We start from the raw sequence: 49,143 nt of genomic DNA, 5'->3' as shown, positions 1-49,143 counted from the left end.
CGGCTAGGGCGGGTCGGCCGGAGGGCTACCGCCACCGCGTGCTGCTGGGATTCCCAAGATTGCCCACCTGTACGGCGTCGGGTCCCACCCCCGCCCCGCGCCTGGACCGCGCGTTGCAGAAGGTCGCCCGAAAGGGCGGCGGGGTGGTCCTGCCGGTGTTCGTGCTGAGGTGACGGGGAGCCCGCTTCGTGCTGGTCAAAGTGCTGAGCTGGGCTTGCGTCGGTCGGCTGTGGTCAGGTCTCCGGACTGCTTGCCGCCGGCTGGTCGCTGTTGGCCTGTGCCAGTGACGCGAGAATCTCCTTGCGGCAGACATCGAGGATCTCGTCCGCCAGCGGAGAGCCGTCCGGGCATGCCCGCGACAACATGATCGCGCCGACCGAATGGGCGAGCATGTCGATCACCGTCATGCGGGCCGCGCGCTGGTCCGCATCTCCCGGCGTAGCGCCTTGGGACTGAAGGGCCGTCAGCAGGTTCTCGATCCCGGCCGCGAACTCTGTTCTGATGTCCGCCGGCTGACGTGCGGCGTCGCCGCCGAGGGCCGCGATGGTGCAGCCGTCGCTGCGCCCGTCGCGATGCTCCCGCGAGACGTAGCGCTGGACGAACTCGGCGGGGTCCAGACCTTGTGCCCGTGCCACGGTCTGCGAGAGCCCGCTCGCGGACGCTTCGGCCATCAGGTCGGCCTTGGAGCGGAAGTGCTTGTAGAACCCGCCGTGGGTGAACCCGGCGGCTGCCATCAGTTCTGCCACGCCGACACCGTCATAGCCGCGCTCACGGAACAGCCTGGAGGCTGTCGCGACGATGTGGGCACGGTTCTGCTCTGCCTGTGCCTTGGTGACCCGCATGTCCAGCCGTCCCTTCGTCGGTCGACGCTCGACGGTCCAGCATACATAGATGTCGATCGACATCAAAGAGCTTGACTTTTTAGATGACGATCGTCATCGTATTGCTCACCCCCTCCCGAAAGGCTCAGGCCATGAGTGACACGCATGTGACCGCACCGACTCAGTACATCGAGGTTGACGGCGACCGGTTCGCCTACCGGCGCTGGGGCAAGCCCTCGGGCGTCCCGATCTTCCTGGTCCAGCACTTCCGCGGAGGGATGGACAACTGGGACCCGCTGCTCACCGACGGCCTGGCCGAAGGCCGGGAGGTCATCCTGTTCAACGGCCGCGGCGTCGCCTCGTCATCGGGCACGCCCCGTAACCGGATCGAGGACATGGCCGACGACATCGCCGCGGTCATCCGGGCAATGGGGCTGGAGCAGGTCGACCTGCTCGGCTTCTCGCTCGGCGGTTTCCAGGCGCAGGAGGTCACGCTGCGCCACCCCCAACTGGTGCGCAAGCTCATCCTGCTCGGCACCGGCCTCCGAGGCGGGGACCCGACAAGTGACCCCCAGGTGCCTCAGTACGCCCTGAACCCAGTCCCCACCCTGGAGGACTTCCTCTTCCTGTTCTTCGGCCGCTCGGAAGCCGCGAAGCAAGCGGGCAAAGCCTTCTGGGAGCGCCGCCACCAGCGGACCGACCAGGACCCGCCGAGCTCGCCCGCGGTCGCACAGGCGCAGTTCGAAGCGACTATGGCCTACGCGGAACCGCTGCCGGGCGAGAACCCCTACGCCCACCTGAACGCGATCACCCAGCCGACGCTGGTCCTCAACGGCGAGAACGACGTGATGATCGCCTCGATCAACTCGTGGCACCTCGCCCAGAACATCCCCAACGCTCAGCTGCTGATCTACCCCGATGCCGGGCATGGAGCGCAGTTCCAGTATCCCGAGCGGTTTCTGAAGCACGCCATTCAGTTCCTCGACGAGTAACGCCTGCAGGGCTTCGGTGCAGTCGCTGACGCCTGGTCCGTGCGCGAGAATCCGGCAGGCCGGACCCCGGCCGCCGGAGCGGCTGGCCGAGGTAGGCGCATCCTGCGTGAGCGAGGCGGGGTGCGCCGTCGCCCGGCTGCCCTGCCCGCTCCCGCGGTGTCCACCGCCGCGACCCTCCGGCCGGGACGGCTGATACGTGCCGCACGGGCGTCGAAGACGTGGGCGCCGGCCGCGCCGTCGGTGACCACGACGAGGAGCGCCTGAGTTCCAGCCACTGGGCGGCGATCCGCTCGATCGTGGTATCCGGGCAGAGTCACTCGACGCCCTCGCTGCTGGCCTTGACGACGTGGGCGACGCCGCTCCTTCCAGCGTGCCCCGGGCCGGTCCGCTGGGCGAGTCGGCCCGGGGGCGGCAGGGAGAGCCGCCGGACCAGTCCCTGAGGCTCCGCTCGCCGAGACGAGGGCCGTACAGGGCCCGACCGCCGCCGCCGAGCTGCCCGAGCTCGGTCATCAGCGCAACGCCGGTCTGGATCTCGTCCGCTGTCCAGCAGGTGAATCCTTGATCATCGGTGGTCGGCTGCGCGCTACGCCCGACGTCCTTTCGCACGCCAGGCGCCTGGGGGGTGTCGGATTCAGGAGGGTCCGGGCGGCGCGGGCCTGCTGCGGTTGGCAGTGGAAGAACGGTGCCGCCGCTGTGCAGTGCGCCGATGTCGAGAGCCGGCCGGCGGATGGCCTCCTCGTACAGAGCGAGAGTGCGGCGCAGGTCGGTGTTCTCCTTCCGTAGCCGGCTCAGGTTGGCTTCCGTACGTACGTCGGATCCGGAGGGTTCCGTCGGCGTCGCAGGCCGGGCCGGCGCCGGGATGCGGGGCCGGAAGCGCACGTCGACCAGGGCGGCGTAGTGCCGCGGCTGGCACTTGCCGCACCATCGTGCCGCCAGCCCCGTCCCGCCACGGCGACCACACCGAAGCCCGCGCGCTGACGGATGGGATCGGCCCTGACGACGTCCTGCCCACAGGTAGAAGTCGTTGACCGTGGACACCTCCCGGTCCCAACTCGCCTCTTCCGAACGAGGGCCACGCTCATCACGACGCCGCCGCCACTCGAACGCCGCTCGGTGGTCCATGGACGCATCACGCCGGTCCCGCCTGCGTCGCGTGAACCACAGGAAGGCCACGTATGTGCGCAGGTCCCGGGCATGAGCGTGTCGGCGAACGTTCAGACCGTCGCGCGCAGCGGATCGGGACTCGGCGCGGCGAGGTTGTCCTCGGCGAGGGCGTGCGGGGGCACTGGCAGGTGCGGTCATCGTGCTGACGTCCTTCGGGCTTCGAAACCTCGAAGATCAGCCGATGGCCGTTCATCTATGCGGGCACCGACCCGATGCCGGAGCAAACCCGGATCAGGTCGAACCCGTACACCACTTCCCTGGATGCAATCCAAGGCACGCGGGGCACGGGGCTCCGCAGACTGTTGCGGCCGCCGGCAGCCCTTGGATTCGGGGCCGGGGCAGAGGACGCCGTTGGACAACTCCCCTGTCCGTCATGAGCGTCGGGGCACGCGAGCCGTCGATGGTGTTCCGCACGACGCGGCGAGCGTCTCTCGCCCCTGCCGTCGCGTCGTCGTGCCCCGCGTGATCATGCCAGGAGGATGCCGTGTGACCGGCCTGATCTCAGTTGCTGTCGGGCGTCATCGAGACCACGACCTTGCCGGCCTTGGCGCGACCTTGCTCGACGTACGCCATCGCCTCGAGCGTCTGATCGAACGGGAAGGTGCGGTCGATGACCGGGCGGAGCTTCCCGCTGTCGTAGAGGGCGCCGAGCTCGCGCAACTGAGAGCCATTGGCCTGCATGAAGAAGAACTGGTAGCGAACGCCCAGGGCCTTCGCCTGCTTGCGGATCTTGCGACTGAGCACGTTCATGACCAGCCCCAGGAAGGAGGGAGCGCCGAGCTGCCTGGCGAACCCGGCGTCCGGCGGGCCCACGACGCTGACGGCCAGGCCGCCGGGCTTCAGCACGGTCAGCGACTTCTCCAGGTTCGCCCCGCCCACGGCGTCCAGCACCAGGTCGAAGCCGGACAGCACCTTGGAGAAGTCCTCCGTCTTGTAGTCGACGACGACGTCGGCACCGAGGCTTTTGACCAGCTTCTCGGAATGAGCGCTCGCGGTCGTCGCCACGGTGGCACCGAGGTGTTTGGCGAGCTGGATGACCGTCGATCCGAGTCCGCCGGCACCGGCGTGGACGAGCACCTTCTGACCCGGCTTCACATGGGCCTGGTCCACGAGGACCTGCCAGGCGGCCAGGGCCACCAGCGGCACCGCGGCCGCCTCCTGCGGGGTGAGCGAGACCGGCTTGGGCGCGACGTCGTCCATGTCGATCGCGATGTACTCCGCGAAGCCTCCGATCCGCAGGTCGCGCGGACGGGCGTAGACCTCGTCGCCGACTTCGAAGCCGCGCACGGCGGAACCGACCCGCGTCACGACGCCGGCCACGTCATGACCGAGCACGAACGGAGGCTTGTACTTCAACAGCTGTTTGAACTCCCCGTTGCGGACCATCTTGTCCAGCGGGTTGATGCTCGCGGCGCTCACCCTGACCAGAACATCGCGGTCACCGACGCTGGGCTCGGGTACCTCGGCGGCGCGCACGCCGTCCTTGCCGTACTTCTCGACGACGAATGCCTTCATGCCGGCCGCCTTTCCATGTGATCTTCTCGGTCGTCTGCGTGTGGTCATGACGCTACTTGTTGAGTATGGAAAAGTAAACTCAGGTCGGGTTAGAATCACCCCCATGGATGCGAGGACGGAAGCTCTTCAGGACGCCGGCATGGACACCCGACTCGACCGGGACATGTCGAACTGCTCGATCGCCCGGACCCTTGAGGTCGTGGGTGAGAAGTGGACGATCCTGATCCTGCGCGAGGTCTGGTACGGCTCGTCCCGCTTCAGTGACTTCGAACGTGTCCTCGGCTGTCCCCGGAACCTTCTCGCGGCACGGCTTCGGATGCTTGTCGAGGAAGGGATCCTGGCCACCGAGACCTATAAGGAGCCGGGTTCGCGGAGCCGGCCGAAGTACGTGATCACACCGAAGGGCGTGGATCTGGTCCCGGCCGTGATGGGGCTCCTGCAGTGGGGCGACCGCTACCGCGCCGACCCGGAGGGCCCGGCCGTACTGACGCGACACCGAGGATGCGGTGCGCACGTCGATGCCCAGATCCGCTGCGAACGCGGCCACGCCGTGCAGGCGGAGGACATCGAGAGTGTCCCCGGCCCCGCATTTCGTCTGAGGCCCGCGGAGTGAGCTGAGCGCGGTGGCGGCAGGAGTCCGGGTGGGCTCAGCCCGCCGGGGTGCGCTCACTCCGTCTGGCTCGGGCCTGGTGGAGGCGGACTTTGGTGCGGTTGCCGCAGCGGGACATCGAGCACCAGCGGCGGTTGTGGGCGGGGGAGCGGTCCAGGAAGCGCAGGGCGCACGTGTCCGCGCCGCACACGCGTACGCGCCGGATCTCGGTCGACAGGAGCAGGTCTACGGCGTCCTGCGCGATCAGTGCCAGCGCGGTCGCGGGATCAGGTGCCATGGTCGTGGTGCCGGCGGGCTCCAAGTGGCCGCCTTTGATGGCGATTTGCGGCGCCGGCCGGGGCGCCTGTGCTGCCGATCCGTTGAGCAGCACGACGTCGCTGGAGGAGGGCAGTCGGCCGTCGGAGACCGCGAGTACGGCCCGGTCGACCGCCTCGCGCAGCCGTCGGCCCGATGCCAGGACGGCGGCATCCACGGGATCCGGGATGCCCGGTGCGAGCAGTCCGGCCCGCTGAAGCCAGAGGGTGAGATCGCCCGGGTTCCGGAGCGTCTCCCCCGGCGTGGGTCGCCACCGGTGGCGGAGGGTGTTGGTGAAGTCCAGACAGACCCGCCCGCCGTCCCAGATCCACGTGTCGTCCGTTGCCACGCCTTCATTCTGCACGTTAGGTTTAACCCCCTAAGAGGGTTAGTTCGTGCCGGGGAGGCGCAGCCATGGGACAGCCCACCGTGACCACGGGCGTGACGCAGGTGGACGGGGTTCGCCTGCACTACCTCCGAGCGGGATCCGGTCCTCTGCTCGTCCTGCTCCACGGCTGGCCGCAGACCTCCGACTGCTGGCAGCCGGTGCTGGCGGATCTTGCCGCCGACCACACCGTTGTGGCACCCGACCTGCGTGGCTACGGCCTGAGCGACAAGCCCTCGACCGGATACGACAAGCGGCGGATGGCCGCCGACATGGCGGGCCTCGTCGAAGCACTCGGCTTCGAGACGACCGCCGTCGTGGGTCACGACCGGGGCGCCCGCGTGGGGCACCGCTGGGCGTTGGACCGCCCCGATCAGGTGGAACGGCTGGCTGTGCTCGACATCGTGCCGACCCGGGAGATGTTCCGCCGACTGGACGCCTCGCTCGCCTCCGGGTACTGGCACTGGCTGTTCCAGATGCAGCCCGACCTTCCCGAGCGGCTCGTGGGGCACGACATACGCGGGTATCTCGAGTACTTCTTCGAGCGGTGGACCTATAACCGCCACGGGCTGACACCCGAAGCGGTCGACGGATATGTCCGAGCCTTCTCCCGCCCGGGTGCCATGCGCGCGAGTTTCGACGACTACCGCGCCATGGAGCAGGACGTCGCCCTCGACGACATCGACGCCGCCGAGGACCGCCGCCTCACCATGCCGGTACTGGCGCTCTGGGGTTCCGCAGGGCTGCCCTCCCGCCTGCCGACGCTGGAGATCTGGCGCGCCTACGCGGACGACGTCACCGGAGCAGAAATCCCGGAGTGCGGCCACTTCATACCGGAAGAGCAACCGGAGGCGCTGCTGGGCCATTTGCGGTCGTTCCTGGCCGTCGAGGCGAGTCGGTGACTCTGCCACCGTGACGAGAGCGGCGCCCCTGCGGGTGCGCAGTCTCACTGGCCGGCCGGGGCAAGTCGTCCGAGCAGCCTCCCGAACCGAGGGGAGGCCCAGCCGCTTCCGGTTGGGCCGCCCCTCAGTCAGATCCTGGCCGAGACCCGGTCACCCGCCGAAGCGTCTCCCGCGGCCGCGCTGTCGGATATGCGCTGCCTGGGCATCCAGGCTCGGCGCGCGGTGAATCTCACGAAGCCGCGACGTGGGCAGCGCGCAAGGAGGCTTTGTCGATCTTCCCGACCGCGTTCTTCGCTATGGCCTCCACCACGAAGAAGTCGGTCGGACGCTTGAAGCCGGTGAGGCTGCGCGCACAGAGCTCCCGCAGCGCCGTCAGATCGACGGTCACGCCTGGTCGCGGCTGTATGTAGGCCACGACCACCTCTCCCCACTTCTCGTCGGGTACGCCGATCACGGCGGCTTCGAGCACCGACGGGTCGCCTGTGAGGACGTCCTCGATCTCCTTGGGGTAGATGTTCTCCCCACCGCGGATGATCATGTCCTTCGAGCGCCCGACCAGGGTCAGATAGCCCTCGGCGTCGAGGTGACCCACATCGCCCGTGTGCAACCAGCCGTCGACGATGACCCTGGCCGTTTCCTCCGGGCGGCCGAGATAGCCACGCATGAGGTTGGGGCCCTTCACGAGGACCTCACCGTCCGTGCCCGGCCCCACCTCGGTACCTTCGGCGTCGACGATCCGAATCTCCTGGCCGGGGAAGGGGAGTCCCACGGTGCCGGCACGTCGCGGGCCCGCGACGGGGTTGACGGTGGACCCGCAGGTTCCTTCGGACAGGCCGTACCCCTCGACAAGAGGGAACCCGTACCGGGCTTCGAACCGGTTCAGCAGCTCGGCGGAGGCGGGTGCGGCGCCACAGACTCCGAACCTCAGCGACGATGTGTCGGGCCGCACGTCGTCCGGGAGGGAGGCGAGCATGCCGTAGATCGTCGGCACGGCGCTGAAGAAGGTGGGGCGCTCCTGCTCGACGAGGTCGAAGAAGCTGTGTGGGTCGAACCGGCGGCCCGCGATGACGACGCTCGCCCCCGCGAGAAGAGGCGTGAGAATGCTGACCACGATGCCGTTGACGTGGAAGAGCGGCAGGATCAGCAGGCACCGGTCGGCGGGCCCGATGTCCAGGGACAGGCGGCCCATCTCCGTCATGGCGTCGATGTTGGCGTGGTCCAGCATCACGCCCTTGGGCGTCCCGGTGGTGCCGCTGGTGTATATGAGAAGAGCCAGCGCGGACGAGTCCACATGCGGCGCGTGATCCGAACTCGCCCCTTCCTTGTGCAGTGCGCCGACGGCGAGTACGGCAGTACCGTCCGTGACGGGCGCCTCGCGGTCTTCGACCACCAGCAGACGCGCATCGGAGTCCTTGACCTGCCGGCCCACCTCGACGTCGGTCATGCTCGGGTTGACCGGCGTGATGGTGGCGCCGATCCGCCAAGCGGCGAACAACAGCAGCACGAACTCGATGCGGTTCGTCAGCTTGAGGGCCACCACATCGCCGGGACCGATGCCGAGGTCCTGGAGCTGACGCGCTGCCGCACGGACGCGGTCCAGCAACTGAGTGTTGGTGAGTGACTGGCGCCCGTCCGAGACCGCTGCCCCATCGGGGTCGAGAGCGGCGCGGCGGTCGGGCAGTGAAGCGAAGTTCATGGCGGGCGTACCTGTCTCGGTGTTGTGCGGTCCGGTCAAGGAGTCGATACCGGCGCGGGGTGCAGCTGCCGGGTGAGGAACTCGACCTGGTCGCGGACCAGGGCCTCGAAGGTCTCGCCGGTGTAGAAGTCGAAGTGGCCGGCGTCGTACCTCTTGATCTCTCCCCGGGGTGCGGTGCGCGCGTACCGGAGGGTCTGGGCGGGAGGCGTGACGGAGTCGGTGTTGCTGACGCAGAAGAGGATCGGCATGGCGACCTTCTTCGCGGCACGCCCGGGCCGGTAGGCGGCGATGGTCGGAATGACCCGTGCCGCCACCTCGTTGCGGAATGTCGTGCCGGGCGGCTGGAGCGCCTGGTAGCCGGGCAGGGCGTCCGGAGCGTTCATGAGGGCCGGCGAACCGGGGGCGGAGGCGATGGGAACCATCGCGGGTGCCTTGCCGCGCACTCTGGCCGCCATGTCCCGAGCGACCACGGGGGTCATCCTGAGCGAGGCGACCGGGCCGAGCGCGAGCGCGGAGGCGAGACCATCGGTGAACGGGCACTGGGACACGGCCGCGCGCAGTTCGGGATGCCGAGAGGCGACGGTGATGGCGTGGCCTCCGCCGAAGGAGCTGCCCCACACCGCGACGCGGGAGCGGTCGACGTCAGGGCGGGCCTTGACATAGGCGATGGCGGCGTCCCAGTCGGCGAGCTGACGCTTGATCGACAGGAGCTGGCGCGGGTGCCCGCCGCTGTCGCCGAAGTGCCGGTAGGTGAAGGCCACGGCGGCGATGCCGGCCTGCGCGAAACGCTCGGCGAAGGCGTCCAGGCGCATCTCGCGGGTGGCGCCGAGGCCGTGCCCGAGGATGACGACGGGCGGGGAGGTGACGCCGGTCGGGAGGTAGAGCCATCCGGCACAGGTGCTGTCGCCGGAGGGGAAGGTGATGTCGTGGCGGGTGAAGGAGTGCGCAGTGGTCATCGTCTGCTCACCGCCGCGTCGTCTTCGTCGAGCGGTGCCCGGGCACGCTGCCCGAGGCGAGCGCCTGGACGTAGGTGTCCGGGTTGTAGAGCGGGAGCTCGCCGGTGGCGTCCGTCGTCTTCATGTAGTCGAGCATCAGTTCCTGGCCGTCCTTCGACATGACTCGGGTGAAGAACTCGGCGCGTTCGACGTGGAGTCCGTCCTCCAGGGGCATCGAGCCGCCGAGGTACACCGACCTCTTGGCGGCCGCGACCGACCCCTTCGACCGCCGGCCGAAGTGCTCTGCGAGTTCGACCGCCTGCGCGACGACCTTGTCCTGGGGTACGACCTTGTCGACCGCCCCGTTGGCGAGCGCTTCCGCGGGCGTGAACGGCTTGCCTTCGAGGATCGCGGCCAGGGACCGGTGGGTGCCGATCAGGCGGGTCAGCCGCTGGGTGCCGCCTCCGCCCGGGATGATGCCGAGGAGGATTTCGGGCTGGCCGATGAAGAAGTCCCCGTCGGCCATGACCCGCAGATCGCAGGCCCAGGCGAACTCGGCGCCGAGGCCGAGAGCCGAACCGTTGAGCGCGGCGACGAAGAGGACACCGCTGGCGTTCATCCGGAGGAAGGTCGTGTGCAGACGCTCCAGCTGGAGGGCACCCCGCATCGGGGTCCTGCGCATCAGTGCCCCGAGGACCCGGGACCGGTCCACGTGCTTCGCCATGCGTACGACGGCGGCGGCACCGCGTCGGCCGACCGTCGGGCTCGCGGCGCCCTCTTCCTGCAGCCACCGGACCGCGGCATGGCTGACGAACCGCTCGGGATGTGCCCCGGTGAAGACGACGGCACGGATGCTCGGATCGCGGTCGACCCGGGTCACCAGCTTGTCCAGCTGATGGGCGATGTCGAGGCCGAACAACTGGTGCGGGCCGCCGTCGACCCGGACGACAAGGACGGCTCCGCGGTCCTCGATCTCCAGATGACCCTTGTCTTTGTATGGCATGGATTCTGCTCCCGTGCTGGGTTCATGGGGGAGTGCAAAGCGAGTGAGGGAGGGGCTGCCGGCGCCAGGAATCTGGGACAGTGCGTGAAAGCCCGTCCGGGGAGGCGCGCCCGTGTCCGAAACGGCACGTCGCTCGAGATGTGTACTATTGCCGTGACGAGTTACATAACCAAGTTATTTCAAGAGTGTCAATGGTGGAGGCGCGAGAGGCATGGCAGGGCGGCCGAAGCTCGATGACGCACCGGAGCGGCTTGTGCGAGCCGCTGTCGGTCTGCTGGCCGAACAGGGGCCGTCGGCCATCAAGGCGCGTACGGTGGCGTCCGCGAGCGGGCTGTCGACGATGGCCGTCTACGGCCACTTCGGTGGGATCCCCGAACTGATGCGCGCCGTCGCCGACCACGGCTTCAGGGAGCTCGGCGCGGCGTTCGCCCAGGTGCCGGTGACGGACGATCCGACCGCGGATCTCTTCGCCATGGCTTTGACCTGCCGCCGAGTGGCCCACGGGAACCCTCACCTGTACGACCTGATGTTCGGCCTGTCCACTCGTGCGACGTACCGGCCGCTGTCGGACGCGGACCTTCGCTTGAGCGGACATTCGCCGGCCTTCCAGGATGCCCACGTCCATATCACCGCGGCATGTCGACGGCTCGTGGACTCGGGCAGGGCCGAGCGGCAGGAACCTGAAGTCATAGCCGCCCAGTTGTGGAGTCTGGTCCACGGGTACGTCACCCTTGAGCTGGCCGAGCACTTCGGCGAGTTCGAGGATCCCGTGGTGCAGGTGATGCGGCCGATGGGCGTGAACTTCTCTGTCGGTCTGGGCGACGAGCGGGAACGGGCCGAAGCCTCGCACGAGGCGGGCGCGCGCCTTTACGACTCGATCGTTCAAGGTCGGTGAAAGTCGGTAGGGCAGGACGCTGTCCCGCGCGGGACCACCCATATGCGGCTAGGGCGACTTGGTCTCCGCGGCAGAGGCACCGGTGCCCGGCGTGAGCTGGTCATGCCTCCCCAGCGCCGCGACCTCCCGTTCGAGGGACGGAACGGCACGGGCCGCGAAGCGCCTCGCCCATGGCCAGGCCAGTGGCGAATTCAGCGCTGCCTTGGCCCAGTTGGCCACGACGACCGCGCGCGGGACGTACACGCGGCTGCGGCGGCGCACGAGCCCGTCGACGATCGCGGCAGCCGCCCGATCGGCACTCGTGGTGACATTGCCCGGGTAGGGGAGCCGGTTGCGCAGGCCCTGGAACGAGGGGAGGTCCGCCTCGGCGCCCCGGACGAGATCCGTGTCGATCCAGGAGGGGTGCACCAGGCCGACCGTGACGCCGAGGTGCGCCACCTCCTGGCGATAGGTCAGGGCGAGCAGCTCGGCCGCGGCCTTGCTGGCGCCGTAGGAGGCCATCGCCGCCAGCGGCATGAAGGACAGCGCGGACGCCACGACCAGCACGTGTCCCCGGCTGCGTTCCAGATGGGGCGTTACGTACTTGAGGGTCCGGAAGACACCGTTCAGATTGATGTCCAGGACCCGCTCGAACGACGCCTCGTCCGTCTGTCGCACGGTCCCGTACGCCACGACGCCGGCATTGGCGACGACGAGATCGATGCCGCCCATGACCCCCGCAGCCTCGTCGATCGCTGACCGCAGGACGGTTCCGTCGCGCACATCGGCCTCACGCCAGGAAGCGGCGGGGCCCAGCTCGCGGGCGAGGTCACGGAGCCGATCGGGCTCCAGTCCGATCAAGGTCACCTGAGCGCCTCGGGCGATGGCCAGGCGGGCCACCTTCTCGCCGATGCCGCGCGCCGCTCCGGTGACAACCAGCTTTCTGCCCAGCAGGTCACGTTTCATGGCGGCAACATAACTTCGTTATTTATTGAGCGCAAGATGTCGCGCGTATGAACTGTCGCCGCTCCACGTGCTGGGTCTCACGACTGGACGAACCTATGCTGACTGTCATGAGGCGGACATCCTTTGCGCACTGGCCCTGTTCGATCGCGCGCACCATGGACTTGCTCGGGGACTGGTGGACGCCGTTGGTGCTGCGTGAGGCGTTCTACGGGATCCGGCGGTTCGACGCGTTCCAGGTGTCACTGGGGATCGCGCGCAACACATTGACGGACCGGTTGCGCCGGTTGGTGGATGAGGGGCTGCTGGAGAAACGGCCGTACCAGACGGAGCCGGTTCGGTACGACTACGTGCTCACGGAGAAGGGGCGCGACTTCTACGGTGTGCTGCTGGTGATGAACCGGTGGGGGGACCGCTGGCTGTCCGGTGAAGAGGGCCCGCCGGTAGTCATGCGTCACGAGGTCTGCGGACAGGAAGCCCATGCCGAGGTGGTGTGTTCTTCCTGCGGGGAGCAGATGACCGCGGAGAACACCAGTCCTCGTATGGGCCCCGGCTATCCGCCACATCTGGCCGAACGGCCGGATGTCCGAGAGCGTTTCGCCGGCTGACTCCGCGGCTCTGCCGGAGCGGCGTTTCCCTTGACATGTGAGTCTATCTACGCAACTTTACTGGTCACGTCTGGTCATGGGAGTTCTCGGATCGGCATGGAGGCTGCAGGAACATGGATTGGACAGGCGCGCGCTATGCGGACAAGCCGACGGTGGAGGTTCGCACCTGGATCGCTGCTCCGCCCGAACAGGTGTGGCCGCTCGTGTCCGACATCGAGCTGATGCCGCGTATGAGCTCCGAGCTGCAGCACGTCGAATGGCTGGATGGCAGGACCGCCCCTGCTCTGGGAGCCCGGTTCATCGGCAGGAGCAAGCACGAGGCACTCGGGGAGTGGACCACCACCTCCCACATCGTCGAGTACGAGCCGCCGAGGCTGCTTGCCTGGAGCGTCGAGAACCCGCAGGACCCAACCGCGATCTGGCGGTTCACGTTGGAGCCGCAGGGCGGTGGCACTCTGCTGAGCGAATGGATGCAGATGGGGCCGGCCCCTTCGGGCCTCTCCTTCGCCATCGATCGCATGCCGGAGAAGGAGCAGAAGATCGTCTTCGTGCGCATGCGGGAGTTCGAGGCCAACATGACCATCACCCTCGAAGAGATCAAGAAGCTGGCCGAGAGGGCCCGGCCCGCGGGCGAGGCGAGGCTCTGATGCGTACCTCCACCACGATCGAAGCTTCCGGGGGCGACTGGCGGGAGATCGTCGCCTATGTCACCGAGGCGGAGAAGCTCGGTCTCGACATCTGCTGGGTGGCGGAGGCGTGGGGCTCCGAGGCTCCCTCGCCGTTGGGCTACCTCGCGGCGAAGACCGAGCGCATGCTCCTCGGATCCGGAATCATCCAACTCGGCACCCGTACGCCGATGGCCATCGCCCGCGCCGCGATCACACTGTCGCAGATCTCCCAGGGGCGCTTCCTTCTCGGACTGGGCCCCTCCGGGCCGCAGGTGATCGAGGGGCTGCACGGCGTGCCCTTCGCCCGCCCGCTGGTGCGGATGCGGGAGACCGTCGAGATCGTGCGGGAGGCCGCCGCGGGCGGCAAAGTCTCCTACTCGGGACAGGAGTTCCGGATTCCCCTGCCGGGCGCGGAGGCGAAGCCCATGCGTCTGTCGATGCGTGCCGAGCATGACATTCCGGTCTACCTCGCCACCCTCTCGCCGAAGATGCTGCACCTGACCGGTGAGATCGCCGATGGGTGGCTGGGCACCAGTTTCGTGCCCGAGGGCGCCAAGGAGGCGTACTTCCACCACCTGGACCAGGGCCTGGCCACCGCCGGTCGCGCCCGTGCCGACCTCGACATCTGCCAAGGTGCCGAGGTCGCCTTCGCGGACGACGAGGACGCGCTGAGCGCGATGGTGGCCGGACGCAAGAAGGAACTGGCCTTCAGCCTCGGCGGCATGGGTTCCGCGACCACGAACTTCTACAACAATGCCTACAGCCGCCAGGGTTGGGCCGAGGTGGCGGCCGAAGTTCGGACACGTTGGCAGGCCGGGGACCGGGAGGGCGCGGCCGGCCTGGTCACCGACGAAATGGTGCTGGCGACCACTCTGATCGGAACCGAGGCCATGGTGCGTCAGCGGCTGCGTGTGTGGCGCGACGCCGGTGTGGACACCGTACGTTTTTATCCGGCCGGAGAGACCCTCGACGCTCGGCTCACCACTCTCGGTCGGGCCATCGACCTGGTCCGTGACATCGAGAACGAGGCGGCACGGTAGCGGCACGGCCGGGTGCGGTCGAGGAGTGCTGTTGCAGGCGTTGGTCGACGTCAACCGTGCGCGCTGACGCCGTCCGCCGCCAGGCCCGACATCAGCAGGGTGATCGTGTGGAACGTCCTGGCCAGGGCGTCCTCCCGGTCCGCCGCGGCGGCGATGATCTGGTTGCCCTCGCACAGGACGGCCAACAGCAGCCGGGCGACGGTGGCGACCGGAACGTCCGGTTCCACGTCACCGCGTTCGGCCAGGACGGTCAATAGCCGTTCGATCGGCGGCTGGGCCACCGTGTCGTTGATGTGCCGGTACTGCTCCACCAGCACCGAGGGCGCCTGGGCCATCAGCTCTCGATGCAGGGGATCGTCGATGGTCCGCTGCAAGAAGGCGTGCGTGAGGTTCGACACGGCGGCCAAGGCAGGCTCGCCCGGCGTCGCACGGATCGCCTCGGACGCCGCGTCGGCGAGCGCTCCGACCCGCTGGAGCAGCTCCGTGTAGAGCTCGGCGAACATCGCCTTCTTGTCCGGGAAGTGGTGGTAGAAGGTGCCCTTGCTCACTTGCGCCGCCGCGGTGATGGCCTCGACCGACGTGTCCGCGAACCCGTTGTCGACGAAGAGTTTGCGCGCGGCCGCCACCAGGTCCGCCCGGGTCTGCTCCGCATATAGCTGTCGTCGGTTTGGCCCTCTCATGTTGACCATCGTATATTCAATGACTTGAAGTCAGTGAATGACTCGTGGTCGGTCAGTGGTCGTCGTGAATGCCCTCCGGAAGGCAGACGTAGCCGTGGAAAAGCGCAGAATCTTGTTGCTGGGTGCGACGGGGTACACGGGGCGGCGAGTTCTCAGGGAACTGCTCGCACGAGGTGAGAAGCCGACCTTGGTCGGGCGAAGCCGAACGAAGATGCTGACCCTGGCCGACCGCTTCGAGGCGGAACTGCCAGTGGCGGAAGTGGACGTCACCTCTTCCGCCCACCTCACGCGCCTTCTGGGCCCCAGCGATGTGGTCGTCTCCACGGTCGGGCCGTTCATGCAACTGGGCATGGCCACAGTCAGGGCTGCCGCGCGGGCGGGAGCGCGCTACTTCGACTCCACGGGGGAGGGCCCCTTCGCCCGCCGGGTCCTCCTTGAGCTGGACTCCGTCGCGGCCGCCAGGGGAGCGACTCTCGTACCCGCGTTCGGCTACGACTACGTGCCCGGCAATCTCGCCGGCGCCTTGGCCCTGGAACAGGCGGGCGAGCGCGCATCCCATGTCGAGATCGGTTACTTCATCACCCGTTCGGGGCGCGGGAGTGAGCTGCGTTACCGGAGCACCCTGCGCGACTCCTGGGACCTGACCACGGGTGGCACGCGCCAGACGCTGGTCGCCGCGGCGGCCGAGGACGGGTTCGCCTACCGCTCTCCACGCCCTAAAGCCTCTGCCCGACTGGTCGACGAGCGGGCCGCCAAGCGTGTCCTCACCTTCCGCTACGCCGGTGTGCGACGCCCGGCCATGACCGTCCCGGGCACGGAGCATCTCGGCCTGCCTGAGGTCTTCCCTCAGTTGGAGAGCGTCGAGGTGGGGATGGGCTGGCTCGGGCGGTGGACGCGTCCGGTGCAGATCGCCGCCATGCTCCAGGCGCCCTTGCTGAGGTCGGCGAAGGTGCGGGCTGCTCTGACGCGGTGGTCCGGGCGGCTCCCGGGAGCACATCGTGAGCCGGACACCGACGGCCGTTCCCTGGTGATCGCGGTCGCCCGCGACGGCCAGGGTCGTCCCCTGGCCACGACGGCCCTCACCGGACCCGATCCCTACGAGATGACGGGCTCCCTCCTGGCGTGGGGCGCAGTCCGTGCGGCGGCGCCGGATGCCGTCCTCAAGCCCGGTGTGCACGGTCCGGTCGCGGCCTTCGGGCTCGACACCCTCAGGCTCGGTGCCGCCGAGGCGGGAGTACACGAAGTCGACGGGGCGTTGGCCCGTCGGTGATCGCTGCGTGGGCATTGATCAAGGCACCGGGGCGTTGAACCACAGCGACTGAGTTGATGAACAGGTTGTGCGATCGGGAGCGAGTCGGCCACTGACGTGGAGTCGACCCTCCCAGTGGAAAGGGAAGGTCCATGGACGAGCAGGGTGAGCACTTCGACGTCGTCGTACTCGGCGCGGGCCCAGGCGGGTACGTGGCCGCCATCAGGGCCGCCCAACTGGGCAAGCGCGTCGCGGTCGTCGAGGAGAGGTACTGGGGCGGCGTCTGCCTGAACGTGGGGTGCATCCCCACCAAGGCCCTGCTGCGCAACGCCGAACTCGCACACATCTTCACGCGCGAGGCGAAGACCTTCGGCATCAAGGTCGACGGACAGGTCTCCTTCGACTACGGGGAGGCCTTCCGCCGCAGCCGGAAGGTCGCGGACGGCCGGGTCAAGGGCGTCCACTACCTGATGAAGAAGAACAAGATCACCGAAATCAGCGGACGCGGCACGTTCCTCGACCCGCACACACTCCAGGTGGCCGACTACGACGGCAACACCCGCACCATCGGCTTCGAGAACTGCATCATCGCCGCCGGGGCGACCCCCAAGCTGCTGCCCGGCACCAAGCGCAGCGCGCGCGTGGTGACGTACGAGGAGCAGATCCTCGCCGAGGACCTGCCGCAGTCGATCGTGATCGCCGGCGCCGGGGCCATCGGCGTCGAGTTCGCCTATGTGCTGCACAACTACGGCGTCAAGGTCACCGTCGTCGAGTTCCTGGACCGTATCGCCCCGCTGGAGGACGCCGAGGTCTCCACCGAACTGGCCAAGCAGTACCGGAAGTTGGGCATCGACGTGCTCACCTCGACCCGCGTCGAGTCGATCGACGAGTCCGGCCCGCGGGTGCGGGTCACCGTCACCGGCAAGGACGGCACCCAGCAGGTGCTGGAGGCCGACAAGGTCCTGCAGGCCATCGGCTTCGCCCCGAACGTCACCGGATACGGCCTGGAGAACACCGGCGTCCGCGTCACCGAGCGCGGCGCGATCGACGTGGACGGCCGCTGCCGCACCTCCGTCCCGCACATCTACGCCATCGGGGACGTCACCGCGAAGCTGATGCTCGCGCACGCCGCCGAGGCGATGGGCGTGGTCGCCGCCGAGACGATCGCGGACGCGGAGACCATGGAGCTGGACTACGTGATGATCCCGCGCTCCACGTTCTGCCAGCCGCAGATCGCGAGCTTCGGCTACACCGAGGCGCAGGCGAGGGAGAAGGGGTACGACGTCCAGGTGGCCAAGTTCCCGTTCACCGCGAACGCCAAGGCCCACGGCCTCGGCGACGCCACCGGCTTCGTCAAGCTGATCAGCGACGGCAAGTACGGCGAACTCCTCGGCGGCCACCTCATCGGCCCCGACGTCACCGAACTCCTTCCCGAGCTGACCCTGGCCCAGCAGTGGGACCTCACCGTCCATGAGGTCGCCCGCAACGTCCACGCCCACCCCACCCTGGGCGAGGCGGTCAAGGAAGCCGTCCACGGCCTCGCGGGCCACATGATCAACATGTAGCAGGGCGCTGCCCCCTCGAAACGAACAGGTCGATGCCGGCGAGCGCGTTGTCATACACATTGCGGTGACGCAGCTCCGCGCCCTTGGGGTGGCCGGTTGTGCCGGACGTGTAGGGGACCACCGCTGTGTCGTCTTCGTCGCGTTCGACCGTCCGGAACGTCACGGGCTGCTCGGCTACGACCGAGGTGTAGGACTCCGGCGTCTCGTCCCCGGACTACGGCGCGCCGCCGCTCTCGATCAGGAAGAACTCGGTGCAGTCCGTGCTCTCGCGGAATCCCTTCCAGGCGGCCTTCCCGATCGGCAGCTCCGGGGTTCCCTCGAAGGCGAAGTACACCCTTCGCGTCGAAGCCGGTGAGGTGGTAGGCGACCTCGCGGCCCTGCAACAGCACGTTCAGCGGCACGACCGCGGCGTCGGCCTTGAGGATGCCGAAGTAGATGTTGGAGAATCGGGGCATGACAGCACGACCTTGTCCCCGGGCTGGATCCCGCGCGAGACGAGCAGGTTCGCCCCCCCGGTTGGCGGCGTCGAGGGCCTCGTACGTGATGCGGTCGTCGCCGAAGACGATCGCGGTGCGTTCCGGGTAGCGGGACGCGGAATCCGTCCGCAGTCGTGACGCGTTGCGGCTCAAGCTGTGCATCGTCGTTCTTCGGGGTTTTCGGGCGGGTGGTCAGGGTCCAGTGGTGGGGGTCTGGACGAAGGCCGGAGGCGGCACGAAGCCGTCCACTTCCCGGCCCAGCAGGGCGGCGAACTCGATGGTGGTGAGATCGCCCCCGCTCGGGCCCATGGCCTGCAGACCGATGGGCAGTCCGCTCCTGCCTCGGCGCACCGGGATGGTCGTCGCCGGCCCCCCGGAGACGTTGGCGACGGCGCTCCACTTGACCTGGTCCCAGTAAGGGCGTCGCACACCTTCGACTTCGAATGGCCGCCCGAACCAGTCGATCAGCTTGTTGTGGTGGGCGGGGGCGGCCGTCGGGGTGACCGGCATGAGCACGATGTCGAAGTCCTGGAAGAACTCGAACCATCGCTGCCGGATCTCATTGCGCACCATGTGGGCCTGCAGCCAGTGATAGTGGGACTGGAAGGTTCCGAGCAGGGCGGGACCGGCGTCACCCCGCGGGTGCTGGACGAACCGGGCCAGCACTGCGGCGCTGGAGGCAGGAGCGAGGCCGGTGCGGTCGCCCGCGCCGAAGAGCAGGGGCTGGAAGGCCTTCTCGTGATTCGTCGCGATGTCGACAGGGAGGCCGGCGGGCTGCACCGTGATCTTCGCGCCGGCCGTCCGCAGCACAGCGACCGCGTCGTCTACGGCAGCCGCGACGTCGCTGTCCACCGGACACGAGGGATCCTCGCTCCAGACGGCGACCCGGAAGTCGGCGAGCTTGGTCGCGCGCGGCGGTGCGAGTGTGTAGCTGAAACCGCCGTCGTAGTCGGCGGGCCCGACCGTTGCCCGCAGGATCGGGACGAGGTCACGGGCGTCGCGGACCTGCGCGCCGCCGCAGCCCATGTCGGCCTCGGTCCATCGTCCCGGGCCCGGGCCGTAGGGCACATGCCCGATGAGGGGTATGGACCGCCAGGTCGACTTGTGCCCGTACAGGCCGTTGAAGTGGGACGGGATCCTGGTCGATCCGCCGATCTCCGAGCCGAAGTCGAACGCCGTGAGGCCCGCGGCGGTGGCGACGGCGCCGCCCCCGGCGGATCCGCCCGAGGTACGGGTCGTGTCCCACGGGTTCGATGAAGGACCGAACACCGGGTTGTCGGCCTGGACGTCCTGGTTGCCCGGAGGCATGTTGCTCTTCCCCATGATCACGGCACCGGCCGAACGCAGCCGCTTGACCGCCTCGGCGTCGTGGTCGGGCACGTAGTCCTTGAGGTCTGTCCGCCCGCAGACGGTGCGCATCCCGGCTGTCTCGAAGCTGTCCTTGACCGTGATCGGCACACCGTGCAGAGGACCGAGGTCTCGCCCGGCCGCCCGCGCGGCGTCCGCTTCCCCGGCCTCGCGACGGGCCCGCTCGGGGTCAAGGGTCACCACCGCGTTCAACGCGGTGTTATGGGTGGCGATCCGCTCAAGATAGAGCTCGACGAGTTCCCGGCTCGAGATCTCACCCGCGGCCAGCGCGCGTGACTGCTCCACTGCGGGCTGGAAGGGGACGTCACTCACGGCGTGCCTCATCTCTGACTCTGACGCATCATCAAATGTGAGTCATAACATTACATTCGACAGACCATAGGCTCGGGATGACGTGCAAGGCAATGGCCCTGCGCATCGAACGGAGGATCCTGTGGCGTCAGAGAGGAGCTACGCGCGCAGGCGGCGCGGTACGGCACTCTGCGGCCCGGCGGCCCGGTTGCCCGGGACTCGAGGATCTCGTTCGCGGCTATCTGTCGCCCGAGCACCGGGACCAGCGCGGCGTCGGATGTCCCTCCGCCGCCCTGCTCGACTAGATCGGCCGCTGCGCGGACGCGCAAGCAGGCCTGGGGCGCGGCAGCTGTCCCGCGCCGCCTTCGACTCGAAGCTCGCCGATGAGGTCCTCAAGAAGGGCATCGAGAACGCCCTCGCGTTCATCTAGTGAGCTGTGTGGGATCAGGCCGGATCGACGAATATGTCGAGCGCGAGATCACCTTCGAAGTCGGCAGGGCTGTAGACGGACAGGTCGGTGACGCCCTCGTCCGACAGGACCTCGTCGTCGATGAACAGGTTGGCGGTGCACTTCCGCGCGTCACGCGTGAGGATGGCGTACGCGGCGTCAGCCATGATCCGCGGACTACGGGCTTGTCCGGCGCCGCCGACCACGTTGCGCACGGCGGCTGTGTCGATCAGGGTCCTCGGCCACAACGAGTTGGCGGCGATGCCGTCGGCGGCGAGCTCCTCGGCGAGCCCGATGGTGCACAGACTCATGCCGTACTTCGACAGCGTGTAACCGAGGTGCTTCCCCACCCAGTGCGGCGCGAGGTTCAACGGCGGGGAGAGCGTGAGGATGTGCGGGTTGCCCGCCTTGCGCAGGTGCGGGATGGCGGCCTTGCTCAGCAGGAACGTGCCACGCGTGTTGATGTCCTGCATCAGGTCGTACCGCTTCATCTCCAGCTGCTCCGACGACGACAGGTCGATCGCGCTGGCGTTGTTCACCACGATGTCGATGCCACCGAAGGCGCTGACCGCCGCGTCGACAGCGGTGCGCACATCGTCCTCGTCGCGGACGTCACCGACGACGGCCAGCCCCTTGCCGCCCGCGCGCTCAATCTCGTCAACGGCGGTGTGGACCGTGCCTTCGAGCTTCGGATGCGGCACGGAGGTCTTGGCGAGCATCACCACGTTCGCGCCGTCGCGGGCCGCGCGCAGAGCGATGGCGAGTCCGATGCCGCGGCTGCCTCCCGACATCAGGATGGTCCTGTCGGCCAGCGTCTGTGTCATGGTCGAACCTCCAAAATAGATTGCCGAGCTAATCGTACGCGATGCTAATGGTATCTTCCGCGTATGACTTCCACTCCCACACGCCAGATCGACCGGCTCTACCACGAGCTCCTGGCCCCCAGAGAGACACAGTCCGTTCGCGCTGCCGTGCGCCGGATCGCAGAGCACGAAGTGGCTCCGCACGCCGTGGCGATCGCGGGGGGCGACGAGCGCACGGACGGCTTCCCCCGGCAGGTGTTTGACGGGCTTGCGTCGGCGGGGGTCTTCCGGATCCCCTTCCCCAGCGAGGTCGGCGGCGACGGTCTGACCCACCCGGCGAGCGCCACCGCCGCGGCCATCGAGGAACTGGCCTACTACTCCAGCAGCGTCGCGGCCGTCTTCGACGTGCACTGCATCCTGGCGGGCAACGCCCTGCGGCAGGGCACCGAGGAGCAGCAGCAGCGATGGCTGCGAAAGGTCGCGGAGGGCTCAGTGGTCGGCGCGTTCGCCACCACCGAGCCGGATGCCTCAAGTGACCTGTCGCCGCAGGCGGTTCAGACCGAGGCGATACGCACCGAGGCCGGCTGGGTGCTGAACGGCCACAAGCGGTGGATCTCCAACTCGCCCGTCGCCGGGTTCGTGGTGGTTCTCGCCCGCACCGGCACCCGGCTGAGCATGTTCATCGTCGACACGGCGCTTCCCGGAGTGGAGGTAGGCCTTCCCGACCGCAAGATGGGCAACCGCGGCCAGCTCACCGCGGACATCCGCTTCACGGATGTGCACCTGACCGACGACGACCTTCTCGGTGGCGCCGAGGGACACGGACTGCGCCATGCGCTGTCCACGCTGACCTACGGCCGGATCGGCATCGCGGCTGCCGGGGTCGGCATGGCGCAGGCCGCCTTCGACCACACCGTGGCCCACCTGTCGACGCGACACGCCTTCGGCAAGCCGGTGGCCGCCAACCAGCACTGGCAGTTCCTGCTCGCCGAACGGGCCACCGAGATCGAGAACGCCCGCACCCTCTACACCAAGGCCGCCCTGCGCCTGGACGCGGGCAACCAGTCCCCGGAGCCCGAGGCCGCGATGGCGAAGTACTACGCCACCAAGTTGTCGGTGGACATGGCGCGCGACGCCGTCCAGGCCTTCGGAGGCCTCGGCTTCGCGCGCGAACTGGGTGCCGACGGCAGCCCCGGCCCCGTCGAGGCGATCTACCGGGACAGCAAGATCGGCGAAATCTATGAGGGCACCAACGAGATCCAGAAGTGGGTCATAGCCCGGCAGATCTTCGGTCGGGCCATCGTCGGCTGACCACAGGACGCACCGACCGTAAGCCGGCGGAAGGTGGGGAATCCCGCCGGTCTGCAGCGGTCCTGCTGCCTCGGGCCTTCTCGTACGATGGACAGGACCATACGTACGACTAACCATAGGCGGGATAAACGATGTCCGAGGCTCCGCTGGTTCCGGGGACAGTGGCCGAACACACCATCTGCCTGCTGGTCAAACTCGGGCAGGTGGCGTTCAGGATCGCCGAGGACGGCATCGGCGGGACCGGCCTGCGGGTGCGGCATTACAGCGTCCTGCAGGCTTTGGCGGACAACGGTGCCATGCCGCAACTGGCACTTGGCTCGTTCCTGCGCATCGACCCCGCGACGATGGTGACGAGTCTCGACGACCTGGAGCGCGCCGGATACGCGGAGCGGACACGAGATCCGCAGGATCGTCGCCGCTACGCCGTGGACATCACCGCGGAAGGGCGCAAGGTCCTGGCCCGCCTCAACCACACACTCGTCGATCTCGACGGCGAAATCCTCGCAGACCTGGGTGCCACGGAACGACAGTCGCTTCACGTCCTGCTGGGCAGTCTCGCGGCAAGTCCCACTCTGACCTCCCTGTTCGACACCGTCCGGGAGCAGAACGGTGGGAAACGGGCATAACGGCTCTAGAGGATCGCAGCCGGGGTGGCGCTATGCCCCGGTTCTGGCGAAGTCGGCTTGCCGGGCCGTATGCCATCCGGCGGTCGTCGGCGGACTCGTTGTGGTGGGCAGGGGGCGCCCTGTTCGTAGGCCATGCGTCAATTGGGTCGAGCATGGGGCAACACCCGAGTCGCTGACCGTGATCGAGGTGCTCGTTCCCGGCAGGTTCGTCACCACGTTCGCCGAGCGGTTTGTGTGGTGGTGCTCGGAGGGTTGGGCGACCGGGCTCCACGAAAAGTGCGCGGACGGCATACCTGCGGTCCCTGGGCGACGGCCCCCTCCCCGTCCCCCCGGCGTCCGCCCCACCGACCTTGAGCCCGCGTGAGCAATTGCTCGCCGTCTTCGACTGGAAGCCGCCGGAAACCGCCGCTCCGTTCCGGGGGTGCCCGTTCCTGAACGTCAGCGTTGAAGTACCCGACCCTGGGCATTCCGCCCACCGACTGGCCGCGGCGTACAAGGGCGAGTTCGCCCGCCGCCTCTCGGACATCGCACGGCAGGCCGGGGCCGCGGATCCGGAAGCCCTCGGTGAGCAACTGGCACTGCTCTTCGACGGCGCGGCCGCACGCGGCACCGCCCTCAACAGCAGCTACACCGTCGCGTGCGCGCGATCATCTGAGCGAACTCGCGGTCCGAGGGGACACGAACGCATCGGTCCAGCTGGCTGCCGTACTGACCGACGATCCATCGGACCACGCACCACAGTCACCAGAACACGTGCGCTGGATGCTGGCAGCAGTTGCCCTTCTGCATCTCACAGTCCTTCCGGCCTTCTGGCCACTCATCGGGCGCCGACTCGACACCCCGGCCACCCTTGAGGCGTACCTGCAAGCGCTGACGCGCCTGCCCGCTCCGCCGGGAAGCTGGCCCACAGCCGCCGGCCTGCTGCCGGAAGGCAGCCTCGCGGACTTGTATCGGCTGCTCGTGAACCACATAGGCATCGACGACGTGGCCAATGCTCCCCTGCACTCCGGTTTCGTCGGCGACGACGACCGACTGCTCGAGATGGCTCGCTCCTTGCCCAATATCCTCGCCCACTCGGCAGGCCGGGTCGAGCGGCCTGGCGGCAGCCCGCCGGGCGTCCTCATCGCGGCGACTCCAGGCGCTTGCGGTGCAGCCACTTCGGCAGCCCCGGCGCCTCCAGGAACCCCTCCGCCCGCGCCGACGCGAGCCCGATGCGCAGCAGGTCCGCGCTCTTCTCGAAGAGCAGGAACCTCGGTTCCCAGACGGGCCGGTACTTGGCGTTGGCGCGGTACAGGGACTCGATCTGCCACCAGCGCGAGAAGAAGCCGAGCAGCGACCGCCACAGCCTCAGCACCGGCCCGGCGCCGAGACGCGACCCGCGCTCGAAGACGGAACGGAACATGGCGAAGTTGAGCGACACCTGGGTGATCCCGATCTCGCGCGCCCGGCGGAGCAGTTCGATCACCATGAACTCCATGAGGCCGTTCTCGGAGTCCCGGTCCCGGCGCATGAGGTCGAGCGAGAGGCCCTGAGGCCCCCAAGGCACGAAGGACAGCACCGCCTTCAACTCGCCCTGTGCATCCGTGCATTCGAGCATCACGCACTGCCCGTCGTCCGGATCGCCGAGCCGCCCCAGCGCCATGCTGAAACCGCGTTCGGTGGCCCCGTCCCGCCAGTCGTCCGCCCGCTTCAGCAGAACCGCCATCTCGTCGGCCGGGATGTCCCCATGCCTTCGGACACGCACCTGGTAGCCCGCCCGCTGCACCCGGTTGAAGGCCTGCCGCACGGTACGCATGGCCCGCCCGTCGAGGGTGAACTCGTCCGTCTCGACGATGGCCTCGTCCCCGAGTTCGAGGGCGTCCAGACCATGCCGCGCGTACACCTGGCCCGCCTCCTCGCTCGCACCCATCACCGCCGGGATCCAGCCGTGCGCCCGCGCCTCGGCGAGCCACGGCTCGATGGCCCCGGGCCAGGCCTCGGGATCGCCGATCGGGTCGCCGCTCGCGAGCGAGACACCGCCGAGCACCCGGTACGCGACCGCCGCCTTGCCCGTCGGCGACCACACCACGCTCTTCTCGCGGCGCAGCGCGAAGTAGCCGAGGGAGTCACGGTCGCCGTGCCGGTCGAGCAGCGCCCGCAGACGTGCCTCGTCGTCCTCGGTGAGCGGGTCGACGGCGCGCCGTGAGCGGAAAGCGGCGTAGAAGACCGCGAGGACCAGCAAGGTGCTCATCATGTTGATGGCGACGTTGACCCAGTTCGGGGTGGTGATCCCGGCGTAGCCGGAGTCGTCGACGGCGACCGAGATCAGCCGGAACGTGCCGTAGCGCCAGCGGTCCGGGAACGTCGACAGTTCGGAGTCGTGCGCGTGGTTGGTGACCGTCACCAGGAACGTGGCGAGGAGCGAGGAGACGAGCAGACCGACCACGCCGACGGCGACGGCGAGCCGGGGGTTGGACCGGTCGCCCTTGGCGTAGAACTCCCGCCGCCCCACGGCCAGCGCGGCGATGAACGCGGCGGAGAGGACGAGGGAGATCCAGTTCTGCGGATACTGCCATACCTCCGGGAGGGCCATCAGGGAGGCGAACAGCAGGAGGAACAGCCCGCAGAGCGCGAAGTTGAGGATCCACGCGGCCCGCTTGCGACGGCGCATGGTGATGGCCAGGAACATCGTGAACACACCGGAGGCGTATCCGGCGGTCAACAGGTACGGCGGGACGTAGTACTCCGAGTCCTGTCCCAAGGAGATCCAGGCGGCGCTGAGGAAGTTGATGAAGGTGACGGCTCGCAGGTACCAGACGGCGAACGCCGCCGCCCGCCGCGAGCCCGTCGTCGAACTGCGCGGCCTGACCTCCTCGGAGCGGGCCGAGGCCGGGCGTTCCACGGCGCTTGCCCGATCCACTCGCTTGAGGGGGGATGACATGGTGCTGGGCCCTTCCGTTTGCGGCCTGTTGCTTCTGAGGGGTACGGAGAATGCGTCGTGCGTTCGGGGTCCGGCGGCCGGTCAACAGCGCGGCCGTTGCGCCGCCTTGCCGTCGGGCGGAGCCGGAGGATCACGGCGACGGCGGGCGGCAGCAGGACGAGCCGCCTCTCTTCGCCCCGCCCCTCTTCGCCGTAGCCGCCAGAAAAGCCGGTGACAGTGCACTCACCCGCACACCATAGATGCCGCTCGGGGCCGGGGAGGGACGACGAAAGTCGTCGGTCGCAGCGACTTTCGGCGATCGTCACCGCCCCGACGCGGGGTGCGACGCGCTCTGCGGGGGCCGGCCTCGCGGCGGCCTGCACCGCGGCGATGTCGACCGTGACCTGTGGTGAGTCGCCCGCGACGCCGTGGGCGGCCCGGGCCGCACGCAGGCCGCACGCAGGCCGCAGACGGGCCGCAGGCGGGCCGAAGGTGGTCGGGGCCGCGCCTGGAGGGACTGACCCGGCGGTCTCCGGGGAAGGAACCGGAGGCGACGTCGTGGGGGACGGGTGCCCCCGCCGTGTCCGAGGAGGCGGCTGTGGCCACACCTGCCGTGACGGCCGACCCGGGGCTGTTCGGCCCGGCGAGCGTGACCTGGCAGATGCACGGCGACCCGATGATGTGGGTCGCCGGGATCCGGGCGCTCTACCTCCAGGCGCTGCACCCGCGAGCCGTGCGCGGTGTCATGCAGAACTCCGACTTCCGGCGGGACGCCTGGGGCCGGCTGATGCGCACCGCCGACTTCGTCGGCACCACCACCTACGGCACCGCCGGGGCCGCCGAGAAGGCGGGCGCCCGCGTCCGCCGGATCCACCGCCTGCTCTCCGCGACCGACCCGGACACCGGGGAGCGCTACGGAGTCGACGAACCCGCGCTGCTGCTGTGGGTGCACTGCGCCGAGATCGACTCCTATCTGCACGTCCTGCGCCGTTCCGGGTATCCGCTCTCCGACGCGGCGGCCGACCGTTACATCGGCGAGCACCGCGTCAGCGCCCGCCTGGTGGGGCTCGACCCGGACACCGTGCCCGGCGACCGGGCCGCCATGGAGGAGTACTTCGAGAAGGTGCGCCCCGAACTCGCCGCCGGAGCGGAGGCGCGCGCGGTGGACGACTTCCTGCTCCGGCCGCCGACCCACCCGCTGCTCGTCCCGGCGCGCGCCCTGCTGTGGCGGCGGGTGGCGCAACTGGCGTACGCCTCGCTGCCGCCGTACGCCCACGAGCTGTACGGCAGGCGCGCCCCCGAGCCCGACACCGTCACCCGGCGGCTGCGTGCCGCCGGCGCCGTGCTGCGCTGTGTTCCCGCACGTGTCCGCTGGCAGCTCCCGCCCAAGCACATTCTGCGGGCCATGGACAGGCTCGGCCCCGAAGCCCGTCCGGCGCCGTGCAAAGTCCGGCCGTAGGCCGCTCGGCGCCGGGTACGTGCCGGAGCGGCCGTGGGCCGCGCAGGAGGGGCCCGCGGTCGACGCGCAAACACGACGGGACGCCCCGCACCCCGACCGTCCTGGCGGTCCGGCTCCGGAGACCGTGGGCGACCGCGTCTGGCCGACCTTGATCGGCACGTGTTACGAAGAACCATGCCTGCACACGAGGGACACCACGGACAGCACCGCGCCTACGACGTCGTCGTCGTGGGCGGCGGCCACAACGGTCTGGTCGCGGCCGCCTATCTGGCCCGGGCCGGGCGGTCGGTGCTGGTGCTGGAGCGGCTGGACCACACCGGCGGCGCCGCCGTCTCCACCCGCCCGTTCACCGGCGTCGACGCCCGGCTGTCCCGGTACTCGTACCTGGTCAGCCTGCTTCCGTCGAAGATCGTGCGGGATCTGGGGCTGAGCTTTCGCCTCCGGAGCCGCACGATCTCCTCGTACACGCCCGTGGAGCGCGCCGGGCGGCCCACCGGGCTCCTGGTGGGAGGAGGCGAGGAACGCACCCGCGAGGCGTTCGCGCGGCTCACCGGCGGCGAGCGCGAGTACGCGGCCTGGGAGCGTTTCTACGGGATGACCGGACGTCTCGCCCAGCGGGTCTTCCCCACGCTCACCGAGCCGCTGCCCACCCGCGACGAACTGCGCCGCACGGTCGACGACGAGGAGGCCTGGCGGGCCCTGTTCGAGGAGCCGATCGGCGTGGCCGTCGAGGAGCGCTTCGCCGACGACCTCGTGCGGGGCGTGGTCCTCACCGACGCCCTCATCGGCACCTTCGCCGACGCCCACGACCCCTCCCTCCGGCAGAACCGCTGCTTCCTCTACCACGTCATCGGCGGCGGCACGGGAGCGTGGGACGTCCCCGTCGGCGGGATGGGCGCCCTCACCGACGCCCTGGCCGCCGCCGCCCGCGAGGCGGGCGCGGTCCTCGCCACCGGACACGAGGCCGTACGGATCGACACCGACGGCCGTACCGCCGAGGTGGCCTACCGCAGCGCCGACGGCGAGGGTGTCGTCGCCGCCCGGCACGTCCTGGTGAACGCCTCCCCGCAGGCGCTGGCGGCCCTCGCCGGCGACGAGCCGCCCGCCCCCGCGGAGGGCGCCCAGCTCAAGGTGAACATGCTGCTCAAGCGGTTGCCGAGGCTGCGCGACAGCTCCGTCGACCCGCGCGAGGCGTTCGCCGGGACCTTCCACATCGCGGAGGGGTACGAGCAGCTCGCCGCCGCCCACGCCCAGGCCGCCGCCGGCGAGCTGCCGGCCGCCCCGCCCTCCGAGATCTACTGCCACTCGCTGACCGACCCGAGCATCCTCGGCGCGGACCTCGCCGCGGCGGGATACCAGACGCTGACGCTGTTCGGACTGCACACGCCGGCCCGGCTCTTCCACGCCGACAACGACGGCGTGCGCGAGGAACTGCTGAGATCGACGCTGGCCCAGCTCGACTCGCACCTGGCCGAACCCCTCGCGGACTGCCTGGCCCTCGACGCCGACGGCCGCCCCTGCATCGAGGCGAGGACCCCGCTGGACCTGGAGCGCGACCTCGGCCTGCCGGGCGGCAACATCTTCCACCGCGAACTGTCCTGGCCGTACGCGGACGACGGCGCAGGCCGCTGGGGCGTCGAGACCCGGCACGGCAACGTGCTGCTGTGCGGGGCCGGCGCGGTGCGCGGGGGAGGGGTGAGCGGGGTCCCGGGGCACAACGCGGCGATGGCGGTGCTGGAGGCCCCACGGGTCCCGGGCACATCAATCTGACGGTCTATCAGAAAAAGCCTTCCGTCGTCCGCGCCGCTGCGGCATCCTGCGCCCATGCAGACCGAGCTGAGCACACAACTGGGAGTCGAGCACGCCGTCTTCGGCTTCACGCCGTTCCCCGCCGTCGCCGCGGCCATCAGCCGCGCGGGCGGCTTCGGCGTGCTCGGCGCGGTCCGGTACACCGCCCCCGACGACCTCAGACGCGACCTCGACTGGATCGAGGCCCACGTCGACGGCAAGCCGTACGGACTCGACGTGGTCATGCCCGCCAAGAAGGTCGAGGGCGTGAGCGAGGCCGACGTCGAGGCGATGATCCCCGAGGGGCACCGGGCCTTCGTGCGGGACACCCTCGCCAAGTACGGCGTCCCCGGGCTGGCCGAGGGCGAGGCCGCCGGGTGGCGGATCACCGGGTGGATGGAGCAGGTCGCCCGCGGCCAGCTCGACGTCGCCTTCGACTACCCGATCCGGCTGCTGGCCAACGCCCTCGGCTCGCCGCCCGCCGACGTCGTCGCCCGCGCGCACGACCGGGACGTCCTCGTCGCCGCGCTCGCCGGGAGCGCCCGGCACGCCCGCAAGCACAAGGACGCCGGCATCGACGTCGTCGTCGCCCAGGGCTACGAGGCGGGCGGCCACACCGGCGAGATCGCCTCCATGGTGCTCACCCCGGAGGTCGTCGAGGCCGTGGACCCGCTGCCCGTGCTCGCCGCCGGCGGCATCGGCAGCGGACGGCAGGCCGCCGCCGCCCTCGCGCTCGGCGCCCAGGGCGTATGGCTCGGGTCCGTCTGGCTGACCACCTCCGAGGCCGACCTGCACTCGCCCGCCCTCACCCGCAAGCTCCTCGCGGCCGGCTCCGGCGACACGGTCCGCTCCCGCGCGCTGACCGGGAAACCCGCCCGCCAGCTGCGCACCGAGTGGACCGACGCCTGGGACGACCCCCACGGACCCGGCGCCCTCCCCATGCCCCTGCAGGGCCTGCTCGTCGCCGAGGCCGTCTCCCGCATCCAGAAGCACGAGATCGACCCCCTGCTGGGGACGCCCGTCGGCCAGATCGTCGGCCGGATGAACGACGTCCGCAGCGTCCGGGCGGTCTTCGACGACCTCACCCGCGGCTTCGAAGAGGCCGTGGACCGCGTCAACCGCATCGCCGGAAGGAGCGGCCAGTGACCAGCACACCCCCCGCGGGCTTCTGGGCCCAGGCGGCCCAGGACCCCGACCGCACCGTCCTGATCGCCCCCGACGGCCAGGAGTGGACCGCCGGCCGCCTGCACGCCGACGCCAACCGGCTCGTGCACGGCCTGCGCGCCGCCGGCCTGGAACGCGGCGACGCCTTCGCCGTCGTCCTGCCCAACTCGGCAGAGTTCTTCACCGCCCATCTGGCCGCCACCCAGGCCGGGTTCTACCTCGTGCCCGTCAACCACCACCTCGTCGGCCCCGAGATCGCCTGGATCGTCTCCGACTCCGGGGCCAAGGTGCTCATCGCCCACGAGCGGTTCGCCGGCCAGGCGTGCCGGGCCGCCGACGAGGCCGGCCTGCCGCCCGCCCGCCGCTACGCCGTGGGCGAGGTCGACGGCTTCCGGCCGTACGCCGAACTCCTCGACGGGCAGCCGGAGTCGGCGCCCGCCGACCGCACACTCGGCTGGGTCATGAACTACACCTCGGGCACCACGGGCCGCCCGCGCGGCATCCGCCGCCCGCTGCCCGGGAAGCTGCCCGAGGAGTCCTACCTCGGCGGCTTCCTGGGCATCTTCGGCATCAGGCCCTTCGACGACAACGTGCACCTGGTCTGCTCGCCGCTCTACCACACGGCGGTGCTGCAGTTCGCGGCCGCGTCCCTGCACCTGGGCCACCGGCTGGTCGTGATGGACAAGTGGACGCCCGAGGAGATGCTCCGTCTCATCGACGCCCGTCGCTGCACGCACACCCACATGGTCCCCACCCAGTTCCACCGTCTGCTGGCCCTCCCGCAGGACGTGAGGGCGCGCTACGACGTGACCTCCATGCGGCACGCCATCCACGGGGCCGCGCCCTGCCCGGACCACGTGAAGCGGGCGATGATCGACTGGTGGGGCGCCTGCGTGGAGGAGTACTACGCGGCCAGCGAGGGGGGCGGCGCGTTCGCCACGGCCGAGGAATGGCTGAAGAAGCCCGGCACGGTCGGAAAGGCCTGGCCCATCAGTGAGTTGGCCGTCTTCGACGACGACGGCGAGCGGCTGCCGCCCGGCGAACTCGGCACGGTGTACATGAAGATGACCACCGGCGGCTTCGCGTACCACAAGGACGAGGACAAGACGAGGAAGAACCGCATCGGCGACTTCTTCACCGTCGGCGACCTCGGGGTGCTCGACGACGACGGCTACCTGTTCCTGCGGGACCGCAAGATCGACCTGATCATCTCCGGCGGCGTCAACATCTACCCCGCCGAGATCGAGTCCGTGCTGCTCGCCCACCCCGCGGTCGCCGACGCCGCCGCCTTCGGCATCCCGCACGACGACTGGGGCGAGCAGGTGAAGGCCGTGATCGAGCCCGCCCCCGGCCGGGAGCCCGGCTCGGACCTCGCGGACGAACTTCTCGCCCACTGCGCCGAGCGGCTGGCCGGCTACAAGCGGCCCAAGTCCGTCGACTTCATCGCCGAGATGCCCCGGGACCCCAACGGCAAGCTGTACAAGCGGCGGTTGCGCGAGCCCTACTGGGAGGGCCGGACCCGCCCGTTGTGAGCGGCCCGCACCCCGCACCCGCGCACGGCGCCCCCACTCCCGGTGGCGAGGTGCGGGGGGTGAGGGCAGTCGTCGCGGGGCCGCCTCCGTTCGGCGCCCCGCCACGGCGGCGACTTGACCTGCTCCGGTCGCCGTCCCAGGATCATGAGCCATGACGCCCGGACATGGCAGCACGGTCGACGGGGTGCTGCGGCGCAGCGCCCGCCGCACCCCGGCGCGCGTGGCGGTCGAGTACCGCGACCGCACCTGGACCTACGAGGAACTCGACGAGGCGGTCTCGCGCGCGGCGAGCGTCCTGCTCGCCGAGGGCCTCGCCCCCGGCGACCGGGTCGGGGCCTACGGCCACAACTCCGACGCCTACCTCATCGCGTTCCTGGCCTGCGCCCGCGCGGGCCTCGTGCACGTCCCCGTCAACCAGAGCCTCACCGGCGACGACCTGGCGTACATCGTCGCCCAGTCGGGCAGCTCGCTGGTCCTCGCGGACCCCGGCCTCGCCGGCCGGCTCCCCGCCGGCGTGCGGACGGCGGCCCTGCGCGACGCCGACGACTCGCTCCTGGCCCGGCTGGCCGCCGCCCCCGTCCACGAGGGCCCCGAGCCGCGCACCGACGACCTGGTGCAACTGCTCTACACCTCCGGCACCACGGCCCTGCCCAAGGGCGCGATGATGACGCACCGCGCCCTGGTGCACGAGTACCTGAGCGCGATCACCGCCCTCGACCTGAGCGCCGGCGACCGTCCCGCGCACGCCCTCCCGCTCTACCACTCGGCGCAGATGCACGTGTTCCTGCTGCCCTACCTCGCGGTCGGCGCCACGAACACCGTCCTGGACGCCCCCGACGGCGACCGGCTCCTGGACCTGATCGAGGCCGGCCGCGTCGACAGCCTCTTCGCGCCGCCGACCGTGTGGATCGGTCTGGCGAACCGCCCCGACTTCACGACACGCGACCTGAGCGGCCTGCGCAAGGCCTACTACGGGGCGTCGATCATGCCGGTGCCGGTCCTGGAGCGCCTGCGCGAACGGCTGCCCCGGCTCGCCCTGTACAACTGCTTCGGGCAGAGCGAGATCGGCCCGCTCGCCACCGTCCTCGCGCCCGACGAGCACAAGGGGCGCCTGGACTCCTGCGGCCGCACCGTCCTGTTCGTGGACGCCCGCGTGGTCGACGAGGACGGCGCGGAGGTCCCCGACGGCACACCCGGCGAGATCGTCTACCGGTCCCCGCAGCTGTGCGAGGGCTACTGGGAGAAGCCCGAGGAGACCGCCGAGGCCTTCCGGGACGGCTGGTTCCACTCCGGCGACCTGGCCGTGCGCGACGCCGACGGCTACTTCACGATCGTCGACCGGGTGAAGGACGTCATCAACTCCGGCGGCGTGCTGGTCGCCTCCCGGCAGGTCGAGGACGTCCTCTACACCCACGAGGCCGTCGCCGAGGCCGCAGTCATCGGCCTGCCGGACGAGAAGTGGATCGAGGCGGTCACGGCCGTCGTGGTCGCGCGGGGGGAGACCTCCGAGGAGGAGCTCATCGCCCATGCGCGCGAGAACCTGGCCTCCTTCAAGGCCCCCAAGCGGGTGCTCTTCGTGGACGAGCTGCCCCGTAACGCCAGCGGCAAGATCCTCAAACGGGAACTGAGGGACCGCTTCGGCTCATGACGCCCCGGCCGGCCGTCATGACGCGCGGGGACGCTCGTCCACGATCCGCCTGATCTTGCCGACCGACCGCTCCAGCGACTCCGGGTCGACGATCTCGACGGCGACCGACACGCCGATGTCGTCCTTCACGGCCGCCGCCACGGCGCGCGCGGCCGTGGCGCGGTCCGCGGCCGTCGCGTCGGGGCGGGCCTCGGCGCGGACCGTGAGGGCGTCGAGACGTCCCTCACGGGTCAGGCGGAGCTGGAAGTGGGGCGCCACGCCCGGGGTGCGCAGCACGATCTCCTCGATCTGGGTGGGGAAGAGGTTCACCCCGCGCAGGATGACCATGTCGTCGCTGCGCCCGGTCACCTTCCGCATCCGCCGGAAGACGCGAGCCGTGCCCGGCAGCAGGCGGCTGAGGTCGCGCGTGCGGTAGCGCACGACCGGCATGGCCTCCTTGGTCAGCGAGGTGAAGACCAGCTCGCCCTCCTCGCCCTCCGGCAGGACCTCGCCGGTGACCGGGTCGACCACCTCGGGGAGGAAGTGGTCCTCCCAGACGTGCAGCCCGTCCTTGGTCTCGACGCACTCCTGAGCCACGCCCGGCCCGATCACCTCCGACAGCCCGTAGATGTCGACGGCGTCGATCGCGCATCGCTCCTCGATCTCCTGGCGCATCCGCTCCGTCCACGGCTCCGCGCCGAAGACCCCGACGCGCAGCGAGGTGGAGCGCGGGTCCACGCCCTGGCGTTCGAACTCGTCGAGCAGCGTGAGCATGTAGGACGGGGTCACCATGATGACGCGCGGTTCGAGGTCCAGGATCAGCCGGACCTGACGGGAGGTCATGCCGCCGGACGCGGGGACCACCGTGCAGCCGAGGCGCTCGGCGCCGTAGTGGGCGCCGAGACCGCCCGTGAACAGGCCGTACCCGTAGGCCACATGGACGGTGTCGCTGGGTCGGGCGCCCGCGGCACGGAGCGAACGGGCCACCATGTCCGACCACATGGACAGGTCGGCGTCCGTGTAGCCGACGACCGTCGGCCGGCCGGTCGTGCCGCTGGAGGCGTGGATGCGGCGGATGCGGTTCCGGGGGACGGCGAACATCCCGTACGGGTAGTGCGCGCGCAGGTCGGCCTTGGTCGTGAAGGGGAAGCGGGCCAGGTCGGCGAGGTCGCGGCAGTCGTCGGGGTGGACGCCCGCCTTGTCGAAGGCCTCGCGGTAGAACGGCACCCGGGAGTAGGCGCGACGCAGCGAGGTCCGCAGTCGCTCCAGTTGCAGGGTGCGCAGGGCGGCCTCGTCCAGGCGCTCGCCGTCGTCCAGCGGGTTCCGCACATCCGTCATGGGACTTCTCCCTCGCCTACCTGTCTCGAACCGGACGATCCCCGGACCGGACGATCCCCGGACCGGACGATCCCCGGACCGGACGATCCCCGGACCGGACGATCCCCGGACCGGACGATCCCCGGACCGGACGATCCTCGAATCGAGCGGCACGGACACTGCGCGGATTCCGGTACCGAACCGCCCGATCCGGGCGACCGATCATTCGGTCGATCTTCTTGTGGATCAGTAATCCAGGCCCGCGTGCGTCAGGCAAGAGGCCGGCGGCGACTTTCGCCCGGAGAACCCCGTTGCGCGCGTCCGCGGCCCCTGCCGAGAATCGGGGCATGCCGATCTTCACCGCGCCGGACGGGACCGAGCTCGCCTACCGGGTGTCGGGCGAGGGCGAGCCGCTCGTCGTGCTGCCCGGCGGCCCCCTGCGGGCCTCCGCCTACCTCGGCGACCTCGGCGCTCTCTCCGGCCGCCGCCGTCTGATCCTGCTCGACCTGCGCGGCACGGGCGGCTCCGCGATCCCCGCGGACCCGGAGACCTACCGCTGCGACCGGCAGGTGGACGACGTCGAGGCGCTGCGCGTGCACCTGGGACGGGAGCGGATCGACGTGCTGGCCCATTCGGCGGGCGGCAGCCTCGCCATGCTGTACGCGGCGCGGTACCCGCACCGGGTGTCCGGGCTCGCGCTGATCACCGTCAATCCGTGGGCCCTGGGCCGGCCGGCCACGGACCGGGACCGGCTGGCGGCCGCGCGGCTGCGCCGCCGTGAACCCTGGTTCGACGACGCGTTCCCGGCGTTCGAGGCGTGGCTCGGGGGCGGGGGCGAGCCCGCCCCGGCCGTCGTCGGCGCCTTCTTCCACGGCAGATGGGACGACGCGGCGCGCGCCCACGAGGCCGCCGCGGACGAGCAGACCTGTGCCGAGGGCGAGGACCGCTTCCTCGACCCGGCCGCCTTCGACCCGCCGGCCCTGCGGACCGCGCTGGCCGAGGTGACCGCCCCGGTGCTCGTCCTGGCCGGCGAGCTGGACGGCGGGCCCCGGCCCGAACGGGCGCGGCTGGTGGCCGATGCGTTCCCGAACGCCGAGTTCGCCGTGCAGCCGGGCGCCGGCCACTACCCGTGGCTGGACGACCCCGGCCGGTTCGCCGGGCGGGTCGGCGACTTCCTGGCACGGGCCGCTCGCCCGAGTGCGGCCCACCAGGACTGAGAACGCCCTTCCCCACGCCTGCGCGAAGGCGCTGCGGGCCCGGTCAGCCGCTCTGCGCCACGGCGACCTCGCGCGCCCACCGGTAGTCCGCCTTGCCGCTCGGCGAGCGGCGGATCGACTCGGCGAGCACCAGCTGACGCGGGATCTTGTACCCGGCGAGCCGGGTGCGGCAGTGGCTCTGGATGTCCTCCAGGGACGGCGGCGGGGCGCCGTGGCGCACCTGGACCACCGCCGCCACATGGCTGCCCCACGTCGGGTCCGGCACCCCCGCCACCAGGGCGTCGTACACGTCCGGATGCGCCTTGAGGGCCTGCTCGACCTCCTCGGGGTACACCTTCTCGCCGCCGGTGTTGATGCACTGCGAGCCGCGCCCGAGGACCACGACCACCCCGTCCTCGTCGACGGTCGCCATGTCGCCGAGCAGCACCCAGCGCTCGCCGTCCTTCTCGAAGAAGGTCTCGGCGGTCTTCACCGGGTCGTTGTAGTAGCCGAGGGGGACGTGGCCGCGCTGGGCGACGCGGCCGATCTCGCCCGCGGCCACCGGCTCGCGGGTGACCGGATCGACCACCCGGGTACGGGGGTTGACCCGGACGCGGAAGCCGCGCTCGGGTCCGGAGTCCTCCGTCGCCGTGCCGTTGAAGCCGGACTCGGAGGAGCCGAAGTTGTTCAGCAGCATCGCGTTCGGCATCAGCGCCCGGAACTGACGGCGAACCGTGTCCGACATGATCGCCCCGGACGAGGAGACGCTGAACACCGACGAGCAGTCGGTGCCCTTCATCGGTCCTTCGAGCGCGTCGATCAACGGCCGCAGCATCGCGTCGCCCACCAGGGAGATGCTGGTGACCTTCTCCTTCTCGATGGTCCGCAGCACTTCCTCGGGCACGAACTTGCGGTGGATCACGACACGTTGGCCGAAGTTGAAGCCGATGAAGGCGGTCAGCGTGGAGGTGCCGTGCATCAGCGGGGGAGTGGGGAAGAAGGTGATTCCCGTGCCGCCGGCCGCGACCCGCTCGGCGATCTCCTGCGGCTTCCTCACCGGCTCGCCCGTGGGCGAGCCGCCGCCCAGCCCCGAGAAGAACAGGTCCTCCTGACGCCACATCACGCCCTTGGGCATGCCGGTCGTGCCGCCGGTGTAGATGATGAACTGGTCGTCGCCGGAGCGGGCCGGGAATCCGCGCGCGGGCGAGCCGCTCGCCTCCGCGTCGGCGAACGAGGTGATGCCCTCGGCCGCCGGGCCGACCCGGATCAGGTGCCGCAGCGCGGGCGTCTGCGGCAGCGCGGCCGCCACCCGGTCGGCGAACTCCGCGTCGAAGGCGAGCGCGACCAGGTCCGCGTCCCGGTAGAGGTAGACCAACTCCTCTTCCACATAGCGGTAGTTGACGTTGACGGGCACGATGCGCGCCTTCAGGCAGCCCAGCACCGTCTGCAGGTACTCCACGCCGTTGTACAGATGCAGCCCGAGGTGCTCGCCGGGGCGCAGGCCGCTGTCGAGGAGGTGGTGGCCGATGCGGTTGGCGGCCGCGTCGAGCTGCGCGTACGTCAGCCGGCGTTCCGCGCCGGTGCCGGGATGGTCGACGTACACGAGCGCCTCGCGGTCCGCCGCCACGTCGACGACCGACTCGAACAGGTCGGCAAGGTTGTACTCCACCGTTCCTCCTGACCGCGGCCCTGGTTCCCGGACGGTTCGCCGGTCATCAGAGCAAAGGGCGCGACAAGTGGGAAGGGCCCGCGCCAAGAAATCTGACTGACTGTCAGAAAACCCTTGAACTGCCATCACGCCTACTGCAACCTGTTCTCGTTCTTTCCGAGGGGAGATGTGCGATGGGCGGTACCGAACACCTCACCGTGCAGCGCGAGGGCGCCACGCTCGTGCTCACGCTCAACCGGCCGCAGGCCAAGAACGCGCTCTCGCTCGCCATGCTGGTCGGCCTGTACGACGGCTGGCTGGAGGCCGACGAGGACGACTCGGTCCGCTCGGTCGTCCTCACCGGCGCGGGCGGCTCCTTCTGCGCCGGCATGGACCTCAAGGCCCTGGCGGGCAAGGGCATGGAGGGCGAGCAGTACCGCGACCGGCTCAAGGCCGACCCCGACCTGCACTGGAAGGCGATGCTCCGTCACCACCGCCCGCGCAAACCGGTGATCGCCGCCGTCGAGGGGTACTGCGTCGCGGGCGGCACCGAGATGCTCCAGGGCACCGACATCCGCGTCGCCGGCGACTCCGCGACCTTCGGCCTGTTCGAGGTCAGGCGCGGTCTGTTCCCGATCGGCGGCTCCACCGTCCGGCTGCAGCGCCAGATCCCTCGCACCCACGCCCTGGAGATGCTGCTCACCGGTCGTCCGTACAGCGCCCGGGAGGCCGCGGACATCGGCCTGGTCGGCCATGTCGTGCCGGACGGCACGGCCCTGCAGAAGGCCCTGGAGATCGCCGAACGCGTCAACTCCTGCGGCCCGCTGGCGGTCGAGGCCGTCAAGGCGTCGGTGTACGAGACCGCCGACCTCACCGAGACCGACGGTCTCGCCGCCGAACTCGCCCGGGGCTGGCCGGTCTTCGACACCGCCGACGCCAAGGAAGGCGCCCGCGCCTTCGCGGAGAAGCGCCCGCCCCGCTACCGGCGCGCGTGACGCTCCGCCCGGCGAGCCGGCGGTGCGGGTCGTTCGCGGCCTGCGGGGCCCTCGTGGCCGGTCGCGCCCACGCGGAGCCGCACATGCAAGCGCCCCGCGCCCCTCGGGGCGCCCCCACCGACGTCGGCTTCCCGAGGAGGCAGCCCCGATGCCCGAAGTCCTGAAAGCACCCCTGGTCGTCGAGTTCCCCTTCACCCGGTCCCTCGGCCCCGTGCAGAGCGCCTTCCTGACCGGCCTGCGCGAGCGCGTCGTCCTCGGCGTGCGCGCCGCCGACGGCCGCACCCTCGTCCCGCCCGTCGAGTACGACCCCGTGACCGCCGAGGAGATCCGCGACCTCGTCCCGGTCGCGTCCACCGGCACCGTCACCACCTGGGCCTGGAACCACGCCCCCCGCCGCGGACAGCCCCTCGCCACGCCGTTCGCCTGGGTCCTGGTCCGCCTCGACGGCGCCGACACCGCCCTCCTGCACGCCCTCGACGTGCCCGGCCCCGACGCCGTCCGCACCGGCATGCGCGTCCGGATCCGCTGGGCCGCGGAACGCGTCGGCGCCATCACCGACATCGCCTGCTTCGAAGCCCACGCCGGCGGAGCCGCACCCGACGGCGGCGATCCCGACGCACTCCCGGACGACCGGGTCACCGGCATCGTCGCCCCCGCCCGCCTCGACTACACCTACTCGCCCGGCCGCGCCCAGTCCGCCTACATCGCCGCGCTCTCCACCCGGCGCACGGTCGGCGAACGCTGCCCGACCTGCCGCAAGGTGTACGTCCCGCCCCGCGGAGCCTGTCCCACCTGCGGCGTCCCGACCACGGAACAGGTCGAGGTGGGACCGCGCGGGACCGTCACCACCTTCTGCATCGTCAACATCAAGGCGAAGAACCTCGACATCGAGGTGCCCTACGTCTACGCCCACATCGCCCTCGACGGCGCCGGCCTCGCCCTGCACGGACGCATCGGCGGCATCCCCTACGACCAGGTCCGCATGGGCCTGCGCGTCGAACCCGTCTGGACGGAAGGCGCCCGCTACCCCGACCACTACCGGCCCACCGGCGAACCGGACGCGGACTACGACGTCTACAAGGAGCTGCTGTGACCCGCGAGGAACCCTCGGACCGCCGTGACGTCGCGGTGGTGGCCTTCGCCCAGAGCGACGTCCTGCGCACCACCGACGAGCTCTCCGAGGTCGAGATGCTCATGCCGGTCCTGCACAGCGTCCTGGACCGGACCGGCCTGAAGACCGCCGACATCGACTTCACCTGCTCCGGCTCCAGCGACTACCTCGCCGGCCGCGCCTTCTCCTTCACGCTCGCCCTCGACGGCGTCGGCGCCTGGCCGCCCATCTCCGAGTCCCACGTCGAGATGGACGGCGCCTGGGCGCTGTACGAGGCGTGGACCAAACTCCTCAGCGGCGACGCCGACACCGCTCTCGTCTACTCCTACGGCAAGTCCTCGCCCGGCTCCCTGCGCGACGTCCTCACCCGCCAGCTCGACCCGTACTACGTCGCCCCCCTGTGGCCCGACTCCGTCGCCCTGGCCGCACTCCAGGCGCAGGCCCTGATCGACGCCGGCGACACCGACGAGCCGGCCCTCGCGGCGATCGGCGCCCGCAGCCGACGCACCGCCACCCTCAACTCCCATGCCCAGCTGCGCGGTTCGGTCCCGCCCGGCGACTACGCGGTGCGGCCGCTGCGCACCGGAGACTGTCCGCCCGTCGGCGACGGGGCCGCCGCCGTCATCCTCGCGGCGGGTGAGCGGGCCCGCGAGCTGTGCTCCCGGCCCGCCTGGATCCGGGGCATCGACCACCGCATCGAGGCCCACTCGCTGGGCGTGCGCGACCTGACCGACTCGCCCTCCACCCGCCTCGCCGCCGAGCGCGCCGGCGCGTTCGACCGGCCCGTAGACACCGCCGAGCTGCACGCGCCGTTCACCTCGCAGGAGGTCGTCCTGCGCAAGGCGCTGCGACTGGACGACAGCGTCCGGGTGAACCTGTCCGGCGGCGCGCTCGCCGCCAACCCGATGATGGCCGCCGGCCTGATCCGCGTCGGCGAGGCCGCCGCCCGCGTCCACCGGGGCGAGTCCGACCGCGCCCTCGCCCACGCCACCTCCGGCCCGTGTCTCCAGCAGAACCTGGTCGCCGTACTCGAAGGGGAACCGCGATGAGCAAGGAGCCCGTGGCCGTCGTCGGGATCGGCCAGACCAAGCACGTCGCGGCCCGCCGGGACGTCTCGATCGCCGGGCTGGTCCGCGAGGCCGCCCGCCGCGCCCTCGACGACGCCGAGCTGACCTGGGCCGACGTCGACGCCGTCGTCATCGGCAAGGCCCCCGACTTCTTCGAGGGCGTCATGATGCCCGAGCTGTACCTCGCCGACGCGCTCGGCGCGGTGGGCAAGCCGATGCTGCGGGTGCACACGGCCGGCTCGGTCGGCGGATCCACCGCGCTGGTCGCCGCGAACCTCGTCGCGGCCCGTGTCCACGGCACCGTCCTCACCCTGGCCTTCGAGAAGCAGTCCGAGTCCAACGCCATGTGGGGACTGTCCCTGCCCATCCCCTTCCAGCAGCCCCTGCTCGCCGGGGCCGGCGGCTTCTTCGCCCCGCACGTGCGCGCCTACATGCGGCGCAGCGGCGCCCCCGACACCGTCGGCTCGCTCGTGGCGTACAAGGACCGGCGCAACGCGCTCAAGAACCCCTACGCCCACCTCCACGAGCACGACATCACGCTGGAGAAGGTCCAGGCCTCGCCCATGCTCTGGGACCCGATCCGCTACTCCGAGACCTGCCCCTCCTCCGACGGGGCCTGCGCGATGGTCCTCACCGACCGGGCCGGCGCCGCCCGCGCGCCCCGTCCGCCCGCCTGGGTGCTCGGCGGCGCGATGCGCAGCGAACCGACCCTCTTCGCCGGCAAGGACGCCGTCTCGCCGCAGGCCGGCAAGGACTGCGCCGCCGACGTCTACCGGCAGGCCGGCGTCACCGACCCGCGCCGCGACATCGACGCCGTCGAGATGTACGTGCCGTTCTCCTGGTACGAGCCGATGTGGCTGGAGAACCTCGGCTTCGCCGACGAGGGCGAAGGCTGGAAACTCACCGAGGCCGGCGTCACCGAGCTCGACGGCGACCTGCCCGTCAACATGTCGGGCGGTGTCCTGTCCACCAATCCGATCGGCGCCTCCGGCATGATCCGCTTCGCGGAGGCCGCCCTCCAGGTGCGCGGCCAGGCCGGGGAACACCAGGTGGAGCGGGCCGGGAAGGTCCTGGGCCACGCCTACGGGGGCGGCTCGCAGTTCTTCTCCATGTGGCTGGTGGGGGCGCGGCCGCCGATGTCCTGAAAGGTCCCCCCTCGCGTGCTCTGTCGGCGTCCGGGGCCGGTCGCTAGGCTGGCCCGCGGACGACGAACCGGGAGGAGCACGGACGTGGCCGAGAGCACCATCCAGCAGCAGCCGCTCACGGGCTGGGACAAGCCGGAGCTGGACCTCAGCAACGCCGAGTGGCAGTCGAGCAGCCGGGGGCGGGGGGATGTCCAGATCGCCTTCGTCGAGGGCTTCATCGCGATGCGCAACAGCGGCAGCCCGCAGAGCGCCTCCCTGATCTTCACACCCGCCGAGTGGGGTGCGTTCGTGTCGGAGGCACGGGCGGGAGAGTTCGACCTGACCTGACCGCGGCTCGAAGGGGCGGGGGAACTCCGCGAGCGGCGGTGTGCGGACGGCTCACGCCCGGCGGGCCGCGTCCCGCCCACCGCGCCGCCGAAGGGCGTCGGCCACGTACCATGGCCGCATGTCGTTCCTCCGCCGCCGCAGCGCCACGCCCGCCGGGCCCGACTTCGACGTCCTGGCCATGGATCCGGGCGACTGGCCCGGCAACCTGGGCGCCGGCCTCCTGCCCGCGCCCGACGGCAGCTGCCAGGGCGTCTTCCTGCGATACGACCTCTTCGGCGGCCGCGGCCCCGCGATGATCATCGGCAATCTGCCCGAGGGATCCCCGGCCCGTGAGGTGGAGGAGGGCGAGGTCCCCTTCGAGGTGGCCCAGCTCCTGCTCGCGCTGGAGAACGACGAGGAGGTGACCGTCGTCGGCACCGAGGACATGCCGGTGATGCAGGGAGACAACCTCCTGATCGTGCGCCGGCTGAAGCTCTCCGAGGGGCGGATCTCCTGTGTGCAGTTCGACCGCAGCGACAACGTCCTGGTGACCATCGCCGCCTGGGACCGCCCCATCACCGACGACCTGTACGCCCTGCTGAAGCCGCTCCCGGCGGAGCTGTTCCAGCAGGGCTGAGGCCCGGCCACGCCGTCGACGCCCCCACGGCGTGGACGGCGTTCGCTACGTCGCCGGGGTCGCCTTCACGTCGGCGGCGCGCACGAACGCCACCCGGTGGCCGTACTGGATCTCGTAGTACTGGTCGTCGCCGACGACCAGCCGGTGCGAGTCCCCGGCGAAGGTGACGGCGTAGTAGTACTCGCCCGCGATCTTGTCGCCGGCCACGTACTTCTGCCCCTTGGGCAGCGTGTACGGCAGCGGCGAGAGCGCCTGGGCCGGGACGCCCGCCGGGTAGGCCCCGGCCTCGGGGTAGGCCCGGCCGTACAGGGCGACGCTGTCGCGGCCGTCCTTCGGGGTGACCACCAGGCCCGTCGTGGGGACGGCGGTCGGCTGGGCCTCGGGGTTCCTGAACCAGGCCTTGCGGCCCAGGTACCAGATCGCCGTCCAGTCGCCCCACCGGTCGGCGACCGCGTACTGCTGGCCGGTCGACGCCCGTGAGGCGACGTCGTTGACGCCCGTGGTGGGGGCGGAGCCGTCGCCGACGTCCTTGACCAGGGCGGACTTCTCGTCATGGTCGGTGTACAGCCGTACATCGCCGGAACCGTGCGCGACGCACGCCAGGCCCTGGCCGCCGCAGTCCGTGTACGCCGGCCGGTTGACGGCGTAGTCCGGCCGGATCGTCACCACGGCGCCGCTGCTGCCGGCCGTCGCCTCCAGCGGCCGGCCCAGCAGCTCGAAGTAGTGGCGCCAGTCCCAGAACGGGCCGGGATCGGTGTGCATCCCGGAGATGCTCGCCGTGGTCGGGCCGGGCACGTTGTCGTGGCCCAGGATGTGCTGCCGGTCCAGCGGGATGCCGTACTCGGCGGCCAGGTAGGTCACCAGACGCGCCGATGCCCGGTACATCGCCTCCGTGAACCAGGCGTCGGGCCGGGCGAGGAAGCCCTCGTGCTCCAGGCCGATCGACTTGGAGTTGACGTACCAGTTGCCCGCGTGCCACGCCACGTCCTTGGCCTTGACGTGCTGGGCGATGTGGCCGTCGGTGGAGCGCAGCGAGTAGTTCCAGGACACGTAGGTCGGGTCCTGGACCATGGACAGCACCCCTTCCCAGCCGCCCTCGGTGTCGTGCACGACGATGTACCTGATGTCGGGCGAGACGGGCCGGTCGGCGACGTCGTGGTTGCCGTAGTCGTTGTCGCCGAACTGCTCGTGCGGCGCCGGGATCCACTCGCAGGACACCGTCGTCGGACACTCGGCGCCCGCCGCGGAGAGCGTGCGCAGGCCGGCCCGGTGCAGCGGGGCCGTCCGCGGGACCAGGCCCGGCTGCGCGGCCAGGGCGACCGTCTGCCCGGCGTCCGTGGTGCGCTCCTCGCCGGTGCGGAGCACCGCGTACACGTCGTCGGCGTAGGCGGCGGCCGTCGCGGTGTCGTCCGCGCCCGAGAACCGCGCCACCGCGCCGTACCAGTCCGCCGGATCGGCGCTGAGGGGCTCGCCCAGGGTGCGCTGGGCGGCGGCGAGGAGCGCCGCGCCGCCCGCGACGTTGGCCGCGGGGTCCGTGCGCAGGGCCGCCGGGCTCAGTCCCGTCAGCCGCGCCGCCTTCGGCAGGGTCTTCAGCCGGGCCGGCAGCTCCGCGCTCGACGGGAGCCGGCCGTCCGGGGCCTGCGCCGGCCGCGGCGCCGGGCGGACGGAGTCGCCCCGGAAGTCCTGGGCGTCCCGGCGTCGGTGCGAGGCGGTGGTGAGCGCCGTGCGGGCGTCGGTGAGGTGCATGGGGCCGTAGCCGCCGGTCACGCTCGGCGCCCCGGCGTGCGCGTCCCAGCGGGACTGGAGGTAGGACACGCCCAGCAGCACGCTCTGCGGCACGTGGTACTCGGCGGCCGCCGCGGCGAAGGCCCGCTGCAGGCCGGTCGCCGAGGAGGGGCGGGGGTCCGCGGCGTCGGCGGGGGACGCCGTGGCGCACAGCGGGAGCAGCAGAGCCGCCGACGCCATGGCGCCTGCGGCTCTACGGGAACGTCTGCGGGGTCCGGGGGGAGTGACGGGTTTTCGCACTGCGGTCTCCTGGGGACGAGCGGGCGGCGGCGCACGGGCCCGACGGGGCCCGGTGGTCTCGCTTTGCCGACAACCCGTCAATCATGACCGCAAATCGGTCATTTACCCCGGCAAGACACCGCCCGCGCGCGGAGAGGTCCGTGGCGCGCCCCCGATGCGGTGCGCCACGGACCTCTCCGCCCCCTCAGCGGGTGCCGACCGCCGCGCGCACGGCCCTGCGGGCCAGCTGGCAGTCGTCGTGCAGCCGCCGCAGCAGCAGTCGCTGTTCCTCGCCGGACGGCACGGCGCCCGGGTGACCCGCGGCCGGGGCCGTGTCGTGCATCGAACGCTGCACGGCCGTCTCGTAGGTGCGGATCTCGCGGGTCAGCACCAGCATCAGGTTCACCAGGAAGGCGTCCCGTGCGGCGGGCCCCGCCGACTGGGCGATCTGGCTGATCTGACGGCGCGCCACCGGCGCGTCGGCCAGCGCCGACCACAGCGTCGCCAGGTCGTAGCCCGGCAGATACCAGCCCGCGTGCTCCCAGTCCACCAGCACTGGACCGGCCGGTGACAGAAGGATGTTCGACAGGAGGGCGTCGCCGTGGCAGAACTGGCCCATGCCCTGCCGGCCCGCGCCGGCGGCGATGCCGTGCAGCAGCTTCTGCAGGTCGCCCATGTCGCGGTCGGTGAGCAGGCCCAGCTCGTGGTAGCGGGAGATGCGGGCCGCGTAGTCCAGCGGCGCGTCGAACGTGCCCGCCGGCGGCCGCCAGGCGTTGAGCCGGCAGATCGCGCCGAGCGCCGCGCGGACGTCGGCCCGCGGCGGAGCCTCGGTGGGGTGCCGCTGCAGCGCCGCCACCCGCCCGGGCATCCGCTCGATCACCAGGGTGCAGTTGTCCGGGTCCGCCGCGATCAGTCTCGGCGCCCGCACGGGGGGGCGGTGCCGGACGAACGTGCGGTACGCGGCTATTTCGTGCCGGATCCGCTCCGCCCACACGGGGGAGTGGTCCAGTAAGCACTTGGCGACGGCCGTGCTGCGTCCCGTCGTGCCGACCAGGAGCACCGAGCGTCCGCTGCGGCGCAGCACCTGCACCGGAGTGAACTCCGGGCAGATCCGGTGCACCGAGGCGATCGCCGTGCGCAGCTGGGCCCCCTGGGGGCCGGACAGGTCGAGTCTCCCGCTGAGCGGTTGCGTGCCGAGCCCCGCGGGGCGCCGGACCGGACCCGCGCCGAGCGCGGGGCCCGCCGACCGTGCGGGGTCCAGGTAGGGGCCGCCGCCGCCCGGGCGGGCGTGCAGCGACCGGGGCGGGGCGGACACGGAGGACGATGCTGCGTACATGGGAGAAACAGATCCCTTCGTGTGCCGGACGTCAGTGCGCTGCCCCGACCGGCCCTTACGGGTACACCCTGGGGAATGTCCCTCGGCGACCGGGTCGGGGTGGCGCTTTCCTACCTGACACCCGTCGCCCAGTGGCACACCATCTGGCGAACCCTGGCGAACCCTGGCGAATAGTCGCCCGGCAACTTTCACCGGGCTACTGTCAACTCAGCCGAGAACCTGGGGGCTTGACGTGAGCGGACAACCCAACACTCGCCTGACGGACCTGTTCGGCCTGGCCGGCTGGTCCAAGGGCGAACTCGCGAGGCTGGTCAACCGGCAGGCGGCGGCCATGGGCCACCCCCAGCTGTCGACCGACACCTCCCGGGTGCGGCGATGGATCGACACGGGAGAGATCCCGCGCGATCCGGTGCCGCGGGTGCTGGCGGCTCTGTTCACCGAGCGTCTCGGCCGTGTCGTGACCATCGAGGACCTCGGTCTGGTCCGGCACGGGCGTACAGGGAAGCGGCCGGGCGGCGGGAATGCGGAACATCCCGACGGCGTGCCGTGGGCGCCCGAACGGACTGCCGCGGTCCTCACCGAATTCACGGGAATGGACCTCATGCTCAACCGACGCGGCTTGGTGGGCGCGGGTGCCGCGCTCGCCGCGGGCTCAGCACTCAGCAGTGCCATGTACGAGTGGCTGCACACCGACCCCACCCTCTCCGCCGACGCTCCTGTCATCGACCATCCCCTCCTCCACCACGCCGACCCGGCCGGGTTCGACCGCTACGAGGCCGCTCCCATCGGCACGGAGGAGGTCGACGAACTGGAGCTCTCGGTCGAGGTGTTCCGGGCCTGGGACGCGGCCCGCGGTGGCGGGTTGCAGCGCAAGGCTGTTGTGGGACAGCTCAACGAGGTGGGCGGCATCCTCGCCTACCGTCACCCCGCCCATCTCCAGCGGCGCCTGTGGGGCGTCGCGGCCAACCTCGCGGTCCTCGCGGGCTGGATGTCGCACGACGTCGGCCTGGAGCCGACGGCCCAGAAGTACTTCGTCATCGCCGCCCATGCGGCGCGTGAGGGCGGCGACCGGCCGCGGGCCGGCGAGGCGCTGTCCCGGGCGGCCCGTCAGATGGTCCATCTCGGACGGCCCGACGACGCCCTCGACCTGATGAAACTGGCCCAGTCCGGCTCCGGCGACGACGTGCTGCCGCGCACCCGGGCGATGTTCCACACCATCGAGGCCTGGGCACAGGCGTCGATGGGCAAGGGACAGGCGATGCGCCGCACCCTCGGCCGGGCGGAGGACCTCTTCGTCTCCGACCGGGGCGACGTCACACCGCCGTCCTGGATGCAGACCTTCAAGGACGAGGATCTGTACGGCATGCAGGCCCTGGCCTACCGCACGCTGGCCGAGTTCGAGCCGCAGGCGGCCGCGCACGCCCAGTACTACGCGGAGAAGGCCCTCGCGCTGCGCGTGGACGGCCGTGAGCGATCGAAGATCTTCGACCATCTGTCCATGGCGTCCGCCTGCTTCATCGCGAACGATCCCGAACAGGCGGACAGGTTCGCGCGGTTGGCCCTGATGTCGATGGGGTCGAACTCCTCCCGGCGCACCTGGGACCGGCTGAGTCAGATGTACCGGCTCACCGCGCAGTACGCCGACTCCCCCCGGATCAGCGAGCTGCGCGAGGAGATCAGGCTGGCGCTGCCGAGGCAGAAGGGGGTGCGGTCCGGCAACGACGCCCAGGCGTGAGCGAGAGGGAGCCCGTCGTCTCTTCCCGGCCGCAGGCCGTGGGCCGTGGGCCGTCAGCGGGTGACGCGGGCGACGAGCAGGCAGGCGTCGTGGTCGCGTCCGGATTCGCCGCACTCCTCCACGACCGTTCGCACGCAGTCCTGTGCGGTGCGCGCTCCGCCCAGACGGGGGGCGAGGCCGAGGAGGCGGTCGGCGGGCGCCAGCCCCTCGGTGTGCAGCAGGAGCACGTCGCCCTCTTCGAGGGTCTCCTCGGCCTGTCCGTAGGCGGCGCGTGAGGTGGCCCCGAGGAGCACGCCCTGCGGCGCGTCCAGCCGGCGCCCCGTCCCCGCCCGGAACAGCAGGGGGACGGGGTGTCCGGCCCGCGCCCAGGTCAGGGTGCGGGTGTCCGGCCGGTAGCGGCAGCACAGGGCGCTGCCCAGGGCGGGCCGGACGGTGGCGTCCAGCAGCTGGTTCAGCCAGGCCAGGAGCTGGCCCGGCTCGGTGCCCGCCATGGCCATGCCCCGCAAGGCGCCCAGCATCATCGCCGTGTGCGAGGTGACGGCCGGTCCCTGGCCGGTGAGATCGCCGACGCCGAGCAGCGTCCGGCCGTCGGGGAGTTCGACGGCGTCGTACCAGTCGCCGCCGATCAGCGAGGCCGTCGCGGCGGGCAGATGGCGGGCGGCGAGGTCCAGGGAGCCGGCGTTCCGTCCCGGCAGGCTCAGGGGGCCGCGCCACGACGGCAGGACCGCCTCCCGCAGCTCGACCGCGAGCCGCTGTTCGGTCTGCGCGCGGTGTCGCTCCCGCTGGAGGGAGTCGTGGCTCTCGCGCACCGCCCGCTGGCTGCGGCGCAGTTCGCTGACGTCGCGCAGCACCGCCCACATCGAGGCGGTGCCGCCCTCGGCGTCGAGCAC

Annotated in this window: 42 protein-coding genes (1 of these 42 running past the window's edge); 25 read left to right on the top strand and 17 right to left on the bottom strand. The window is 70.7% G+C overall.

Going from position 1 to position 49,143, the window contains the following annotated elements:
• Positions 1-233: 233 nt before the first annotated feature.
• Entirely contained in the window at positions 234-905 is a 672-nt protein-coding gene (locus tag Sri02f_RS30210) for a TetR/AcrR family transcriptional regulator (protein ID WP_245970870.1), read from the bottom strand.
• Positions 906-925: 20 nt separating this feature from the next.
• Here Sri02f_RS30210 and Sri02f_RS30205 point away from each other — a divergent pair, with 20 nt between their 5' ends.
• Positions 926-1,813, top strand: a complete 888-nt coding sequence (locus Sri02f_RS30205) for an alpha/beta fold hydrolase (protein WP_245970869.1) — start codon at positions 926-928, stop codon at positions 1,811-1,813.
• 1,665 nt (positions 1,814-3,478) lie between these two features.
• Here the strand turns inward: Sri02f_RS30205 and Sri02f_RS30200 are convergent.
• A complete protein-coding gene (locus Sri02f_RS30200; RefSeq protein ID WP_109004501.1) occupies positions 3,479-4,492 on the bottom strand; it encodes an NADP-dependent oxidoreductase in 1,014 nt (337 codons plus the stop codon).
• A 139-nt stretch (positions 4,493-4,631) separates the two neighbouring features.
• On the opposite strand from Sri02f_RS30200, the gene Sri02f_RS30195 reads away from it, so the two are divergent.
• A complete protein-coding gene (locus tag Sri02f_RS30195) occupies positions 4,632-5,105 on the top strand; it encodes a winged helix-turn-helix transcriptional regulator (protein WP_031143657.1) in 474 nt (157 codons plus the stop codon).
• Between the two features lie 34 nt (positions 5,106-5,139).
• Here the strand turns inward: Sri02f_RS30195 and Sri02f_RS30190 are convergent, their stop codons facing one another.
• A complete protein-coding gene (locus Sri02f_RS30190) occupies positions 5,140-5,745 on the bottom strand; it encodes a CGNR zinc finger domain-containing protein (RefSeq protein WP_109004500.1) in 606 nt (201 codons plus the stop codon).
• A gap of 65 nt (positions 5,746-5,810) precedes the next feature.
• On the opposite strand from Sri02f_RS30190, the gene Sri02f_RS30185 reads away from it, so the two are divergent.
• Positions 5,811-6,683: an alpha/beta fold hydrolase gene (locus Sri02f_RS30185; RefSeq protein WP_031143661.1), complete on the top strand. Its 873-nt coding sequence runs from the start codon at positions 5,811-5,813 to the stop codon at positions 6,681-6,683.
• A 229-nt stretch (positions 6,684-6,912) separates the two neighbouring features.
• Here Sri02f_RS30185 and Sri02f_RS30180 read toward each other — a convergent pair whose 3' ends face one another.
• Genes Sri02f_RS30180 through Sri02f_RS30170 form a run of 3 tightly spaced genes read right to left on the bottom strand, consistent with a single transcriptional unit; the run spans position 6,913 to position 10,317 of the window.
• On the bottom strand, positions 6,913-8,379 hold the full coding sequence (locus Sri02f_RS30180; protein ID WP_109004499.1) for a class I adenylate-forming enzyme family protein: 1,467 nt from the start codon (positions 8,377-8,379) through the stop codon (positions 6,913-6,915).
• A 35-nt stretch (positions 8,380-8,414) separates the two neighbouring features.
• A complete protein-coding gene (locus Sri02f_RS30175) occupies positions 8,415-9,335 on the bottom strand; it encodes an alpha/beta hydrolase (protein WP_109004498.1) in 921 nt (306 codons plus the stop codon).
• A 7-nt stretch (positions 9,336-9,342) separates the two neighbouring features.
• A complete protein-coding gene (locus Sri02f_RS30170; protein WP_109004497.1) occupies positions 9,343-10,317 on the bottom strand; it encodes an enoyl-CoA hydratase/isomerase family protein in 975 nt (324 codons plus the stop codon).
• 211 nt (positions 10,318-10,528) lie between these two features.
• On the opposite strand from Sri02f_RS30170, the gene Sri02f_RS30165 reads away from it, so the two are divergent.
• Positions 10,529-11,212 carry a TetR/AcrR family transcriptional regulator gene (locus Sri02f_RS30165; RefSeq protein ID WP_109004496.1) on the top strand — a complete coding sequence of 228 codons (684 nt, stop codon included), beginning with the start codon at positions 10,529-10,531 and terminating at the stop codon, positions 11,210-11,212.
• 48 nt (positions 11,213-11,260) lie between these two features.
• On the opposite strand, the gene Sri02f_RS30160 is transcribed toward Sri02f_RS30165, so the two are convergent.
• A complete protein-coding gene (locus Sri02f_RS30160) occupies positions 11,261-12,157 on the bottom strand; it encodes an SDR family oxidoreductase (protein ID WP_109004495.1) in 897 nt (298 codons plus the stop codon).
• A 107-nt stretch (positions 12,158-12,264) separates the two neighbouring features.
• Here Sri02f_RS30160 and Sri02f_RS30155 point away from each other — a divergent pair, with 107 nt between their 5' ends.
• From Sri02f_RS30155 to Sri02f_RS30145, 3 genes are all read left to right on the top strand, one after another.
• Positions 12,265-12,762 (top strand): winged helix-turn-helix transcriptional regulator, encoded by a 498-nt coding sequence (locus Sri02f_RS30155; RefSeq protein WP_109004512.1) that lies wholly within the window; start codon positions 12,265-12,267, stop codon positions 12,760-12,762.
• A 113-nt stretch (positions 12,763-12,875) separates the two neighbouring features.
• Positions 12,876-13,409 carry an SRPBCC family protein gene (locus tag Sri02f_RS30150; protein ID WP_109004494.1) on the top strand — a complete coding sequence of 178 codons (534 nt, stop codon included), beginning with the start codon at positions 12,876-12,878 and terminating at the stop codon, positions 13,407-13,409.
• Positions 13,409-14,470, top strand: coding sequence for an LLM class flavin-dependent oxidoreductase (locus tag Sri02f_RS30145; RefSeq protein ID WP_109004493.1), 1,062 nt, complete (start codon positions 13,409-13,411; stop codon positions 14,468-14,470). The genes Sri02f_RS30150 and Sri02f_RS30145 overlap by 1 nt, the downstream gene beginning before the upstream one ends.
• Positions 14,471-14,520: 50 nt before the next feature.
• On the opposite strand, the gene Sri02f_RS30140 is transcribed toward Sri02f_RS30145, so the two are convergent.
• On the bottom strand, positions 14,521-15,150 hold the full coding sequence (locus Sri02f_RS30140; RefSeq protein WP_159106800.1) for a TetR/AcrR family transcriptional regulator: 630 nt from the start codon (positions 15,148-15,150) through the stop codon (positions 14,521-14,523).
• Positions 15,151-15,187: 37 nt separating this feature from the next.
• Here Sri02f_RS30140 and Sri02f_RS30135 point away from each other — a divergent pair, with 37 nt between their 5' ends.
• Together Sri02f_RS30135 and lpdA are read left to right on the top strand one after the other, a co-directional pair.
• Positions 15,188-16,420, top strand: coding sequence for a saccharopine dehydrogenase NADP-binding domain-containing protein (locus Sri02f_RS30135; protein WP_109004491.1), 1,233 nt, complete (start codon positions 15,188-15,190; stop codon positions 16,418-16,420).
• Between the two features lie 131 nt (positions 16,421-16,551).
• Entirely contained in the window at positions 16,552-17,964 is a 1,413-nt protein-coding gene (gene lpdA, locus Sri02f_RS30130) for a dihydrolipoyl dehydrogenase (protein WP_109004490.1), read from the top strand.
• Here the strand turns inward: lpdA and Sri02f_RS42295 are convergent.
• The gene (locus tag Sri02f_RS42295) at positions 17,954-18,127 is read right to left on the bottom strand and encodes an AMP-binding protein (RefSeq protein ID WP_199808890.1); all 174 of its coding nucleotides are present in this window, start codon (positions 18,125-18,127) and stop codon (positions 17,954-17,956) included. The two genes, lpdA and Sri02f_RS42295, sit on opposite strands and share 11 nt — an antisense overlap.
• A gap of 88 nt (positions 18,128-18,215) precedes the next feature.
• Between Sri02f_RS42295 and Sri02f_RS42290 the strand changes: the two genes are divergently transcribed.
• Positions 18,216-18,578: a hypothetical protein gene (locus tag Sri02f_RS42290; protein WP_218029905.1), complete on the top strand. Its 363-nt coding sequence runs from the start codon at positions 18,216-18,218 to the stop codon at positions 18,576-18,578.
• A gap of 54 nt (positions 18,579-18,632) precedes the next feature.
• Here Sri02f_RS42290 and Sri02f_RS30120 read toward each other — a convergent pair whose 3' ends face one another.
• Positions 18,633-20,120 carry an amidase gene (locus Sri02f_RS30120; RefSeq protein WP_218029904.1) on the bottom strand — a complete coding sequence of 496 codons (1,488 nt, stop codon included), beginning with the start codon at positions 20,118-20,120 and terminating at the stop codon, positions 18,633-18,635.
• 423 nt (positions 20,121-20,543) lie between these two features.
• On the bottom strand, positions 20,544-21,371 hold the full coding sequence (locus Sri02f_RS30110; protein WP_109004488.1) for an SDR family oxidoreductase: 828 nt from the start codon (positions 21,369-21,371) through the stop codon (positions 20,544-20,546).
• A 63-nt stretch (positions 21,372-21,434) separates the two neighbouring features.
• Between Sri02f_RS30110 and Sri02f_RS30105 the strand changes: the two genes are divergently transcribed.
• Both Sri02f_RS30105 and Sri02f_RS30100 read left to right on the top strand, forming a co-directional pair.
• Entirely contained in the window at positions 21,435-22,661 is a 1,227-nt protein-coding gene (locus Sri02f_RS30105; protein ID WP_109004487.1) for an acyl-CoA dehydrogenase family protein, read from the top strand.
• 131 nt (positions 22,662-22,792) lie between these two features.
• Positions 22,793-23,287 carry a MarR family winged helix-turn-helix transcriptional regulator gene (locus tag Sri02f_RS30100; RefSeq protein ID WP_109004486.1) on the top strand — a complete coding sequence of 165 codons (495 nt, stop codon included), beginning with the start codon at positions 22,793-22,795 and terminating at the stop codon, positions 23,285-23,287.
• Between the two features lie 1,120 nt (positions 23,288-24,407).
• Here Sri02f_RS30100 and Sri02f_RS30090 read toward each other — a convergent pair.
• A complete protein-coding gene (locus Sri02f_RS30090) occupies positions 24,408-26,207 on the bottom strand; it encodes a phosphatidylglycerol lysyltransferase domain-containing protein (protein WP_109004484.1) in 1,800 nt (599 codons plus the stop codon).
• Between the two features lie 640 nt (positions 26,208-26,847).
• On the opposite strand from Sri02f_RS30090, the gene Sri02f_RS30085 reads away from it, so the two are divergent.
• The 5 genes from Sri02f_RS30085 (at position 26,848) to Sri02f_RS30065 (ending at position 33,777) form a co-directional block, all read left to right on the top strand.
• Positions 26,848-27,645: an oxygenase MpaB family protein gene (locus Sri02f_RS30085; protein ID WP_109004511.1), complete on the top strand. Its 798-nt coding sequence runs from the start codon at positions 26,848-26,850 to the stop codon at positions 27,643-27,645.
• Positions 27,646-27,819: 174 nt separating this feature from the next.
• Positions 27,820-29,415, top strand: coding sequence for a phytoene desaturase family protein (locus Sri02f_RS30080; protein ID WP_109004483.1), 1,596 nt, complete (start codon positions 27,820-27,822; stop codon positions 29,413-29,415).
• A gap of 54 nt (positions 29,416-29,469) precedes the next feature.
• Positions 29,470-30,579: an NAD(P)H-dependent flavin oxidoreductase gene (locus Sri02f_RS30075; protein WP_109004482.1), complete on the top strand. Its 1,110-nt coding sequence runs from the start codon at positions 29,470-29,472 to the stop codon at positions 30,577-30,579.
• A complete protein-coding gene (locus Sri02f_RS30070; protein ID WP_109004481.1) occupies positions 30,576-32,129 on the top strand; it encodes an acyl-CoA synthetase in 1,554 nt (517 codons plus the stop codon). Before Sri02f_RS30075 ends, Sri02f_RS30070 begins: the two co-directional genes overlap by 4 nt.
• A 151-nt stretch (positions 32,130-32,280) precedes the next feature.
• Entirely contained in the window at positions 32,281-33,777 is a 1,497-nt protein-coding gene (locus Sri02f_RS30065) for an acyl-CoA synthetase (protein WP_109004480.1), read from the top strand.
• Between the two features lie 15 nt (positions 33,778-33,792).
• On the opposite strand, the gene paaK is transcribed toward Sri02f_RS30065, so the two are convergent.
• Complete coding sequence (gene paaK, locus Sri02f_RS30060; RefSeq protein WP_109004479.1) at positions 33,793-35,094, bottom strand: phenylacetate--CoA ligase PaaK; 1,302 nt, start codon at positions 35,092-35,094, stop codon at positions 33,793-33,795.
• A 326-nt stretch (positions 35,095-35,420) separates the two neighbouring features.
• On the opposite strand from paaK, the gene Sri02f_RS30055 reads away from it, so the two are divergent.
• Positions 35,421-36,290, top strand: coding sequence for an alpha/beta fold hydrolase (locus Sri02f_RS30055; protein WP_109004478.1), 870 nt, complete (start codon positions 35,421-35,423; stop codon positions 36,288-36,290).
• 43 nt (positions 36,291-36,333) lie between these two features.
• Here Sri02f_RS30055 and Sri02f_RS30050 read toward each other — a convergent pair whose 3' ends face one another.
• Positions 36,334-37,938 (bottom strand): acyl-CoA synthetase, encoded by a 1,605-nt coding sequence (locus tag Sri02f_RS30050; protein WP_109004477.1) that lies wholly within the window; start codon positions 37,936-37,938, stop codon positions 36,334-36,336.
• A 173-nt stretch (positions 37,939-38,111) separates the two neighbouring features.
• On the opposite strand from Sri02f_RS30050, the gene Sri02f_RS30045 reads away from it, so the two are divergent.
• The 6 genes from Sri02f_RS30045 to Sri02f_RS30020 all read left to right on the top strand — a co-directional run bounded on the left by Sri02f_RS30045 (position 38,112) and on the right by Sri02f_RS30020 (position 43,178).
• A complete protein-coding gene (locus Sri02f_RS30045; protein ID WP_109004476.1) occupies positions 38,112-38,912 on the top strand; it encodes a crotonase/enoyl-CoA hydratase family protein in 801 nt (266 codons plus the stop codon).
• A gap of 148 nt (positions 38,913-39,060) precedes the next feature.
• Positions 39,061-40,005, top strand: coding sequence for a Zn-ribbon domain-containing OB-fold protein (locus Sri02f_RS30040; RefSeq protein ID WP_109004475.1), 945 nt, complete (start codon positions 39,061-39,063; stop codon positions 40,003-40,005).
• A complete protein-coding gene (locus Sri02f_RS30035; protein WP_109004474.1) occupies positions 40,002-41,072 on the top strand; it encodes a thiolase family protein in 1,071 nt (356 codons plus the stop codon). The genes Sri02f_RS30040 and Sri02f_RS30035 overlap by 4 nt, the downstream gene beginning before the upstream one ends.
• Complete coding sequence (locus Sri02f_RS30030; RefSeq protein WP_069773635.1) at positions 41,069-42,235, top strand: thiolase family protein; 1,167 nt, start codon at positions 41,069-41,071, stop codon at positions 42,233-42,235. Before Sri02f_RS30035 ends, Sri02f_RS30030 begins: the two co-directional genes overlap by 4 nt.
• 84 nt (positions 42,236-42,319) lie before the next feature.
• The gene (locus tag Sri02f_RS30025) at positions 42,320-42,562 is read left to right on the top strand and encodes a DUF397 domain-containing protein (protein ID WP_109004473.1); all 243 of its coding nucleotides are present in this window, start codon (positions 42,320-42,322) and stop codon (positions 42,560-42,562) included.
• A gap of 118 nt (positions 42,563-42,680) precedes the next feature.
• The gene (locus tag Sri02f_RS30020) at positions 42,681-43,178 is read left to right on the top strand and encodes a hypothetical protein (protein ID WP_062646030.1); all 498 of its coding nucleotides are present in this window, start codon (positions 42,681-42,683) and stop codon (positions 43,176-43,178) included.
• A gap of 45 nt (positions 43,179-43,223) precedes the next feature.
• Here the strand turns inward: Sri02f_RS30020 and Sri02f_RS30015 are convergent, their stop codons facing one another.
• Together Sri02f_RS30015 and Sri02f_RS30010 are read right to left on the bottom strand one after the other, a co-directional pair.
• Positions 43,224-45,143: an N-acetylmuramoyl-L-alanine amidase gene (locus Sri02f_RS30015; RefSeq protein ID WP_109004472.1), complete on the bottom strand. Its 1,920-nt coding sequence runs from the start codon at positions 45,141-45,143 to the stop codon at positions 43,224-43,226.
• A 244-nt stretch (positions 45,144-45,387) separates the two neighbouring features.
• Positions 45,388-46,518 (bottom strand): aminoglycoside phosphotransferase family protein, encoded by a 1,131-nt coding sequence (locus tag Sri02f_RS30010; RefSeq protein ID WP_109004471.1) that lies wholly within the window; start codon positions 46,516-46,518, stop codon positions 45,388-45,390.
• A gap of 232 nt (positions 46,519-46,750) precedes the next feature.
• Here Sri02f_RS30010 and Sri02f_RS30005 point away from each other — a divergent pair, with 232 nt between their 5' ends.
• On the top strand, positions 46,751-48,253 hold the full coding sequence (locus tag Sri02f_RS30005) for a DNA-binding protein NsdB (protein ID WP_109004470.1): 1,503 nt from the start codon (positions 46,751-46,753) through the stop codon (positions 48,251-48,253).
• A gap of 53 nt (positions 48,254-48,306) precedes the next feature.
• Here the strand turns inward: Sri02f_RS30005 and Sri02f_RS30000 are convergent, their stop codons facing one another.
• Positions 48,307-49,143, bottom strand: the 3' portion of a protein-coding gene (locus Sri02f_RS30000; RefSeq protein ID WP_109004469.1) for a PP2C family protein-serine/threonine phosphatase. Its footprint extends 561 nt past the window's final position; the window shows 837 of its 1,398 coding nt (coding positions 562-1,398); its start codon lies beyond the right edge, outside the window; its stop codon occupies positions 48,307-48,309.

The organism is Streptomyces rishiriensis, from assembly GCF_003112535.1.
Taxonomy (GTDB): Bacteria; Actinomycetota; Actinomycetes; order Streptomycetales; family Streptomycetaceae; genus Streptomyces; species Streptomyces rishiriensis.
This window is presented reverse-complemented; position numbering and strand designations above follow the sequence as displayed.

Excerpts from the sequence above, each read along its gene's own strand:
- Sri02f_RS30020 (WP_062646030.1), top strand. The coding sequence starts at position 42,681 with ATGTCGTTCCTCCGCCGCCGCAGCGCCACGCCCGCCGGGCCCGACTTC.
- Sri02f_RS30160 (WP_109004495.1), bottom strand. The coding sequence starts at position 12,157 with ATGAAACGTGACCTGCTGGGCAGAAAGCTGGTTGTCACCGGAGCGGCG.
- Sri02f_RS30100 (WP_109004486.1), top strand. The coding sequence starts at position 22,793 with ATGTCCGAGGCTCCGCTGGTTCCGGGGACAGTGGCCGAACACACCATC.
- Sri02f_RS30135 (WP_109004491.1), top strand. The coding sequence starts at position 15,188 with ATGACTCGTGGTCGGTCAGTGGTCGTCGTGAATGCCCTCCGGAAGGCA.
- Sri02f_RS30165 (WP_109004496.1), top strand. The coding sequence starts at position 10,529 with ATGGCAGGGCGGCCGAAGCTCGATGACGCACCGGAGCGGCTTGTGCGA.
- Sri02f_RS30170 (WP_109004497.1), bottom strand. The coding sequence starts at position 10,317 with ATGCCATACAAAGACAAGGGTCATCTGGAGATCGAGGACCGCGGAGCC.
- Sri02f_RS30140 (WP_159106800.1), bottom strand. The coding sequence starts at position 15,150 with ATGAGAGGGCCAAACCGACGACAGCTATATGCGGAGCAGACCCGGGCG.
- Sri02f_RS30155 (WP_109004512.1), top strand. The coding sequence starts at position 12,265 with ATGAGGCGGACATCCTTTGCGCACTGGCCCTGTTCGATCGCGCGCACC.
- Sri02f_RS30150 (WP_109004494.1), top strand. The coding sequence starts at position 12,876 with ATGGATTGGACAGGCGCGCGCTATGCGGACAAGCCGACGGTGGAGGTT.
- Sri02f_RS30185 (WP_031143661.1), top strand. The coding sequence starts at position 5,811 with ATGGGACAGCCCACCGTGACCACGGGCGTGACGCAGGTGGACGGGGTT.
- paaK (WP_109004479.1), bottom strand. The coding sequence starts at position 35,094 with ATGACGGATGTGCGGAACCCGCTGGACGACGGCGAGCGCCTGGACGAG.
- Sri02f_RS30200 (WP_109004501.1), bottom strand. The coding sequence starts at position 4,492 with ATGAAGGCATTCGTCGTCGAGAAGTACGGCAAGGACGGCGTGCGCGCC.
- Sri02f_RS30110 (WP_109004488.1), bottom strand. The coding sequence starts at position 21,371 with ATGACACAGACGCTGGCCGACAGGACCATCCTGATGTCGGGAGGCAGC.
- lpdA (WP_109004490.1), top strand. The coding sequence starts at position 16,552 with ATGGACGAGCAGGGTGAGCACTTCGACGTCGTCGTACTCGGCGCGGGC.
- Sri02f_RS30090 (WP_109004484.1), bottom strand. The coding sequence starts at position 26,207 with ATGTCATCCCCCCTCAAGCGAGTGGATCGGGCAAGCGCCGTGGAACGC.
- Sri02f_RS30045 (WP_109004476.1), top strand. The coding sequence starts at position 38,112 with ATGGGCGGTACCGAACACCTCACCGTGCAGCGCGAGGGCGCCACGCTC.
- Sri02f_RS30030 (WP_069773635.1), top strand. The coding sequence starts at position 41,069 with ATGAGCAAGGAGCCCGTGGCCGTCGTCGGGATCGGCCAGACCAAGCAC.
- Sri02f_RS30040 (WP_109004475.1), top strand. The coding sequence starts at position 39,061 with ATGCCCGAAGTCCTGAAAGCACCCCTGGTCGTCGAGTTCCCCTTCACC.
- Sri02f_RS30085 (WP_109004511.1), top strand. The coding sequence starts at position 26,848 with ATGCACGGCGACCCGATGATGTGGGTCGCCGGGATCCGGGCGCTCTAC.
- Sri02f_RS30145 (WP_109004493.1), top strand. The coding sequence starts at position 13,409 with ATGCGTACCTCCACCACGATCGAAGCTTCCGGGGGCGACTGGCGGGAG.
- Sri02f_RS30180 (WP_109004499.1), bottom strand. The coding sequence starts at position 8,379 with ATGAACTTCGCTTCACTGCCCGACCGCCGCGCCGCTCTCGACCCCGAT.
- Sri02f_RS30015 (WP_109004472.1), bottom strand. The coding sequence starts at position 45,143 with ATGGCGTCGGCGGCTCTGCTGCTCCCGCTGTGCGCCACGGCGTCCCCC.
- Sri02f_RS30210 (WP_245970870.1), bottom strand. The coding sequence starts at position 905 with ATGTCGATCGACATCTATGTATGCTGGACCGTCGAGCGTCGACCGACG.
- Sri02f_RS30065 (WP_109004480.1), top strand. The coding sequence starts at position 32,281 with ATGACGCCCGGACATGGCAGCACGGTCGACGGGGTGCTGCGGCGCAGC.
- Sri02f_RS30105 (WP_109004487.1), top strand. The coding sequence starts at position 21,435 with ATGACTTCCACTCCCACACGCCAGATCGACCGGCTCTACCACGAGCTC.
- Sri02f_RS30010 (WP_109004471.1), bottom strand. The coding sequence starts at position 46,518 with ATGTACGCAGCATCGTCCTCCGTGTCCGCCCCGCCCCGGTCGCTGCAC.
- Sri02f_RS30080 (WP_109004483.1), top strand. The coding sequence starts at position 27,820 with ATGCCTGCACACGAGGGACACCACGGACAGCACCGCGCCTACGACGTC.
- Sri02f_RS30205 (WP_245970869.1), top strand. The coding sequence starts at position 926 with ATGACGATCGTCATCGTATTGCTCACCCCCTCCCGAAAGGCTCAGGCC.
- Sri02f_RS30055 (WP_109004478.1), top strand. The coding sequence starts at position 35,421 with ATGCCGATCTTCACCGCGCCGGACGGGACCGAGCTCGCCTACCGGGTG.
- Sri02f_RS30075 (WP_109004482.1), top strand. The coding sequence starts at position 29,470 with ATGCAGACCGAGCTGAGCACACAACTGGGAGTCGAGCACGCCGTCTTC.
- Sri02f_RS30175 (WP_109004498.1), bottom strand. The coding sequence starts at position 9,335 with ATGACCACTGCGCACTCCTTCACCCGCCACGACATCACCTTCCCCTCC.
- Sri02f_RS30195 (WP_031143657.1), top strand. The coding sequence starts at position 4,632 with ATGGACACCCGACTCGACCGGGACATGTCGAACTGCTCGATCGCCCGG.